Here is a 53,701-nt window from a genome sequence, read left to right on the forward strand (position 1 = left end):
CCCAGACCCGCCGCCAGCACCATCGCCGTCTTCGGAGCGCCACTCATCGCCGCGCCTCCGCCGGCACATATCGATCGAACCAGGCCTTCAGGTCACCGAGCGCCGGATCAGCAAGGCAGAGATCGAGATAGCCCCACAGCCGGGGCAGGAAGCCCTCGTACCTGGGCTTTCCGTCACGCACGACCAGCCGGGCGAAGATGCCGATGATCCGCGCCACGTTCAGCGCTCCCAGGGCGTGATAGTCGCTGAGGAGTTTTACCCGGTCCAAATTCGGGTGGGCCGCCAGATAGCGTTCCAGCGCCGCCGCTTCACGCTGCGGCGTCACCTGTCGGCGGGCATCGTGCAGCAGCATGGAGAGGTCCCACACCCGGTGCGCCTTCACCGCGTCCTGGAAGTCGATCAACCCGACCCTGGCCGGGCCGGGGCGGGTCGGCAGCCAGATCAGGTTCTCGGCGTGATAGTCGCGGTGGCAGAACACCTCGGCCTCGGCCTCGGCCTGGGCGCGGATCGGGGTCCACACCGCCTCCCAGTCGGCCAGGGCTCGATCATCCGGGCTGAACGCCGGCCGCAGTTTCGGCAGCCACTCGACGAACAGATCGCTGGCCATGGTCAGCGCCAGCTCGTCATAGGTCAGCAGCGGCCAGGCGGCGTCCTCGCCCCCCAGCATCGCCGGCGGCGTGGTGGCGTGCAGCACCACCAGGGCGTCGATGGCCGCATCGTACATCGGCCCCTCGTCATGGCCGGCCGCGATCTCGCCCGCGAACAATCCGTCCCCCAGGTCCTCCAGCACCGCCAGCCCAGAACCTGCGTCAAACGCCACGATCTCCGGCGCCGACAGGCCCTGGTCCTTCAGATACCGCGCGCAGGCCACGAAGGCGTCCACCCGCCCGGCCGCCAGCCGGTAGGCGGCGTTGAACCCCAGCGCCCGGCGCTCTTCCGGCGAGGCCTCCGGCGGACAGGCCGCCGTCTCGGCCTTCGGCGGCTGGTCCATGAAGATCAGGCTCGGGCCATCGGCCGGGTACAGCCGCTCATAGGCCCGCGTCGAGGCGTCGCCGGTCAGCGGCTGGCGCCGCGCGCTCCCCAGGCCATGGCGTTCGAGAAAGGCCGCCTTCAGGGCTTCACGATCAGAACTCAAGCGGTCGGTCCTTCCAGGCGCCGTGGGGGGAGAGCCGGGCCTCACGACCCTCGCCCACAATGGCGATCTCTATATCCAGTCTGTCGGCCGGAAGGCGACCCTCCAGCCGCTGCGGCCATTCAATCAGCGCCGCCCCGCCGTCCAGCGCCTCGTCCAGCCCGATCTCGTAGGCCTCGTCCGGATCGCTCAAACGATAGAGGTCGAAATGCGCCACCGGGAATTCGCGGCCGTCATAGAACTGCACCAGGGTGAAGGTCGGGCTCGGCACCTCCTCGTCCGGCGTCGTCAGCGCCCGCACCAGGGCCCGCGCCAGGGTCGACTTGCCGGCCCCCAGCGGCCCCGACAGGCAGATGGCCTCGCCCGGCCTCAAGGCCTCGGCCAGCGCCCGGCCCAAAGCCTGCGTCGCCGCCTCATCGGCCAGGGTCAAAACACCGCCTCCGGATCGGCCGGCAGCACGCGCTCGACGAAGGTCTTGAGACCATCGCTGATCACCTCGGCCGCCTGGCCGGCCATCCGCTCGGGCGGGATGACCTTGCCGAAGGTCAGGGTGAAGCGGCGACCCTTCTTGTTGAGCAACTCGTGGAACAGGGTGATGTCCCTGAGCTCCGGCGAAAAGCCGTTGAAGAAGTGGAACAGCGTCGACCAGGGCCCGGCGACATGCACCGGCACGACCGGGGCGGCGTATTTCTGGGCCACCGAGATCGCCGTCGGCATCCAGGGCTTGTCGGTCAGCACCCCGTCGTCCGCCCGCCGCGCCAGCACCCCGGCCGGGAAGATGGCCAGGCAGCGCTCGGCCTCCATCGCATCCCGGGTCATCTGCAACGTCAGTCGAGTCCGCTCGCGGGTGCGCTTGGCCTTGACCCATTCGACCGGGATCAGTGTCTCTTCGAAGCGCGGACAGACGCGGTGGGCGTCGGAATTGGCATAGAAGACGACGTCGGGCCGGGGCCCCTTGATCACGTCATAGAGGGCGATGCCGTCGGCGATGCCGGTCGGATGGTTGGCCACCACGATGACCCGCCCGTTGGCCGGCAGGTGCTCCAGCCCGCTGACCGCCACGTCGAGCGCAAGCAGCTCGGAGATATGCTCCAGCGCATCGCCGCCGCCCATGACGGAGATGGCGTTGGCCATGGCCACCGCCTGCGGATAGTGGAGCGTCCGGTACAGGGGCGTGCGCACCACCGGCCAGACCGGCGATCCCGCCAGCTTCGGCGCCCGTTCCTCGATCAGCACATCGACGATGTGTTTTGCGTCCATGGGTGGGAGTCTAGTGCCCCTTCCTACATCCGTCATCCCGGCCGTAGCGCGCAGCGCGGAGAGCCGGGACCCAGGGGCGGCGGCCGCGACAGTCGAAGCCGCCTGTATCGAGCCCCGTCACCCCCTGGGTCCCGGATCGTCCCCGCGGGCCGTCCGGGATGACGAGGATTATTTGACCAGCGTCTCGAACTCGTCGACCAGCCGCTGCAACTGGCTGACGCCGCCGGCCCAGAAGCTCTTCTGGCGCGGATCGAGCCCGAACGGCTCCAGCGCCTCGACGTAGGTGGCCGTGCCGCCGGCGGCCAGCAGCCGCTCATAGACCGGCGCGAACCCGGCCGGGTCCTCCCGGCGCTTCTCCATCAGGGCCCGCACCAGAAGATCCCCGAAGGCGTAGGCGTAGACATAGAAGGGGGCGTGCACGAAGTGGCTGACATAGGCCCAGTAGTGCTCATAGCCGGGGTTCAACCGGATGGCCGGGCCAAGACTGGCTCCCATGACTTCCAGCCACAGGCCGCCGATTTCCTCGGGGCTCAGCTCGCCGGCCTTGCGGGCCTCATGGAAACGGGTCTCGAACTGGTGGAAGGCGATCTGACGCACGACGGTGTTCAAGCCATCCTCGATCCGCCCGGCCAGCAGGCCCAGCTTCTCCTCCGGGCGCGCCTCGGCCAGCAGCCGTTCGAACACCAGCCCCTCGCCGAAGATCGAGGCCGTCTCGGCCAGGGTCAGCGGGGTGTCGGCCAGCAGGGTGCCGAGCGGCGCCGCCAGGGTCTGGTGCACGGCATGGCCCAGTTCATGGGCCAGGGTCAGCACATCGCGCCGCTCGCCCATGAAGTTCATGAACACATAGGGATGCTTCGTGGAGCTGACCGGGTGGCTGTAGGCTCCCGACTGCTTGCCGGGCCGCGGACGGGCATCGATCCACGGCCGGTCGAAGAAGACCCGCGCCCCGTCGGCGAACTTCGGCGCCAGGGCGCTGAAGCTGTCGAGCACCATCTCCTTCGCCTCGCCCCATTGGTACAGCTTCGGCTGGGCCGTGGTCAGCGGCGCGTTGCGGTCCCAGTGGTCGAGGGTCTTGCGACCCATCACCTTGGCCTTCAGTGCATAGTAGCGGTGCGAGGTCGCCGCATAGCCGTCGGTGACCGCCTCGACCATGGCCTCGACGCTCAGGGCCTGGACCTCGTTGGCCTGGTGGCGGCTCTGGGCCGGATACTCGTACTTGCGCCAGCGATCCTCGACCTGCTTTTCGAAGGCCAGGGTGTTGAGGCACAGGGCGATGGTCGAACCATTGGCCTCCAGCGCCGTCGCCAGCCCATTGGCCGCCGTCTTGCGCCTCTTGGCATCCGGATCGCTCAGCCGGTTCAGGGTCTCGGGCAGGGTCAGGCTCTCGCGGCCGACCCTGGCCCGCAGGGTCGCCAGGGTGTCGTCATACAGCCGCGACCAGCTGGCCACCGCCGGCGAGCGATCGAGCAGCAGGGTTTCCAGCTCCTGGCTCAGCTCGTGAGGCCGCGACAGCCGAACCCGGCGGATCCAGGGCTTCCAGCGCTCGGCCCCTGGATGGGCGGCCAGGGCGGCGTCGATCTCGCCGTCCTCCAGCTGGTTGAGCTCGAGGGTGAAGAACAGGGATTTCGAGGCGATCTCGGCGCTCTTCATCCGGAAGTCGGCCTCGAACTTGGCCCAGCGCGGATCATCCCTGGCCGTCGAGGCCGACAGCGAGGCATAGGCGCTGACCGCATAGAGGCCATCGGCCGCCTGCTCGTAGAGCCGCACCCCCTTGTCGATCAGGGCGCCGAGCTTTGCCGGCTCGGCGCGGGCGGCGAGAAACTGTCCCTCCAGCGCGGCCAGGGCGTCATTGGCGGCCCGGGCCGCGTCGGTGTCGGCGGCGATGCGCGGGTCGGCGCGGTCCGCATAGAGGTCGGCGAGGCTCCACTCGGGGGCCGCGGCGGTGATCTTGGCAAGCTGGGACATGGCGAGGATTTAGGCCCACCCGGCGTCAAAAGGTAGGCCTGCCTCTAGATAAAGCCCCGACGTTTGAGCCAGGCCAGCACCAGCTCCGGCCAGACCTCGACCGGCTTGCCGTGGGTGAAACGCAGGCCGAAGCCGTGGCCGCCCTCGCCGAAGATATGCATCTCGGTCGGGACCTTGCTGGCCCGCAGCGCCGCCTCCAGGGCCAGCGAATTCTCCACCGGCACCGAAGCGTCATCGGCCGCATGCAGCAGGAAGGTCGCCGGCGCATCCTCGCGGGCCCTGTTCTCCAGCGACCAGCGGGCCTCCAGCTCCGGCGTCGGATTGGCGCCCAGCAACAGCTGTCTTGAGCCGACATGGGCCAACGGCGGCTTCATGGTGGCCACCGGATAGACCAGCACGCTGATGTCCGGCCGCGCCGACAGCTTGTCCGTGGAATCGACCGGCTTGTAGACCGCCTCGTCGAACATCAGGGTCAGCGAGCCGGCCACATGCCCGCCGGCCGAAAACCCCATCAGCCCGACCCGCGCGGGGTCCAACCCCGAGCCCTTCCTGCCGGCTTCGCGCCGCACGATCCGCAGGGCCCGCTGCGCATCCTGCAGCGGTGTCTCCGGGCCCGCCGCCCAGCCGTCGCCCGGCAGGCGGTAGCTCATCACATAGACGGTCAGCCCGGCGTCCGCGAAGCGCTGCGCGCACTCATAGCCTTCCTTGTCGCGGACAACCCATTTGTAGCCGCCCCCCGGCGCGATCAGCAGCGAGGCGCCGTTAGGGGCCTTCGGCCGGAATACCTTGAGGTCCGGATCGCGCACCCCCTTGATGATCCGGTCGCGCAACGGCGCCGGCGGCGGCGAGCGGTCGGTTTCCTCCTCGACCACCGTGACCCCGCCCCCGCCGGGCGCCCCGTTTGGCCACAGCTTGATCGGGGCGTCCGTGCCCTCGGCAGCCATGGCCTTTGCCGGAAGGGCCAGGCCCGGGAACGCACCGGCCACGCCCATCGCCAGGGCCCCCTGAACCACCATCCGCCGGCCGATTCTGTTCAAACTGTCATTCCTCAAATTCAGTGAACACGGTTAGGCGACGTTAACCCATCGACCGCTAGATTCCCGAGATTGGGTCGGGTTTAACGGGCGTCTATCAACACCATGAGCAACGGGGCAATCCCGGCGCCCGTTGCGGCGCCTGATGACAATGACGGCGTCCTGCCGGTCGTCAATGCGCCCTCCTTGTTGCTGGCCGGGCTGATCGCCCCCCTGCCGCTGCTCTTTGGCCTGACCCTTCCCTTCGGCCTCGCCCTTGCCCTGATCGGCCATCCCTGGCTGGGCCTGCTCGCCTGCATCAGCAACATGGCCGCCGACAGCGTCACCCAGCCCCTCTACCGCCGCTGGCAGGAGCACGCCGCCGATTTCGAGCCCAAGGCCATGGAGGTCCGGATCGGCTGGTGCGCAGGCATGCGCGCCAGCGCCGCCGTCATCTGGCCGGTCGCCGCCGTGCTGGCCCGGGGCAACGCCGCCGACCTGATGTTCCTCGGCCTCTCGGCCTGCCTGCTGATGAGCTCGGGCGTCGTCCAGAGCAGCCTGTCGCCGCGCCTCTATCTGATGACCGCCGGGCCGGTGCTGATCGGACTGGGCATCGCCATGTTCGGCCGTTTCCCGACGATGCCGGCGCTGGGCCTGACCCTGACCCTGACCATGCTGGCCGTCATGCTCGGCGTCATGAGCGGCGGCATCTCGCGCCTGCTCGACCAGTGGTCGGAGATGGTGGCGGGCAACACCCGCCTGATCGAGCGGCTGAAGGCCGAACGCGCCGCCGCCGAGGCCGCCCGCGAGGACGCCCGCCGGGCCGGCGAGTCCAAGGCCCGCTTCCTGGCCACCATGAGCCACGAGATCCGCACCCCGATGAACGGCGTGCTCGGCATGGCACAGCTGCTGAAAGCCAATGCGCGCGGGGCCCAGAAGGACCAGATCGACACCCTGATCCAGAGCGGCGAATTTTTGATGTCGATCCTCAACGACATCCTCGACCTCTCCCGTATCGATGCCGACCGCATGGCCATCGTCGCCGCCCCGCAGGACCTGGGTGAGCTGGCCCGCGAGCTGAAAGGCTTCTGGGGCGCGGCCGCCGCCCAGAAGGGTCTGGAGCTGACCCTCAACGTCGACCCGGCCCTGCCCGGCGTGCTGGTCATGGACGGCCGCCGCATGCGCCAGGTGCTGTTCAACCTGGTCGGCAACGCCCTGAAGTTCACCCCCGAGGGCCGCGTCGGCATCGAGCTGACCGGCGAGCCCGACAGCGACGGCACAGCCCGCCTGCGGATCAGTGTCCGCGACAGCGGCATCGGCATCGACCCGGCCAAGCTGCCCCGCCTGTTCGACGCCTTCACCCAGGCCGACGACAGCGCCGGCCGCGACTTCGGCGGCACGGGTCTGGGCCTGGCCATCTGCCGCCAGCTGACCGAGCTGATGGGCGGCCGCCTGTGGGCCGAAAGCAAGCCCGGCCTCGGCTCCACCTTCCATGTCGAGCTGATCCTGCCGATCGGCGAGGCGGTCCGGCCGGCCAACGACGCCGAGGCCCCGGCTGCCGCCGCCGAAGTCCTGCCGCTGCACATCCTGGCGGTCGACGACAACGCCGTGAACCTGATGGTGCTGGAGCAGATCCTCGGCGCCTTCGGCCACCAGGTCAGCAAGGCGACCAGCGGCCCCGAGGCCCTCGACCGCCTGTCGGTCGCCGCCTTCGACCTGATCCTGATGGACATCCAGATGCCCGGCATGACCGGCATCGAGGCCCTGACCCTGCTGCGCGGCGCCCCCGGCCCCAACCAGGACACCCCGGTCATCGCGGTGACCGCCGACGTCCTGACCCGCGACCGCAAGGCCTATGTCAGCCTCGGCTTCAACGGCCAGGTCAGCAAACCGGTGCAGATCCCGGCCCTGATGGCCGAACTGGCCGGCCTGTCGGATGACCGGACGATGCTGGTTCGGGCCAGCGCCTGAGCCCCAAAATTAACCCCCGACTCAGGTCTCCTACACCCGCCCTTTACCCACCTCTGTTTCAATACGGATCAACGAGCGCCGACCCGTGAGGTCGTTCGCCGGTACTTGGTGGGATGACTTCAACATGACCAAAACGGTCCTGGTCGTCGATGACGACCCGACTCAGCGAAGGCTGATCCAGGCGGTTCTGGAGCGCGACGGGTTCACCGTCGCCCAGGCCGAGAGCGGGGATACCGCCATGAGCCACCTGCAGGCCGGGAAACCGGCCGACGTGGTGTTGCTCGACCTGCAGATGCCCGGCCTGTCGGGCCACGACGCCCTGAAGGAAATGCGCGCCCGCCAGCTGATGCAGCCGGTCATCGTGCTGACCGCGTCCGGCGGGGTCGACACCGTGGTCAAGGCCATGCAGGCCGGCGCCTGCGACTTCTTCGTCAAGCCGGCGTCCCCCGAACGCATCATCGCCTCGGTCCGCAACGCCCTGTCGCTGGGCGAATTGAAGGGCGAGGTCGACCGCCTCAAGAAGCACTCGAACGGCAAGACCACCTTCGCCGACCTGATCGGCGAGAGCCCCCACATGCGCATCGTCAAGCGCATGGGCGAGCGCGCCGCCAAGTCGTCCATCCCGGTGCTGATCACCGGCGAAAGCGGCGTCGGCAAGGAAGTCATCGCCCGCGCCGTCCACGGCTCGTCCGACCGGTCCGGCAAGCCCTTCGTCGCCGTCAACTGCGGCGCCATCCCCGAGAACCTGGTCGAAAGCATTCTGTTCGGCCACGAGAAGGGCAGCTTCACCGGCGCCTCGGATAAACACCTGGGTAAATTCCAGGAGGCCAACGGCGGCACCCTGTTCCTCGACGAGGTCGGCGAACTGCCCCTCGACGTCCAGGTCAAGCTGCTGCGCGCCCTGCAGGAGAGCGAGATCGATCCGGTCGGCGCCAAGCGCTCGATCAAGGTCGATGTCCGCATCGTCTCGGCCACCAACCGCGACCTGTCGGACGCCATCCGAGAGGGCCGCTTCCGCGAGGACCTCTACTACCGGCTGAACGTCTTTCCGATCGAGGCCCCGTCCCTGCGCGACCGCAAGGAAGACGTGCCGGCCCTGGTCGAGGCCTTCATCAAGCGGTTCAACGTCGAGGAGGGCAAACGCGTCGTCGGCGCCGCGCCCGAGACCCTGGCCTTCCTCACCGCCTTCGACTGGCCGGGCAACGTCCGCCAGCTCGAGAACGCCGTCTATCGCGCCATCGTCCTGGCCGACGCGCCATACCTGCAGCCGCACGACTTCCCGGCCATCAGCGGGGTGAAGGCCCCCCCGATGGACGTCGAGCCGGTGGCCGGCCAGGTCCCGCGCGCCATCCCGACGGCGGCCCAGCTGCTGGCCGACATGCCGGCCGACAGCCCCGTGCGGATCCTCGACGGCCACGGCCACCTGCGCACCCTGGAGGAGATCGAAAAGGACCTCATCCAGCACGCCATCGACGTCTACGCCGGCCATATGTCCGAAGTCGCCCGGCGCCTCGGCATCGGCCGCTCGACCCTCTACCGCAAGGTCCGGGAACAGGGCATCGACGTGGATATCAAAGAGGTCGGATAGGGCTTTACCACCCCTCTCCGGACCGCTCGCCCCGGCGAAAACGCCCCCCTTTTCAAAGGACGCGGGACTTTCCGGTCCGGCCTAGGGTGGACCCCTCACAATGAGGGGTGCGCCATGCTGTTCCGTTCCATCCTGCCCGTCGCCGCCGTTATCGCGGTCGCCGTCGCCGGGCCTGCCGCGGCCCAAACCCGCGTGTCGGTGGCCAACGGCCTCGGCTCGGTCGTCATGCCGGTCGGCATCGAACGCCACCCGCTGGGTGGCGACACCAATGAGTCGCTGAGCTTCATCGTCCGACGTCCGGGCCAGACCGGCCTCGACTGGGCCGGCCTGTGCATGATCTCGATCAGCCCGCCCAAGCAGGTGCCGACCATGGAAACCTGGACCACGCTTTCGGGCATCTACTACACCCAGGCCGAGCAGAAGGCCCGCGACCGGGTCAGCGGCAAGGGCGGCCGCTTCGAGCGCATGCTGACCAACAAGCCTTGGACCTCGAAGACCGGCTGGTCGGGCTGGTTCACCGCCTACCAGGCCATCAATGACAAGGGCGCCAGCGAAAGCAGCGTCTTCGCCGGCACCCAGCTGGCTGCAAACGTTCGCGTGGTCGTGACCTGCACCAGCTCGGAAGGCCAGAGCTTCACCTCGTCCGACCTGGCGGTGATCGAGAAGCTTAGCCAGTCGGTGTCCAACTAGTCTTCGCTGGAGCCCTTGCGGCCCATCGGACGCCGCCTGGCGCGGGGCGGAGGCTTGTCCTCCCCCTTCGCCTTGGCGGCGATTTCCTTGAGCTTTCGGTTCTGCATCGCCGACAAGGCCTGCCCCGGCGCCCCAAGCTCGGGGTCGCCGAACGCCCGGCCGTAGGTCTTCACCCGGTCCTCGACGGAACCCAGGAACTCGCCTTCCCAGTCACTCAGCTTGACGCCGGCCTTGTCGGCCGCGCGCCGGGTCTTGCGCAGGGCGTTCAGCGCCGAGCGCTGCGCGGCCTTGCGGGCCAGCGCCTTGAAGTCGGGAGGATCCTTCCGCTTCAAAGCGCCTCCAAGGCCTAAAGCCCGCCGATGGCCGACAGGTAGAGGTCGATCAGCGCCTCTTCCTCGGACAGCTTGGCCTTGTCCTGTTTGCGCATGCGCACGACCTTGCGCAGGATCTTGGTGTCGAAGCCGTTGCCCTTGGCCTCGGCATAGACCTCCTTGAGGTCGGCCATGACGCCGGCCTTGTCCTCTTCCAGCCGCTCGATGCGCTCGATGATGGTGCGCAGCTGGGTCTGGGCGGTGCCGTTCAGGACATCGACGGTGGGCTGCTCATCGGACATGGAAAGAGGCTCTCACGGGAAGCGGATACGGGGAAGGGCGATGCTCTAGACGCGCAGGGCCGCGCCTACAACAGGCCGTGCGACTTCAGCGTCTGATGAAGCACCGCTGGATCGGTGAAATGCAGCACATGGAAGCCGAGCTCGGCCGCCGCCTGAATGTTGGCGGCGCTGTCGTCGACGAACAACAGCTGGTCGGGACGCAGGCCAGACCGCTCGCAGGCGATCTCGTAGATCCGCGGCTCGGGCTTGATCAGGCCCTCGTCACCGGACACGACCACGGCCTTCAGATGCCGTACCGCCGGGGCCATCGGCTCGATCGTCGGCCAGACCGGCCCGGCCATGTTGGTCAGGCCGAACTGCGGCACGCCCCTGGCCGCCAGGGCGTTCATCGCAACCTCGGTCTCTTCGATCACCCCGCCGAACATCTCGTCCCAGCGGTCCCACCAGGCGCGGATCTCGGCCTCATGCTCGGGGAAGCGGGCGATCAGCGCGGCGGTGTTCTCATCGGCGGGCACGCCGCGATCGGTCAGCCCGTGCCAGGCCAGGGTGCAGACATGCGAAAGGAACCGGTCGCAAGCGGCCGGTTCCTCAAAAATCTTCGCGTACAGGTTCCGGGGATCCCAGCGAACGATCACATTGCCGACGTCCCAGAGGACCCCGACAGCAGGCATTAGCCTTGCTTCGCTTTAAAGCGCGGATCGGTCTTGTTGATCACGTACAGAACGCCCTTGCGGCGAACGAGCTTGCAGTCGCGGTGGCGCGACTTCAGCGACTTGAGCGAGCTACGAACCTTCATTGGTCTTTACCGTGCGGCTGCGGGGAACCCGCGCACGCGGAGGCCCTCTAATCGAATTGAGCGGGCGGCTATAGGGTCAGAGGGCCGCTGAGTCAACGTCTGCGGGCCGCGGGGAGCCCCCTTTGTGGAGGCTTTGCGAACAGGCCCGGCTTGCTAGGACGTTCCCTGGTTTCCCGAGGATCCTGCCGCCCATGCGCCTGCTGCCCCGCCTTCGCTTCCTCGCCGCCATCACGCTGACCGCCATGGCGGCCAACGCGGCTTCGGCGGCGGACAAGACCCCACCGAAACTCTGTGGCGTCGGGGACGCGGCCCATCCCCTGCTCGTCGGCCAGACCTACTACGGCCAGGTGCTTTGGCAGGGCGAAAAGCCGGATGCGCTCAGGGTGACCTTCAAGGCTGACTGCACGGTGGACTACGTCTACGACGACGGCGGCCTGGGATGGGCCGAGTGGGGTCAGGTGGGCAAGGACGTCGTGCTCAACGTCAACAGCGGATACGCCGTCTACAACGGCGAGCTGACCGGAGACCGCCTGGTCGGCAGTTTGAAGAACAAGTACGGCAAGACGGGAACCTTCGCCCTCGACAGAAAATGAGCCCGCCGGGCGATCACTGGCGATCTTGTGATGTTGCATTCAGGTTTGGGCGTCTAGCTTGCCCCCATGGACAGACGCGCCTTCATCCTCCTGACCCTCGCCGGCTGCGCCGACCCGCAGCTGGAGCCGACCCTGACGCAGGTGGCCGGCACGACGCCGCCGCCCACGCCACCGCCGGCCGCCCCGACCACCCCGCCGGTCGTCTCGGGCGATCCCAACTTCGACGCCTGGCTGGCGCAGTTCAAACCCAAGGCCGTGCTGGCCGGCGTGCCACAGGTTGTGGTCGACCGCGAGCTGGCGAACCTCACCCCCGATGACAGCGTCGTGGCCTCCGACGGCCGCCAGCCGGAATTCTCCAAGCCGGTCGGCGACTATGTGAAGGGTACGGTCAGCGACGTCCGCATCACCCAGGGCCGCCAGTTCGCCACCCAGCTGCCCTATCTGCCGGGCATCGAGCAGGCCTTCCGGGTGCCGCGCGAGATCGTGCTGGCCGTCTGGGCCATGGAATCGGCCTTCGGCAAGGTGCAGGGCGACAAGGATATCGTCCGCTGCCTGGCCACCCTGGCCGCCGACGGCCGCCGGCGCGGCTGGGCGGAAAGCGAGCTCATTTCGGCCCTCAAGATCATCGCCACCGGCGAACAGAGCCGCGCCCGCCTGAAAGGCAGCTGGGCCGGGGCCATGGGCCAGACCCAGTTCCTGCCGGGCGTCTATCTCTCCACCGCCATCGATGGCGACCGCGACGGCCACCGCGACATCTGGGGCAGCACCCACGACGCCCTGGCCTCGACCGCCAACTACATGGCCAAGGCCGGCTGGAAGCCCGGCGAGAGCTGGTCGCGCGAGGTCCTGCTGCCGACCGGCTTCGACTATTCGCTGACCGAAGGCGCCCGCGAACCGCTTCCCGTCTGGACCAATCGCGGCGTCAGGCGCGCCGACGGCCTGCCCTGGTCGTCAGCCGACCAGGCGTCCAACGCCAGCCTGATCCTGCCGTCGGGCTACAAGGGCCCGGCCTTCCTGATCTTCCCGAACCACGCGGCGATCATGAAGTACAACAACTCGACGGCCTATGCGCTGGGCGTCGGCCTGCTGGCCCTGCGGTTCGGCGGCGAAGGGCCGCTGGTCACCCCCTGGCCGGTCGAGACGCCGCTCTCGAAAGCCGACCGCATCCTGGCCCAGGAAAGTCTCGTCAAGCTCGGCTACGACACCGGCGGCGTCGACGGCGCCATCGGCCCCAGGACCCGCGTCGCCATCAGGGGCTGGCAGGTGGCCAACAAGGTTCCCGCCGACGGCTACCTGACGCCGCAGCTGATCCAGTCGATGGCCATGCAGGCGGCGGGGATGGCGTCTCCGCCCCAGTAGTCCTCGTGGGGCGGTAGGGGCTAGACCCCGCCCTCATCCGACCGCTCCATCATCGCCATGGTCGTCTCTTCGTCGTCCGGCGGGGTCTCGCCGGCGTCGCGCAGGACGGCGTTCTTGAAGGCGTAGATCAACAGCCCGCCGCAGATCAGCGCGTTGAGCGCGAACGGCGCCTCATGCTTCAGCCCGTAGAGGGCCACGAAGGCCGGCGCCAGGATCACGTTCAGCCCGTTGACCGCCGCGATGGCCCCGGCCGCCCGCGCCTGCTCGTCCATCCGCACGGTCAGCGAGGCGCCGGCGGTGAACCCCGGCCGGGCAAAGCCGAACCCGAGCGCGGAAATCGAATAGCCGACCACCACCGTCCAGTAGTCCGGCGAAAACACCGTCACCAGATTGCCCAGCGCCGCCAGCCCCACGCCCCAGCGCAACAGCGCCTTGGGCCCCATCGAGAAGATCCGGATCAGGCCCCACTGGGCCAGCAGCCCGGCCATGGCCCCGGCGCCCATGGCCACGGCGGTCAGCTGCAGGGCGTCCTTGGGCTCCACATGCAGCTTGTCGATGATCATGAAGCCGAGCGTGTAGCCCTGGGCCGTCTGGCAACAGGCCACCGCGAAGCCGTAGATCAGGAAGGGCAGCACCCGGGGATCGCGCCACAGGCTCTTGTCCTGGCCGGCCCCTGCGAAGCGGCGGTTCTCACGCCGCGAGGGAGTCTCCTCTTCCGGCAACCCGCGCCAGACCACCACCAGCATGGCCCCGGACAGGATGGCGAAGGCGAACATCGGCCCGGCGAAGGTCGCGCCCGGCACGATGAACAGCGGCGCCAGGAAGGGCCCGACCACGGTCCCCAGACCGAACGCCCCGGCCAGCGCCGCCATCTGCTGGGTGCGGTCGGCGCGGGTGGTGCGCTCGGCCAGATAGGCCTGGGTGGCCGGATTCGAGGCCGAGCCGATCAGGCCGAAGATCGCCCGCGACAGCAGAAACAGGAAGAACACCACGATGGCCGGCAGCAGGTGGTGCAGGCCCACCAGCACCACGAAGGCGCACAGGGTCATCGAGACCATGAACCCGGCCAGCCCCAGGATAATCAGGGGTTTGCGCCCCCGCTTGTCGGACTCCCGGGCCCAGATCGGGCTCATCACCGCCCACAGCAGGGCCGACAGACCGAACACCGCCGAGATCATCCAGTCGGCGATCTCCGTCTCGCGGGCGATGGCCGGCAGCACCGCCATCAGCCCGGTGTTGCCGATGGCCACCACGATCGACACCGAGAACAGGATGGCGAAGGAGCGCGGCTCCAGCTTCATACCGGCGGGTGAAGGGGTCTCTGCCATATCTGAACGCTGTTAAGCCGGGTCGCCGAAAGGCGCAACACGGCTGCGCCCCTTACCCGCCATTAAGCATTAACGCCCAAGGTGCCGGCCAACTCTGTATTCCTCGACGGCGACCTCCTCATGTTCCAGATCATCGGCCTCGTGCTGCTCTTCGGCCTGGTGTTCGGCAGCTACCTGATCAGTGGCGGCAACATGAACGTCATCATGCACGCCCTGCCGCACGAGATGATGGCCATCGGCGGGGCCGGCATCGCCGCCTTCCTGATCTCCAACTCGATGACCACCATCAAGGCCAGCGGCGGCGGCCTCGCCAAGGCCTTCGCCGGTCCCAAATGGAAGGCCGGCGACTACAAGGACCTGCTCAGCCTGCTGTTCCTGCTGACCAAGACCATGAAGTCCAAGGGCGTCATCGCCCTCGAAAGCCATATCGAAAAGCCCGGCGAGAGCTCGATCTTCGGCCGCTTCCCGAAGATCACCAAGGACCACTTCGCCGTCGACTTCATCTGCGACACCCTGCGGATGATGACCATGAACCTCGAGGACCCGCACCAGGTCGAGGACGCCATGGAAAAGCAGCTCGAGAAGCACCACCACGAGGCCCAGGCCCCGGCCCACGCCCTGCAAAACCTGGCTGACGCCCTGCCGGCGCTGGGCATCGTCGCCGCCGTCCTCGGGGTCATCAAGACCATGGGCTCGATCACCGAGCCCCCGGAAGTGCTCGGCGGCATGATCGGCGGCGCCCTGGTCGGCACCTTCCTGGGCGTGTTCCTGGCCTACGGCATCGTCGGACCCTTGGCCGCGCGCCTCGGCGACGTGGTCAACGAGGAAGGCGCCTTCTACCGAATCATCCAGTCGGTTCTCGTCGCCCACCTGCACGGCAACGCCGCCCAGATCAGCGTCGAGATCGGCCGCGGCAGCGTGCCCTCGGGCGCCCAGCCCAGCTTCCTGGAACTGGAAGAAGCCCTGTCGGCGATTCCCGCCGAGGGCTGACGATCTCACGATCCCTTGAAAAACAACGGTTTGTGATTGTGGTGTCGCCTGCCTGACACAATCCGTGATCACGCCCCCGTGAGAATGCGGCTTGCGGGCCGTGATCAGGGGTCCATAGTCCCCTTGCGTCACCAAAGACGCTGCTCAACGAGAACCTAAAGGGGACTACCAGGAATGCGTAAACTCCTCATCATCGCCGCCGCTTTCGGCGCCATGTCGGTCGCCGCCTGCGGCAAGCCGGCTGAAACCAAGACTGAAGAAGCCGCCGCTCCCGCCGCCGAAGCGCCCGCCGCTGAAGCTGCTCCGGCCGCCGACGCTGCTGCCGCTCCGGCTGCTGACGCCGCCGCCGCTCCGGCCGCCGACGCTGCCGCCGCTCCGGCCGCCGCGGCCCCGGCTGAAGAGAAGAAGGCCGAGTAGCAAACCCGGCGCTTCCTTCAAGGAAGACAGGGAAAGGGTCGCCCGACGGGCGGCCCTTTTTCTTTGCCTGCGCGACCGTCACCGCCGCGTGAACCGCCGCCGGTGTCGAACGTTGTTCCCCCACGGGCCGCCATCAGAGCGATTCCCGACCAGGAGGGATCCCCATGAATCGCAGCATCCTCATCGCCGGCGCCGCCGCGCTCGCCGTTCTGTCGATCGCCGCCTGCAGCAAGCCGGCCGACAAGACCGATGACGCCAGCGCCGAAGCGACGGCCACGACCGACGGCGCCGCCGTAGAAGGAGCCGCGGCGAGCGGCGACACCTCGACCGGCGCCGGCCATGACGGCGGCCCGGCCGGATCCGGCGGCGGTTCGGTGGACGGTTCCGGGGGCGGTTCCGGGGACGGCGCCTCGGCCGACGTCAGCGGAACCAACCCCGGCGCCTCCCCCACTGTCGGCGGCGGCGCCCCGGCCGTCGACACCAGCCAGGGCCCGGCCACCGCCACCACCCCGACCGCCAAGGTCCCACTGGAAACCGAACGCAAGAACAACCCGCCTCCGAACCAGTAGAAAGGTTTCGCCTCGGGTCTCCCTTCTCCCCTTGTGGGAGAAGGACAGCCCAGAGGTCGCCCGAGCAGAAACGTCCAACATCCCGCCGCACGCCGCCCTGTGCTACAGCGCGCCCATGTCCACCCCCGAGTCCCCCGTAGAATGGCGCGATGACGGCCTGCCCGGGTCGCGGCTGTACGGGGACGTCTACTTCTCCAGCGAGGACGGCCTGGCCGAGACGCAAGCGGTCTTCCTCACCGGCTGCGGCCTTCCCGACGCCTGGGCGAACCGCCGCCACTTCACCGTCGGCGAGCTCGGCTTCGGCACGGGCTTGAACATCGCCGCCCTCCTCACCCTCTGGCAGGACACCCGCCCGCCAAACGCCCACCTGAGCATCTTCAGCGTCGAAGCCCACCCGATGACGGCCGCCGACGCCGCCCGGGCCCTCAGCCGCTGGCCCGCCATCGCACAGGCCGCGGACGCCCTCATCGCCCACTGGCCCGGCCCCGCCAGGGGCTTCCACCACCTCGATCTCCCCGCCTTCAACGCCAGCCTCGATCTCGCCGTCCTCGACGCCGCCGAGGCTCTGACCGCCTGGACCGGCCGCGCCGACGCCTGGTTCCTCGACGGCTTCGCCCCGGCGGCCAACCCGGCCATGTGGTCGCCCCGGCTGATGGCCCAGGTCGCCGCCCGCAGCGCCCCCGGCGCCCGCGCCGCCACCTTCACCGTCGCCGGCGCCGTCCGCCGCGGCCTGGCCGAGGCCGGCTTCGGCGTCTCCAAACAGCCCGGCTTCGGCCGCAAGCGCGAACGCACCGAGGCCGTCCTCCCCGGCGTGGCCACCGACACCGCACGCCCCACGGTCGCCATCCTTGGCGCCGGGATCGCCGGCGCGGCCCTGGCCCGCGCCTTCCGCCGCCACGGCCTCGAGCCGCGGATCTTCGACCCCGCCGGCCCGGCCGCCGCCGCCTCGGGCAATGCCGCCGCCCTGATGACCCCGCGCCTTGACGCCGGCGAGGGCCCGCCCGCCCGCCTGTTCGCCCAGGCCTTCCGCCACGCCGTCGCCGCCTATGACAGCCTGCCTGCCGCCATCCTCGCCCGGGGCGCCCGCCATCTGGCCGACAGCGACCGCGATCCGGCCCGCTTCCAGCGCATCGCGGCCAGCGCGCTGCACGACCCCGGGACCCTGACCGCTTTCGACGACGCCATCGCCATCCACGACGGCCTGGTCCTCGACCCCCATGTCCTGATCCCCGCCTGGACCGGCCCGGTCGACCGACGCGCCGTGAACCGCCTCGAGCCCAAGGGGACCGGTTGGCGCCTTCTCGGCCCCGACAACGAAATCCTGGCGGACGTCGACGCCGTCATCCTCTGCGCCGGCCACGGCACGGCCGCCCTCGCCGACCTGCCCCTGCAGCCGGTGCGCGGCCAGGCCACCATCGCCGCCAGCGCCAACATCGCCGAGCCCCTGTCCTTCGGCGCCTACGCCATCCCCTCTCCGGGCGGCGTCCTCTTCGGGGCCAGCCACCTGCGCGACCAGACCGACACCGCCGTCCGTCCGGAGGAGGAAGCCTCCAACCTCGCCCTCATCGCCGCCCGTCTGCCCGATCTCGCCGCCGACCTGGCCGCCCGGCCCCTGACCAGCCGCGCCGCCATCCGCGCCGCGACGCCGGATCACCTGCCGCTGGCCGGGCCGGTGCCCGACCACCCGGGCCTCTTCGTCCTCTCCGGCTTCGGCGGCCGCGGCTTCTGTGTCGCGCCGTTGCTGGCCGATCATCTGGCCGCAACAATCCTGGCCTATCCCTCACCCCTGCCGGCCGACCTGGCCGACGCCATCGACCCGGACCGTTTTCGAAAGCGTCAGTCGCGCAGAACCTCGCCAAGACCCACGCGTTGACCTATCGTCTTGTCGGACGGGTTTTTCGGCCAGGTTTGGCCCCTGCGGAGGTGAGCATCACATGACCAAGTTCCTGCCCAAAACTCTGGCTGCCGCGTTTCTCGGATCCGCGCTCCTGATCACCGGCGCCGCCGGTGTCGTCCAGGCCGAACCGGCCAGGAAGTCGACGCTCAGCGCCCGCACCGACTGCTTCTTCAATCGCCAGGTGCGCAACTACACCACGGCCAACGACGACAAGACTGTCTATGTCCGCGCCGGCAAGGACAGCTACAGGCTGGAAACCTTCGGCCGCTGCACCGACCTCAGCAACGCCCTGGAGATCGGCTTCGACTCCCACCCGTCCAGCAGCATCTGCAGCGCCCAGGACGTCACCATCCTGGTCAACTCCAGCATGGGCCCGCAGCGTTGCGCCGTCCGCAGCCTGGAAAAGCTGACCCCGGAACAGGTCGCCGCCCTGCCCAAGGGCGACCGGCCGTAAACTTCCTGTAATTCAACGGGTTACGTTAGCGCCGGGGCCGCGAGGCTCCGGCGTTCTCGTCTTTGCCGTCAACGCGGCCTAAGAAGGGCCGACTCCACCCTCCAAGTGCAAAGACGCTTCCCATGCTGCTCGCCAAATCGACCTGGCCCGAAATCGAGGCCTTCCTGACCCGCTCGAAGACGGTCGTCGTGCCCATCGGCTCCAACGAGCAGCACGGCCCCACCGGCCTGCTCGGCACCGACTGGATGTGCCCCGAGATTATCGCCCATGAAGCCCAGAAAGACCGGTCAGACTTCCTGGTAGCACCGACCTTCAACATCGGTATGGCCCAGCACCATCTGGGCTTCCCGGGCACCATTTCCCTCAAGCCCACAACCTTCATCGCCGCCATCGGCGACTGGTGCCGGTCCCTGGCCGGCCATGGTTTCGAGCGGATCTATTTCCTCAACGGCCACGGCGGCAACGTGAACACCATCGAGGCTGCCTTCAGCGAACTTTATGCCGAGGCCAGTTTCGGCCGTGTTCCCAGGGGCTTCGCCGCCAAGCTGAAAAACTGGTGGGACCTCGAGGGCGTCAACGCCCTGGCCATGCGCCAGTTTCCGACCGGACACGGCAGCCACGCCACCCCATCCGAGATCGCCGTCACCCAGTGGGCCTATGCCGACAGCATCAAGACCGCAAAGTATGACCCGCCGGTAGCACCGACCGGCCCGATCCGCGAAGCCGCCGATTTCAGGAAGCGCTTCCCCGACGGCCGCATGGGCAGCGATCCCGCTCAGGCGAGCCCGGAAAAAGGCGGCGAACTGGTCAGGCTGGCCGCCGGAAAGCTGTTGGCGGAGGTCAAGGCCTTCTCGGAAGAGGTGGCGCCGTAGCGCCAGGACGTTCGTCGTTTCAAAGCTCTCCCCCCGCTTGCGGGGGGAGGACCGCTCTGGAGCGTCCAGCGACAGAGCAGGAGGGGGGCAAGTCTGTCTGCAGGAGGAACCTCCCTACCGCCGGTGGGGCCCGCCTCCTGATTTCTCCCTGAGGGTCGAAATCTGTCCTCCCCCCACTTCGCGGGGGGAGAGCTTGAGCGGCCTACCCCGCCCGGGTCAGGCGCCGGCAGAGGTCGTCCAGCTGCTCGAGCGTGGCGTACTTCAGCCGCACCTCGCCCTTGCCGCCGGCGTCGCGGATCTCGACTTCCAGACCCAGGATATCGGCCAGGTCGCTCTCCAGCGCCGTGGTGTCATGATCCTTCACCGCCTGTGACGGCGCCTTCGACGGCCCGCGCGGCTTCGGATCGGGGCCCTTCAGCAGGGCCTCGGCCTGGCGCACGCTCAGGCCCTCGGCGACGATCCGCCGGGCCAGCTCGACCGCCCGCTCGGACCCGACCAGGGTCCGGGCATGGCCGGCCGTGAGTTCGCCGTCGACCAGCATGTTCAGCACCGGCTGCGGCAGGTTCAGCAGCCGCAGGGCATTGGCCACATGCGGCCGGCTCTTGCCCACCGCCTCGGCCACTGCCTCCTGGGTATGTCCGAACTTCTCGATCAGCGCCTTGTAGCCCAGCGCCTCTTCGTAGGGGTTGAGATCGGTCCGCTGGACGTTCTCGACAATGGCGATTTCCAGCACCTGGCGATCGTCGAACTGACGCACCAGGATCGGCACCGTGCGCAGGCCTGCGACCTGGGCCGCGCGCCAGCGCCGTTCACCGGCGACGATCTGGTATTCGCCCTCGGCGCCCGGCATCGGCCGGGTCAGGATCGGCTGCAGGATGCCCTTCTCGCGGATCGAGGCGGCCAGAGCGTCGATGTCCTCACGCGAGAACGAGCGCCGCGGCTGGTCCGGATTGGCCCGGATCAACTCGATCGGCGTCTCGCGCGCCCCGCCGTCGCCGCCGGCCGGCGCCGCCGTTTCGGCGGCGTCCGCCTCGCCCAGCAGGGCCGACAGTCCGCGCCCCAGTCCCCGACGTCCTTCAACCATAACCCGTTCTTTCTCTTACGTATTTTTGGCTTCGCGACGATCGCGCTCGCGCCGCACCACTTCCCGCGCCAGCTGCAGATAGGCCTGCGAGCCGGCGCACTTCAGATCGTAGATCAGCACCGGCTTGCCGTGCGACGGCGCCTCGCTGACCCGCACATTGCGCGGGATGACCGTCTCATAGACCTTGTCGCCGAAGTGGTGGCGCACGTCGCGGGCCACCTGTTCGGACAGGCTGTTGCGGCGGTCGTACATGGTCAGCACCACCCCCTGGATCTCCAGGGCCGGGTTGAGGCTGCCGCGCACCAGCTCGATGGTCCGCATCAGCTGGGTCAGACCCTCCAGCGCGAAGAACTCGGTCTGCAGCGGCACGAACACCGCGTCCGCCCCGGTCATGGCGTTGACGGTCAACAGGTTCAGCGACGGCGGGCAGTCGATGAGCACGTAAGAGTACTTCCCGGTCGCCCGCAGCGCCGACAGGGCGTCGCGCAGCCGATAGGACCGCCGCTGGCTGGCCGCCAGCTCGGTCTCCAGGCCCGAAAGGTCGGCGTCGGAGGCAGCCAGGTCGAGGCCCGGCAGCGCCGTCTGCACGGCGGCTTCGGCCAGGGTCCTGTCGCCCATGTAGACGTCGTACATCGTCACCTTGCGGGCCGAGCGCGGCACGCCCAGGCCCGTCGAGGCGTTGCCCTGCGGGTCGCTGTCGATCAGCAGCACCGACTCCCCGACCGCCGCCAGGGCGGTGCCCAGGTTGATGGCCGTGGTGGTCTTGCCCACCCCGCCCTTCTGGTTGGCGATGGCCAGCACCCGCAGGGGGCGCTGGGCATGCGGAGCGGCGCCAGGACCGTCGAATGTCTGGGGGGCGGTTTCAACGTCCACGCTTCGCACTCCGGATATCGACAATCCGGCCATCCGGATCGCTAAGGCTTTGAATCAGCGTCGCTTCCAGCTTCCAGCCGGCCGCCTTCGCCTCGTCCAGCTCGGCCTGCGCCGCCTGGCCCTTGAGGAACAGACCGCGCGCGCCACGCCGCAGGTAGGGATCGGCGAAGCCCAGCAGCTTGGGCAGGGCCGCCACGGCCCGCGCCGTCACCACATCGACGGCGATCTTCACATCCTCGGCCCTGGCGTCATGCACCGTGGCCGGAAGCTTGAGCTCCTGAACCACCGCCGACAGGAAGCGGCAGCGCTTGGTCAGGCTCTCGACCAGATGCACATGGGCGCCCTCGCGGCCCTTGAGCAGGATGGCCAGCACCAGGCCGGGCAGGCCAGCCCCGGTGCCGAGATCCGCCCAGACCTTCGCCTCGGGCGCCAGCTTGATCAGCTGGGCGCTGTCCAGGGCATGCCGCGACCAGAACACGGCCATGGTTGCCGGCCCGATCAGGTTCATATGCTGGTTCCAATCGGCCAGCATGGCGCGATAACGCTCGAGGTCGGCCATCTGGGCCGGGGTCGCGCCGACCGTTTCGGCGAAGGCCTCACGGCCTTCCAGCATAGGGGTTTCAGGCAGCATAAGGGGTTCAGGCTGCACGGGCGCGCCGCACATGAGCCAGCAGGGCGGTGATGGCGCCGGGGGTGACGCCCTCGATCCGGGCCGCCTGGCCCAGGGTCAAGGGCCGCACCCGCTGCAGCTTCTCGCGCACCTCGTTGGACAGGCCGCCGATGGCCCCGTAGTCGAGATCGGCCGGCAGCCGCAGGTTTTCATCGCGCCGGAAGGCGTCGACATCGGCCTGCTGGCGGTCGAGATAGCCGCTGTAGGCGGCGTCGATCTCGACCTGCTCGCGCACCGCCGGAGCCCAGTCCCCGATCTGCGGCCAGATGGCCGTCAGCCGGTCCAGGGTCACATCCGGATAGGCCAGCAGTTGGCCGATATCCCGCCGCTGGCCGTCGGCCTTGACCGGCAGGTCCAGTTTCTGGGCCTCGGACGGCGTCAGGGTGTGGCTTCTGGCGAAATCGCGGGCCTCGGCGAGCTGACGTTGTTTCACGTGAAACACTGCCGCCCGGGCCGAGCCGACCACCCCGGCGTCAATGCCGCGCTGGGTCAGCCGCTGGTCGGCGTTGTCGGCTCGCAGGGTCAAGCGGAACTCGGCCCGGCTGGTGAACATGCGATAGGGCTCCGTGACGCCCCGGGTGACCAGGTCGTCAATCATCACCCCGATGTAGGCCTCGTCCCGGGCAAACTCGACGGCGCCCGACCCGGCCGCGGCCCGCGCCGCGTTCAGCCCGGCCACCAGACCCTGGGCCCCGGCCTCCTCGTAACCCGTGGTGCCGTTGATCTGTCCGGCCAGGTAGAGGCCCGGCAACCGCTTCACTTCGAGCGTCGGGAACAGCTCACGCGGATCGACATAGTCGTATTCGATGGCATAGCCCGGCCGGAAGATGACCACATCCTCCAGCCCGGGGATGGTCCGCAGGAACAGGCCCTGTGTCTCCTCCGACACCGAGGTCGACACCCCGTTCGGATAGACGGTCGGATCGTCGAGGCCTTCCGGCTCCAGGAACACCTGATGGCTGGTCTTGTCGGCGAACCGCACGACCTTGTCCTCGATCGACGGGCAGTAGCGCGGCCCGATCCCCGTGGCCCGGCCGCCATAGACGGCAGACTCGCCGAGCCGCTCGGCGATGATCCGGTGAGTTTCCTGGGTCGTGAAGGTGATGCCGCACTGGATCTGCGGCACATCGATCCGGTCGTTGAGGAAGCTGAACGGGACGGGCTCGGCGTCCGCGTCCTGCATTTCCAGCCGGTCCCAATGGATGGTCCGCCCGTCCAGTCGCGCCGGCGTGCCGGTCTTGAGCCGCCCGAGCGCCACACCGCTGGCGTACAGCCGGTCCGACAGGCCGATGGCTGGCGCGTCACCAACACGACCCGCCGGAATGCGCTGCTCGCCGAGGTGAATGACGCCCTTCAGGAACGTGCCCGTCGTCAGGACGACGGCCTTGGCCCGGTATTGTGTTCCCGTCGCGCCTACTGCCCCGACGACCACGCCGTCCACGACGATCAGGTCCTCGACCGCCTCGGCGACGATCTCGAGGTTCGGGGTCGCCGCCAGCTCGGCCTGCATGGCCTCACGATAGAGCTTGCGGTCAATCTGGCTGCGCGGCCCACGCACCGCCGGCCCCTTGGACCGGTTGAGCATGCGGAACTGGATTCCGGCCTTGTCGGCCATGCGGCCCATGACGCCGTCGAGGGCGTCGATCTCGCGAACCAGGTGCCCCTTGCCCAGGCCGCCGATGGCCGGATTGCAGCTCATCTCCCCGATCGTCTCGAGCTTGTGGGTCAGCAGCAGGGTGCGCGCGCCAAAGCGGGCGGACGCTGCCGCCGCCTCGCAGCCCGCGTGGCCGCCACCGATCACGATCACATCGAAAGACATCGCATTCTCAAACAGGATCGCCCCCGGACCTTGTTGGAGGCGAGCGGGGGCGTTGGGCGAGTCTTATACGGCGCCGGGCGCCGTTGAGTCACGGGGAGTCGCCGAGAGTTGATCGCGATGTTTCACGTGAAACATCGCTGGCCGCTTCGCGGTGGCGCCGGGCCGCGCCGCGGGTGGTCTCCGGGTGGTCGATCCGACGTCCCGGATCCGTCAAACCACCGCCACCCGGGTGGTCAAAACGGCCGATGTTTCACGTGAAACACCCTATTTGCCGATACAGAAGCTCGAAAACACCACATCTAGTATGTCCTCGGCCCCGATCCGCCCCGTCACCCGGGCCAGAGCCCGCGCCGCCAGCCGCACGTCCTCGGCCGCCAGCTCGACGGCCGGCTCCAGCTCCTCCAGCGCCCGCGACAGCCGTTTGTGGGCCTCCCGCAGGCTTTCCCCATGCCGGATCCGGGTCGCCAGCGGCGTTTCGCCGCCACCCAGGGCCGCGACCACCCGCCGCTCAAGCTCTTCGCGGAGCCGCCTCACGTCCTCCGTCGCCAGGACGGACATCGACAGGCTGTCGAGCGGTTCCGCCCCCCGCGCCTCGTCCCGATCCAACCCCGCCGGCAGATCGGCTTTGGTCAGCACCAGGAGATCGCCCGGCCTGGCCAGCCCATAGGCCTGCCGCCAGGCGCCCGAGGCCGACTGGTCCACGACCCAGAGCCGCAGGTCGGCGTCCATCGCCCAGACCCGCGCGCGCCTTACCCCCTCGGCCTCAATGGCCTCATCGGTGTCGCGCACCCCGGCGGTGTCGGCCAGCAGCACCTTGTAGCCGGCCAGCACCAGCGGGACCTCGATGACATCCCGCGTGGTCCCCGGCGTGGCGGTGACAATGGCCGCGTCCCGGCCGGCCAGGGCGTTCAGCAGGCTCGACTTGCCGGCGTTCGGCGCACCGATCAGCGCCACCCGGAACCCTTCCCGCACCCGCCGCCCGCGCCCCTCGTCGGCCAGGGCCTCGCCGATCTCGGCCAGCAGAGCCTCCAGCGGTGGCCGGGCCCGGTCCGCGACATCGGCCGGCAGTTCCTCGTCCGGGAAGTCGACCGCCGCCTCCAGCATGGCCAGGGCCTGAACCAGCTGGCCCCGCCAGGTCTCGTACCGCCGCGACAAGGCTCCACCCAACTGGCCCAGCGCCTGCCGCGCCTGGCCTTGCGTCTCCGCATCGACCAGATCGGCCACCGCCTCGGCCTGGGCCAGATCCAGCTTCCCGTTCTCGAAGGCCCGCCGCGTGAACTCCCCCGGCTCCGCCAGCCGCAGCCCCAGGTCATGCAGCGCCTGGACAACCCCCTCGACGATGGCCGGCCCGCCGTGCAGGTGCAGTTCGGCCGCGTCCTCGCCCGTGTAGCTCCCCGGCCCGGGCGTCCAGATGACCAGCGCCTCGTCCAGCACCTGACCCCCGGCGTCCTTCAACCGCCGCAGCGACGCCCGACGCGCGGCCGGAACCGCCTTGCCGGTCAGGGATTCCAGCGCCTGACCACTGCCCGGGCCGGACAGCCGCACGACCGCAACCGCCGCCCGGCCGGGCGCGGTCGCCAGGGCGAAGATCGTATCGGTCATTTGCCCTTTGAGCCGCCCATGGCGCCGGTGGCGGCGGCCGTCATCAGCTTGCGGAACTGCTCCTGCGCCCCCATCCCGAAGCTCATCCAGGTCTTCATCAGCTCCTCGGGCGCCAGGGCCGCCATGTTGGCGTCCATCCGCTTCTGCATCTCGGCCATCATGTGGTCGTTGAGGGTGGTGACATCCGGCAGCCCCAGGAAGGTGCGGGCCTCCACCGGGGTGCAGTCGATCTCGACAGTGACCTTCATGGGTTTCAGACTTTCTGGGAGGCGGACCACACCTTTGTCATTGGGTTGTGGCCTGCCTCGCGTTTAAGTGCGGCAAATCAGTCAACGGAACGAGAGACGACCATGAGCGGTGAACGCCTGACCATCAAGACGCCCGACGGCGACTTCTCGGCCTATGTGGCCCGGCCCGCGCAGTCGCCGGCCCCGGTGATCGTGGTCATCCAGGAGATCTTCGGCGTCAACAAGGTCATGCGCGACATCGCCGACGACTTTGCCGCCAAGGGTTACATCGCCGTCTGCCCCGACCTCTTCTGGCGGATCGAACCGGGCATCGACATCACCGACCAGTCGGAAGCGGAGTGGAAGCGGGCCTTCGAACTGTTCAACGCCTTCGACGTCGAAAAGGGCATCGAGGACATCGAGGCCACCATCGACCAGGTCCGCAATCTTGACGGCTCGACCGGCAAGGTCGGCGCCGTCGGCTACTGCCTGGGCGGGCGCCTGGCCTACCTCACCGCCACCCGCACCGACGTCAACGCGGCCGTCGGCTACTACGGGGTCGGCATCGAAAACTATCTGGCCGAGGCAGAGAAGCTGGCCAACCCCCTGCTGCTGCACATCGCCGCCGAGGACGGTTTCGTGCCCAAGGAAGCCCAGGCCCTGATCCATCAGGAGCTGGACAACCACGCCCAGATCGAGATCCACGACTACCCCGGCTGCGACCACGCCTTCGCCCGCCAGGGCGGCGAACACTATGACGCCGCCGCCGCCGAACTGGCCAACGGCCGCACCCTGGCCTTCTTCAAGGCCAACCTCTGATGCTGGCCATACAGGCGCGCGAAGCCGGCGGAGTCGAGGTCCTAGAGGCCGTCGACGTCCCCGTTCCGACCCCGGGTCCCGGCCAGGTTCTGCTTCGGCAGGAGGCGGCCGGCCTCAACTTCATCGACACCTATTTCCGATCGGGCCTCTACCCCGCGAAATTCCCCCTGACCCTGGGCCAGGAAGGCGCCGGCGTGGTCGAAGCCGTCGGCGAAGGCGTCACCCGCTTCAATGTCGGCGACCGCGCCGGCTACGGGGTCGGCGGTGGCGGCGGCTACGCCGAAGCCGTGGTCCTGAAGGAGGACAAGGTCGTCAAGCTGCCGGACGGCATTTCCGCAAGGGTGGCGGCGGGTGCGTTGCTCAAGGGCATGACCGCCGAGTTCCTGATCCGCCGCTGCTTCCCGGTCGCGGCCGGCGACGCGGTCCTGATCCATGCCGCCGCCGGCGGGGTCGGACTGATCCTCAGCCAATGGGCCCGGTCGCTGGGCGCCTTCGTCATCGGCACCACCAGTTCGGACGCCAAGGCCAAACTCGCCCTGGAGAACGGCTGTGACCACGTCATCCGCTACGACCAGGGCGACTTCGCCCCGCAGGTCCGCGACCTGACCGACGGAGCCGGCGTCCGCGTGGTCTACGACGGCGTCGGCAAGGCCACCCTGGAAGGCAGCCTCTCCAGCCTCGCCCGACGCGGCATGCTGGTCACTTTCGGTAACGCCTCCGGGCCCGCGCCGGCGGTGGAACCGTTGCGCCTCAGCCGTGGCGGCAGCCTGTTCATGACCCGCCCCACCCTGTTCGACTACGTGACCACGGCCGAAGAACTCGACGACAGCGCCGGGGCCCTCTTCGAGAAGATCCTGTCCGGCGCGGTAAAGATCGAGATCGGCGCGGCGTTCGCCCTGAAGGACGCGGCCAAGGCGCATGAAGCGCTGGAAGCCCGCCAGACAACGGGTTCGACGCTGCTGATCCCCTGACGGTCAGCGGGCCTTCTTCAACGCCACGTAGAAGGCCCCCTCGCCGCCGTGCCGACGATCGGCCTGCTGGACCCCGGCCACGAATACCCGCAGCGGCGGCTGCGACAGCCACAGCGGCGTCATCCCCCGCAGGGTCTCGCGCCCGCCGCTGCCCTTGCCGGTAATCACCAGCACCAGCCGGTCGCCGCGCTCGACCGCCGACAGGATGAACCCCTCCAGCACCGGCCGCGCCCGCTCCAGGGTCAAACCATGCAGATCGACCCGCCCGGCGATGGCCTCCCGCTCCTTGACCACTCGCCGAGACCGGTTCGGCTCCAGCGGCTCGGGCGGCGGTTTCGGCTTCGTCGCCTTCACCGCCCTGGCCAGGGCGGCCCGCCCTTCCAGCTTCGGCGGCAGCGCGTCACCTTCGGTCGCCACAGCCTTCGCCGCCTTTGGAATCCTGCGCCCCGGCAACGGCTTGACCGTCTCGGCCACCCGCGCCCACAGCGCCAGTTCCTCGGGACGGGCGGGGCGCTTGCTCATTCCGGCGCCGGGATGAGCCGCCACATTTGCAGCGCGTGCTTGACCCGCCCCGCCTCGCGGCCCGCCACGTCGCCACTGCCGATGTAGAGGTCGGCCCGGACCTGGCCGCGAATGGCGCCGCCGGTGTCGAGCGCCGAGACCAGCCGGCTGTAGCGCGGGAAGGCCCCGTTCAGACTCGGGGCCTGACCGTCGATCCAGTAGAGCGCCCCGTAATCATGGTAGCCGGAGTCGATGGCGATCGCCCGTCCGGCCGGCAGCGGTACGCCGGCTGCCCCGGTCGCCTCGCGGCCATCGTCATCCTCCATGCGGAAGAAGACGTAGCGCGGGTTGAGCCGCATGATGGCCTCCGCCTCCGGCCCACGATGTTCGGCCAACCAGGTCCGGATCGCATCGCCCGAGGTGTTGTTGCCCGCCAGCAGGCCCTGATCGCGCATCGGCGTGGCGATGCCCTTGAACGGCAGCCCGTTGGTCGCCGCGAATACCGCCCTCTTGCGCCGCCCGTCGGGCAGCACCAGAACGCCAGATCCTTGAATCTGCAGGAAAAACAGGTCCTCCGGCCGCATCCAGGCCAGGGGCTGGGCCTCGTCGGTCGCCTCGATGGCCGCCCGGTCGAAGTAGGGGACGAGGGCGCCGTCGAGCTCCCGGGCCTCACCCTTCCAGCCGGGCCGCGCCGCATCGGGGGCGAAGGCCGGGTCCTGAACGAGATCGGCGGGCTTTGGCCGCACGACGGCGGTGAACTCCCCGGTCCGGGAGAACCGCGCTTCGTACTGCGGGGAGAAGTAGGCGGTCAGCAGCCCCTCGCCGCCAACCGGCACAGCCCGGAAGGTCTGTTCGAGGAAGCTCCTGGCTGCCGATCCGCTCAGCGGCCCCGCCGCCCGAACCCTGGCGCAGACCTGGGCCAGTTGGGGCAAGGGTTTGGACCGGCAGCTCACAGCCACGGCCGCCAGGGCGGCCGCGTGGTCCTCGGCCTCCCAGCCGGGAAGCTGCGACAGCTGGATTCCGGCCAGTGGCGGTTTGGGCGGCTGTGGCTGGGGACGTTCGGGAACAGGCGCCGGCGCGGGAGCGGGCGGCGCGGGCTTCGGCCCGGTGGTCTCGCAGGCCGACAGCAACAGGGCCGCGCCCAGCACCGGAATGAGGAAACGAATCAACGCCATGTCACTGTCATACCCTTCGCCCGCTTTCCGGGAGAAGGACCGGCTGTGGGCCGGTCGCCGCTCTAGGCTTCCGCCGCATCCACATTGACCAGCACCCAGTTGGGGTCCCGGCTGGTCACGTCGCGCTCGAAGGTCCACAGCTCGGCGGTGCGGCGGTCGTCGACGGCCTCGCCCTCGGCGTTCTTGGTGCGGGCCCGGAACTCGGCCAGGAAGCGGACCACCACCCGGGCCATGTCGCCGTCCATGGTCGCCGACTCGAGATCGGCGCGCGGCGGGTTGGCGAACTCCACGGACTCGGTGGCGCCCTCGGCCTCGCGGGCGGCGATGGCCCCCTCGAAGCTGTCATAGACGGCCGGCGACAGCAGGCGTTTCAGGGTCTCGCGATCGCCATCCGCGAACGCCTTGACCACCATCTGATAGGCGCCCTTGGCCCCGCCGAGGAAACGCCCGATGTCGAAGTCGGGATCGCGCGCCCGCAGCGCCGCCAGGCCGGTCAGCACCACCCCGTCGGGGATCGGCTCGGGCTCGGCGGCCGGCGGACGGGCGTCGCCGCGCTCGATGGCCTCGGCCTGAGCGTCCTCCGGTTGGCGGCCGACCCGCCGGCCGAGCACGGAGTACAGCTGATAGAGCACCACGCCGGCCAGGATGGCGAACAGGATGAGCTGAAGGGTCTGGTTCAAAGCGGGGCCTGGCGGTTCGAGAAAGAGGACAGTGTCTGACGGCTTGTCAGGGTCAATATAGGGCAAGGAACGCCCCGCGTCAGGGTAGGGTTCGCTTCCGCGAGCCCGTCAGGCGGAAGCGCATGCGGTTCCGCCGCCCGGACGGGCTCGAACTCAAAGTGAGGGGCCTGTTTATCCAGATCGGCATCGATCCGGACAGGCCCCGCGACGGGCGGCGGCGTTGCGCGCCTTCTGGGGCCGTGATAGCGACCGCGCCTTCCGTTTTTCAACTCCGGACTACCCGAACATGACCGATACCGTCGCCGGCGCCACCAACGGTGAACAGATCACCGCCCCCGGCATCCGGGTCCTGGCCCAGTACACCCGCGACCTCTCCTTCGAGAACCCCCGCGCCCCCGACAGCCTGCGCGTCACCGGCGAGCAGCCGGCCATCGACATCGGCGTCGAGCTGAACGCCAAGGGCCGCCCCGACGGCCTGTTCGAAGTTGAGCTGAAGCTGGTCGTCGACGCCAAGAAGGGCGCCGAGCAGTCGTTCGCCGTCGAGCTGGTCTACGGCGGCCTGTTCGAGCTGTCGGGCATCCCGCCCGAAGAGCTGGAGCCGGTGCTGATGATCGAGGCCCCGCGCTTCCTGTTCCCCTTCGCCCGCCGCATCATCGGCGACCTGACCAGCGACGGCGGCTTCCCGCCCTTCATGCTCGAGCCGATCGACTTCGCCGGCATCTACCAGTCGCGCCGCGCCCAGGGCGAAGGCGAGGGCGTGGTGGTCGGCCAGGCCTAAGCCAAACCTTGAAGCAGGCGCGGAGCGATCCGCGCCTGTTCTATTTCCCGCGCATGGTTTCGACGCTGCCGTAGCCGAACACAAAGCCGAACGCGGCCGTCAGATACATCAGGTAGTCCGGTCCGCCGCTCAGGCCGATCACACCCGTGATCACGAAGAAGCACAGCGCTACCCCGGCCTGAATGCGCGTGCGGGTCCGCTTGTCGAGACCTCGCCAGAACTTCATCAGCCCAGGCTCAGCCAGACCGCCTTGTCCTTGAGCACATCGCGCACGAAGGCCTCGTGCGCCGCCCGCTCATCCTCGGTGATCCGGCAGGCCAGGGGCCGGGGCCGCGCGCCGTAAGCGGCCTGCACCGCCGCATGGGCGGCCCGAACGGCCATGGTGCTGGTCAGGTCGAGGGCGCGTTCCTTGCCGCCCTGCAGCTCCAGATAGACCATCGCCAGCAGGTTGGAGTCGATCAGCGCCCCGTGCTTCTCGCGCCCGGCCAGGCTGATCTTCATCCGCTTACAGAGGGCGTCCAGGGAGTTGTACATCCCCGGGAACTTCTTCTTGGCCATGGCCAGGGTGTCGACCCAGCGGTCGTCCGGCGGGCAGGGTTTGCCGCAGCGCTCCAGCTCGGCGTTGATGAAACCCCGATCGAACGGCGCGTTGTGCGCCACCAGGGTGTCCTCGCCGATGAAGGCCAGGAAGGCGTCGACCACCTCGGGATGATGGAAGCGCGGCTTGTCCTTCAGGTGGGCGGCGCTGATGCCGTGCACCCGCTCGGCGTCCGGATCGATGGGCCGGTCCGGCTGGATGTATTGGTGGAACTCACGGCCGGTCGGCATGAAGTCGACGACCTCGACGCAGGCGATCTCGATGATCCGGTGGCCGGATCGGGGATCGAGCCCCGTGGTTTCGGTGTCGAGTACGATGTGCCGCGCCATCGCCCTGTCTTAGGTTGGTTCGTCGCCGCGCGTCCACCCGGCGCGAAGAGTTGCTAACACATGCCGCACCTGGTCGCGGGCGTGGTCGACGCCCTGGCCGGTGTCGATGATGAAATCGGCCCGCTCCCGCTTGATCGCATCCGGCGTCTGGCGGGCGAGGATGGCCTCGAACTTCTCCACGCTCATGCCTGGCCGAGCCAGGACCCGGGTCCGCTGCTGGTCGGCGGGGGCGGAGACGACGACCACGCAGGCCATGTTCTTCTCGCCGCCGGTCTCGAACAGCAGGGGGATGTCGAGGACGACGATGTCGGCCTGTTTCTCGGTCGCCTCCTTGAAGAAACCGACCCGGCTCGCGCCCACCAGCGGATGGACGATGGCCTCCAGCCGCTTCATGGCGTCCGGATCGTTCAGCACCTTCCTGCTCAGCCGCTCGCGATCGACCGCGCCATCGACGACCACGTCGCCGAACTCTTGCTCCAGCGGTTCGACGGCCGCCCCGCCCCGGGCGTAGAGCTGGTGCACGGCGGCGTCGGCGTCATAGACCGGCACGCCCTCGGCCGCGAACAGCCCGGCCGTGGTCGACTTGCCCATGCCGATGGAGCCGGTGAGGCCGACGAGGATCATGACGCGGCCCCAAGCGCTTCAAGACAGAGTTTACGGACATCGACCCCCTCCGGCGGGGGTTGGCCGAAGAAGGCCTCGAAGCTCGGCGCCGCCTGGCGGATCAGCATTTCCAGGCCATCGACCGTGCGATGACCCCTCGCCCGCGCCAGGCGCAGGAACTGGGTCTCCAGCGGCTTGTAGACCATGTCCATGATCACCGCGTCCGACGGAAGGGCGGTGAAATCAATCTCCGGCCCGTCGCCGCCGCCCAGCCCCAGAGAGGTGGCGTTGATCACCAGGCCGGCATCCTGAAGCGCCGCGTGATGATCTGCCAGGCCACAGGCGCTGACCGTGCCGCCCAGGGCCCGGGCCAGGACATCCGCCCGTTCTGCGCTGCGGTTGATCAGCCGCACGGCGGGCGATCCGGCCATGACCAGAGCCGCCGCCGCGCCGCGCGCCGCGCCACCGGCGCCCAGGATCACCGCCGGCGCGACCGTCGGGTCATAGCCCGGCGCCTGTTCGAAGATGGCATCCAGCATGCCCGGACCATCGGTGTTGCGGGCGACGATCTTGCCGTCTGGCTGGAAGGTGAGCAGGTTGGCCGCCCCCGCCTTCTCGGCCAGCTGCCCGGCCAGGTCGGAAAGCTCCAGCGCCGTTTCCTTGAACGGGATGGTGACGTTGATGCCCTTGACCACACCGCCCCGCATCGCGGTGGCAAAGGCCGCGAAGCCGTCCTCCGGCACATTGAACGGCACATAGACCGCATCGATCCCGGCCGCGGCGATCCAGGCATTGTGGATCACCGGGCTGAGCGAATGGGTCACCGGACAGCCGGCAATGCCGGCCACCTGGGTGGCCCCGCTGATCTTCACCCCCCGGCGGATCACAGGTCCAGCGCCCCGTGCCGCCGCAGCAGGTCGAGCAGGCCGACCATCGGCAACCCCAGGATGGTGAAGTAGTCACCGTCGATCTTCGAGAACAATTGCACCCCCTCGTCCTCGAGCCGGTAGCAGCCCACCGAGCCGAGGATCCCCTCCCCCATCCGGCCCAGAAAGCCGTCGAGATAGTCGTCCGTGAATGGCCGCATGGTCAGGCTGGCCGACGGAACCTCGCGCCAGATCGGCTGGCCGTCGAGGGCCACGACCACCGCCGAATGCAGCTGATGGCGCTGGCCGCGCAGCAGTTTCAGCCGTTCACGGGCCTCATCCAGGCTCCTGGCCTTGTCGAACAGCCGGCCTGCGAAATCGAGTGTCTGGTCGGCGCCGATGACCAGGGCGCCCGGCCGCTTGCCGCTGGCCCGCACCGCCTTCAGCTCGGCCAGGGCGTCGGCCACCTCGCGCGGGGTCGCGTTGTCGGCCAGCAGGGACGCCTTGGCCGCATCCTCGTCGACGCCGGGCGAGATCGCCTCATGCTCGACCCCGGCCGCACTGAGCAGGGCCCGACGGGCGCTGGACGTAGAGGCCAGAACAACAGGACGGCTCATGCCACCTCTCCACCCTGGCCGCCTTCAACCTGGCCTCTGGGGCTGTGCAGCAGGTTGATGATCGCCGCCGCCGTTTCCTCGACCGAGCGCCGGGTCACATCGATCACAGGCCAGCCCTCGCGCTCGAACAGGCGGCGGGCATGGATGATCTCCTGGCGGATGGCGTCGGTGTCGGCGTAGTCGCTGCCCCGGTCCTCCTTCAGCGACAGCAGGCGGTTGCGGCGGATCTGGGCCAGGCGGTCTGGGCTGGCGATCAGCCCGACGATCAGGATGTCCTTGCGCAGTTCCTTGAGCTGCTGGGGCACCGGCATATGCGGCACCAGGGGGATGTTGGCCGCCCGCACCCCGCGATGGGCCAGATAGATGCAGGTGGGGGTCTTGGAGGTCCGCGACACCCCGACCAGCACCACGTCGGCCTGGTTGAGGTCCTGCGGCCCGCCGGCCCCGTCGTCGTGACCGATGGCGTAGTTCAGCGCCTCCATGCGGTCGAAATAGTCGCTGTCCAGAGCGTGCTGAGCGCCAACCCGCGACGACACCGCGATGCCCAGATAACGGCTCATGCTGGCCATCACCGGATCGAGCGGGGCGATACAGGGCATTTCCAGGGCCCGGCAGCCCTCTTCGAGCGCGGCGCGGAGTTCCGGCTCGGCGATGGTGTGCATGACGATGCCGGGAGCAGCGGCGATTTCTTCCAGCGCCCGCTCCATCTGCCGGGGCGAGCGGACCAGGGCGTAGATGTGCTCGATCGGCAGGGTGTCGCTGAACCGGGCGCAGACGGCGCGGGCCATGGCGTTCAGCGTCTCCCCGGTCGAGTCCGACACGAGATGGACGTGAAAGTATGTGGCGATGCGGGCCGGCGCGGTCATCGAGGGGTTCCATAACGCGGGCGCGCTGGTGCAACCAGCCTGTGGATCGTCCGTTAAGAGATCGTTAACCGATCCACAACGGTCCCCGGCCTCCGGGCGGGTCGCCCGAGCCCGGTGGATTAACCTTTCATTTACCTTTGCGGCGCCCACAGGACGCCATGCCCGTCGAGCCCCTCGAACAGCCCTGTTGGGGATGAGTCTAACGACTCATGTTCAGCGATCACGGCGCCATATCGGTGCTGCGGATTCCTCAATCGGAATCAGCCGCTTGCCGAGCTGTCCCCAGAATCCCCAGCCGCGCGAAGGGCTGTGGGAATCCGGTGGCGTTGTCCTCGGATTGTCCCGGCGCCGTCACGCCGCTGTCATGGTTATCCCCGGCTTCCCCTGCCCCACCTTCCTCTTCCGTCTTAAATTAATCTTCTATTAAGAATTTAAGGAGGGGGGCCTTCGAGGGTGAGAGTCCCCTTGCGTGGCGAGGCTTGGGGCGCAAGAAGGCGACCCATGACGCCCGCTCCCCTTTCCCCCCTGCTCCGTGTCCTCGCCGGCGAGACCCTCGAGCGCCCGCCCGTGTGGTTCATGCGCCAGGCCGGTCGGTACCTGCCGGAGTATAGGGCGGTGCGGGCCACAGCGCCCGATTTCATCGCCTTCTGCCATGACCCGGAGAAGGCCTCCGAGGTCACCCTCCAGCCCTTGCGGCGGTTCCCCTTCGATGCGGCCATCGTCTTCGCCGACATCCTGCTGATCCCGGGCGCGCTCGGCCAGAAGGTCTGGTTCGAAGCCGGCGAGGGTCCCCGGCTGGGCGAGCTGCCCTCGCTCGACAGCATGGCCGGCGAGATCGAGGCCTCCACCGACCGCCTGTCGGCCATCGGCCAGACCCTGTCGCTGGTTCGGGCCCAGCTGCCCGCCGACAAGACCCTGATCGGCTTTGCAGGCGCCCCCTGGACGGTCGGCAGCTACATGATCGAGGGCGGCTCCTCCGACCGCTCCAAGGCCCGCACCTTCGCCTATGAGCAGCCGGACGCCATGGACCGGCTGATGGACATCCTTGCCGAGAGCACGGCCCGCTATCTCGCCATGCAGGAAGAAGCCGGCGCCCAGGTGCTGAAGATCTTCGAGAGCTGGTCCGAGGGCCTGCCGGAAGACCTCTTCCACCGCCTGGTCATCCGCCCGCACAGGCTGATCCTCAAGCGGCTCAAGGAGCTCGGCGTCACCGCCCCGGTCATCGGTTTCCCGCGCGGCTCGGCCGCCTATGCCGAAACCTATGCGGATCAGGTCGACGTCCAGTGCGTCGCCCTCGACACCGCCGCCCCCGCCGCCCTTGGCCAGAGCCTCCAGAAGCGTGTGGCCATCCAGGGCGCGCTCGATCCCCTGCTGTTGCGGGCCGGGGGCCCGGAGCTTGACCGCCGCGTGGATCAACTTCTTCGACAATGGGGCGATGGCCGCTACATCTTCAATCTCGGCCACGGCATCCTGCCCGATACGCCGATCGCCCACGTCGAGCGGGTGCTGAAGATGGTGACCGGCAAGTGAGCAAACGGATCGCGGTCGTGCTGTTCAACCTCGGCGGGCCGGATGGTCCGGAGGCGGTCGAGCCCTTCCTGTTCAACCTGTTCAACGACAAGGCCATCATCGGCCTGCCGGGCGTTGTCCGCACGCCGCTGGCCCGGATGATCTCGCGCCGCCGCGCGCCGATGGCCCAGGCCAACTACGCCTTGATGGGCGGCGCTTCGCCCCTGTTGCCCGAGACGACCAGGCAGGCGAACGCCCTGCGGGAACTGCTGTCGACCGCGCTGCCCGGCGATGAGGTGCGTTGCTTCATCGCCATGCGCTACTGGAAGCCGCTGACCGAACAGACGGCCGCCGAGGTCGCCGCCTTCGCCCCCGACGAGATTCTGCTGCTGCCCCTCTATCCGCAGTTCTCGACCACCACGACCGGCTCTTCCCTGAAGGCCTGGGCTGAGGCCTACAAGGGTTCTGGCCGCACTCGCACGGTCTGCTGCTGGCCGGCGGGAACGAGCTTCCTTGCCGCCCACGCCCGGCTGATCGAGCAGGCCTTCGAGGCCGCCGGACGGCCGGCCGGCGCCCGCTTGCTGTTCAGCGCCCACGGCCTGCCCGAAAAGATCATCAAGGCCGGCGATCCCTACCAGGCGCAGATCGAGGCGACCGCCGCCGGCGTCGCCGCCCGGCTCAATGGCGATTGGGACTGGCGGGTCAGCTACCAGTCCAGGGTCGGGCCAATGAAATGGCTGGGCCCCAATACCGAAGACGAGATCCGCGCCGCCGCCAGGGAGGGCCGGCCCCTCGTCATCGTACCGATCGCCTTCGTCTCAGAGCACATCGAGACCCTGGTCGAACTGGACATCGAGTACGCCGAGGTGGCCAGGCACGAGGGCTGCCCGGCCTACATCCGCGTCCCGGCGCTCGGCGTCGACGCCGGCTTCATCGCCGGCCTTGGCGATCTGGCGCTGGCGGCCCTGAACCGCGATGGCCTCGAAAGCGACGGCTCGTTCCGCTGTGCGGGCCACGGCAATTGTCCGCGCGCCGCCTGACAGGCTAGAAACGCCCATGACCTTCCTCGCCCAACACTACGACCTGCTGCGCGGGCTTCACATCATCGCGGTGATCGCCTGGATGGCCGGGATGCTCTACCTGCCCCGGCTTTACGTCTATCACTCGAGGGCCGCGGCGGGCTCGGAGATGGACACGACCTTCAAGGAGATGGAGGTCAAGCTGCTGCGCATCATCATCAACCCCGCGATGATCGCGACCTGGCTGTTCGGCATCCTGCTGATCCTGGCCAACACGGGCCTGCGCGGCGGCGACTGGAGCTGGCTTGGCCAGCCCTGGATGGTGGTCAAGTTGATCAGCGTCATCGTCCTGTCGGGCTGGCACGGCTTTCTGTCGGGCGCCCGCAGGAAGTTCGAGGCCGGGACCAACACCCGTTCGGAGAAGTTCTGGCGGATGAGCAACGAGCTGCCCTTCCTGCTGGCCATCGTCATCGTCCTGAGCGTCACGACCCAGTTTCTGAGCCGCTAGGCCAGGGACCCTTGAACCCGCCGCGACCGCGTCCCACCTTGACGGGAGCGGAGCCGTATGGTTCCCCTCACCTCGCTGCTTCGGCAGTCTCCTCTTTCCGGCCCCTCCGCGCAGATGCGCCGACGACCAGCCGGACCCCCTGAATGAATCTCATAGCCGCAGCCTTCGGGCCTCGGCGTTCAAGCTACCCAGAGGGCGCGATGCGTCCTGACACCCAGAGTCCAACTATGTCTGAAGACACCCCCATCGAAAACGAAACCCCCGAGCTCGAGAACGACGCCGTCGAGGACTCCTCCGACGTCAATCTTGAAGAAGGAGGGCTCGACGACGCCAGCCAGGACGAAGGTCCCGACACCACCGCCGTTGCGGCCGGTCCCGAGGACGCCGTCACCGGCGACGAGGGCGACGACGAACTGGCCGCCGTGGTGGCCGAGCTCGGCTTCACCCGCATGTCCCTGCAGCAGCTGAAGGACACCCCGCCCGCCGAACTGCTGGCCCTGGCCGAAAAGCTGGAGGTCGAGAACGCCAACTCCATGCGCAAGCAGGACATGATGTTCTCGATCCTCAAGACCCTCGCCGAAGAAGGCGTGGAGATCTCCGGCTCGGGCACCATGGAAGTGCTGTCGGACGGCTTCGGCTTCCTGCGCAGCCCCGAAGCCAACTACCTGCCGGGTCCCGACGACATCTACGTCTCGCCCAGCCAGATCCGCAAATTCGGCCTGCGCACCGGTGACAGCGTCGACGGCGGCGTCCGCGCCCCGCGTGAGGGCGAGCGCTACTTCGCCCTGGTCGACGTCAAGCAGATCAACTTCGAGCCGCCGGAAAACGTCCGGCACAAGGTCCACTTCGATAACCTGACGCCGCTCTATCCCGAGCAGCGGCTGACCATGGAACTGCCCGATCCGACCATCAAGGATCGCTCGGGCCGGGTCATCGACATCGTCGCCCCGCTCGGCAAGGGCCAGCGCTGCCTGATCGTCGCCCCGCCTCGGGTCGGCAAGACGGTGATGCTGCAGAACATCGCCAAGTCGATCGAGACCAACCACCCCGAATGCTACCTGATCGTCCTGCTGATCGACGAGCGGCCGGAAGAAGTCACCGACATGCAGCGGACGGTGAAGGGCGAAGTCATCGCCTCGACCTTCGACGAGCCGGCGACCCGCCACGTCCAGGTGGCCGAGATGGTCATCGAAAAGGCCAAGCGGCTGGTCGAGCACAAGCGCGACGTCGTCATCCTGCTGGACTCCGTCACCCGTCTCGGCCGCGCCTACAACACCACCGTCCCGTCCTCGGGCAAGGTGCTGACCGGCGGTGTCGACGCCAACGCCCTGCAGCGTCCCAAGCGCTTCTTCGGCGCGGCGCGGAACATCGAGGAAGGCGGCAGCCTGACTATCATCGCCACCGCCCTGATCGATACCGGCAGCCGGATGGACGAGGTCATCTTCGAAGAGTTCAAGGGCACCGGTAACTCGGAAATCATCCTCGACCGCAAGGTTGCGGACAAGCGCATCTTCCCGGCCATCGACGTGCTGAAATCCGGCACCCGCAAGGAAGAGCTGATCACCCCGAAGGACCAGTTGACCAAGACCTACATCCTGCGCCGCATCCTGAACCCCATGGGCGCCCAGGACGCCATCGAGTTCCTGCTCGACAAGCTGCGCCAGTCCAAGACCAACGGCGACTTCTTCCAGTCGATGAACACGTAAGAGACACCCACCGTCCTCCCTCCCCTTTATGGGGAGGGTGTCACGCGCAGCGTGACGGGTGGGGTAGTCGGATGACGGGGCGCCAACCTTCAAGGTTGGCGCCCTTTCACTTGAGTCCCCCACCCTGACCGCTTCGCGGTCTGTCCCTCCCCATGAAGGGGAGGGAGGCGATGCAGCCCCTTTGCTTTTGCCGCGCTCCAAAGCGGGCGAACTTCCGCCACGGCAGCCTTTGCGCCGTCACAGTTCCGGTCCATACTGTATCAAGTGATACAAAGTGAGCGGGCATGGACCAGCCTATCCTGATCATCGGCGCCGGCATGGCGGGGCTGTTCACCGGCCTGGCCCTGGGCAGCCGGGGGCATGCCGTCACCATCCTGGAGCGTGATCCGCCGCCGCCGGAGGGCGGGGCTGACGAGGCGTTCGACGCCTGGAACCGCCGGGGCGTCGGTCACCTGCGCCACAGCCATGCCTTCCTCGCCCGGCTGCGCTCCATCGTTGTTGAGCGCCATCCGGCCCTGCACCAGCGGCTGATCGCCGCCGGCTGCCAGGAGATGAGCTTCGCCTCGGGCCTGACGCCGCGCGCCGCCGCCCGCTATGTCGCCAGGCCGGGCGACGAGGACCTGACGGTCCTGACCAGCCGCCGCACGACGCTGGAGCTGGTCCTGCGCCAGTACGTCACCGAGCTGCCCGGCGTCACCCTGCGCAGCGGCGTCAACGTCTCCGGCTTGGCCGGTGGGGTGCGTGACGGGGTCTATGTCTGCGACGGCCTCAAGCTCGACGACGGCGAGGTCTTGCCCGGCCTGGTCATCGACGCCGCCGGCCGTTCGAGCCAGGCCTTCGACTGGCTGGCCGAGGCCGGGATCGAGGTCCCCGAAGAGGCCGAGGACGCCGGCATCCTCTACTACACCCGCCACTACCGCCTGCTGCCGGGCCAGGCGCAGCCCGACCGCAGCGGCGCCCCGGGGGCCGGGGATCTGGGCTTCATCAAGTACGGCGTTTTCCCGGCCGACAATGGCTGTTTCTCCATCACCCTGGCCGTGCCGGAGATCGAGGAGGCCCTGCGCCGCGCCGTCATGCGGCCCGAAACCTTCGACGCCCTCTGCGCCCAGATGCCCGGTGTCGCCCGCTGGACCGATCCGGCCCGGTCCGAACCGCTGAGCAAGGTCTATGGCATGGGCGACCTGCGCAGCCGCTGGCGCGACATGGCCCCCGGCGGCAAACCGCTGGCCCTCAATCTGTTTCCGATTGGCGACGGACTGGTGCGGACCAATCCGCTGTACGGCCGCGGCTGCAGCTTCGCCGCTGTCAGCGGCGAACTGGTCGCCCAGGCGCTGGAAGCCGAGACCGATCCCACCGCCCGCGCCGTCGCCTTCTCCCGCTCGGTCAGCGCCGAGCTGCGCCCCTACTACGACGACATGCGCACCCAGGACCGCGCCGCCATCCGCCGCGCGCGCCATGCCCTGAACAGCCAGTACCGCCCGCGCTTCAAGGCCCGGGTGATGAAGAGCTTTACCGACGACGCCATCGCCGTCGCCATCCGCCGTGACCCGGCCCTGCTTCGCGAGTTCATGCGCGGTTTCCACATGCTGGAAGACAGCCGCGCCTGGCTCAAACGGCCGGCCAATGCGGTGAAGGTTCTGGGCGCCTGGGCGACGCCGAGAGCGCTGAAGCGGGAATGGTATCCGGTCAAGCTGGGGCCGGAGCGGGTCGAGATGCTGACCTCGGTGGGGATCGACCCGCAGGAAGATCCGCGCCGGCTGGGATTTGCCTAGAGCATGTCAGGGCGAAGTGTATGCGGTTCGCCCGCCCGGACATGCTCTAAATGTTTGATTCTAGACCCTTTTGATCAGGTTTTGATGCGTACATCAAAACCTGAAAGGGTCTAGGGACTACTCCCCGAACCCCTCGCCCGGCGTCACAGGCGCCAGCCGGATCAGGCGGCTGTCCTCAACGCCGGCCGTGCGGTGCTTGACCACCTCGCGGTAGCCGGGGTCGGTGACCATGGCCAGGAAGGCGCCGGCGTTGGGGTATTCGGCGATGAAGGCCAGGTCCCAGTGCTCGTCCTGCGGTCCGGTCAGCACGGTTTCCGGCCGCCCGGCCCAGATCTGCCTGCCCCCGACCCGCCCGAACACCTCGGCGCTCTCGCGGCCATAGGCGCGATAGGCTTCCAGGCCAGTCATCCCCTTGCCATGGTTGGGATGTTCCTCGGGATAGGCGGCGAGCGCCTTCACCCGCACCAGGTTCAGCATCTGGATCGGGGTGTCGCGAGGCAGGGCCTTGAAGGCGTCGAACTGCGGGCGGGTGGGGTCGATGCTGCCGGTCATGAACGGTCCTCCGATACCGAGAGGATGGCCGGTTTCCGGCCGTTGCTCAAACCCACAGGATGGGGTCAGTCCTTCAGGGGATCGGCCGCATCGGCCGCGCCATAGGTCAGCGACAGGAAGACGTCTTCCAGGTCGGGGTCCTCGGTGGCGATGTCGCGAATGTGCAGGCCCTGGGCGCGCACGGCCGCCAGCACCTGTTCGACACTCGACTGGCCGGTCTTGTAGGTCACCGAGAAGGCGCCGCCGGCCCGAAGTTTGGTCTCGAACCCGGTCAGGGACGGAGCGTTGGCCACCGGCTCCTCCGGCGTCACCACCACGTTGCGGGTGTCGAGGCGCTTGAGCAGGGTCGCGGTCGGCTCGCTGGCCACCACCTCGCCGCGGTTGATGATGGCGATGCGGTCGCACAGCTCCTGGGCCTCTTCCAGGTAGTGGGTGGTCAGGACGATGGTCACCCCCTGGCGGTTCAGCTCCAGCACATAGGCCCACAGCTGCTTGCGCAGTTCGACGTCGACCCCGGCGGTCGGCTCATCGAGGATCAGAACCGGCGGGTTGTGCACCATGGCCTTGGCGACCATCAGCCGGCGCTTCATGCCGCCCGACAGCTGGCGCACGTAAGCCTTGGCCTTGTCCGAGAGGCCCATGGCGGCTAGCAGCTCGGCGGTGCGGCGGTCGGCTTTCTTGACCCCGTACATGCCGGCCTGGGTTTCCAGCGACTCTTCCGGCGTGAAGAAGACGTCGGCGGCCAGTTCCTGCGGCACCACCCCGATGGCGGCGCGGGCGTCGCGCGGCCGCTCGTCGATGTCGCGGTCCCAGATCTTCACCGTGCCCGAGGTCTTGCGGGTCAGGCCGGCCAGAATGTTGATGAAGGTCGACTTGCCCGCCCCGTTCGGCCCCAGCAGGCCGAAGATCGACCCGCGCGGAATCTGCAGGTCGATGCCGTTCAGGGCCCGCTTCTCCGGCGTGGTCTTGCTGGCCGCGTAGGTCTTGAAGACGCCTTTGGCCTCGATGGCGTAGTCGGGAAGGGTCATAGGCATCCAGTCGGCACTTCGGGCAGAAATCGGGGCCCAGACGCGCAGGGTGCTTTTCCTGTCGCGGGCTTGGCTCTAGGTATGCTCCGAAGCGGCCCACGCCAAGGCCGAGACGACTTTTCATTCGAGACAACGCATGGCCCGCAAAGCCCCCGCCACCCGCCCGACCAACACGCCCAAGGCCGCCCCGGCCATGGCGGCGCCCGAGACCATCACCGTGACCAGCCACCGCATCGCCTGCGACGGCGTCGGCGGGGCGCTCGGCCATCCGCGGGTCTGGCTGGAGATGGGCGCGGCCGGCTGGGTCGACTGCGGCTACTGCGACCGCCGCTTCGTGGCCTCGACCGGCCCCGGCGACGAGAACGAACAACTGGCCCCGGGCGTCTACGAAGGCTCGGCCGGACACTGATCCCTGCGCGCCCGTCGGGGCGGCGGAACCGCAGACACTTCCCGCCTGGCGGGCGGGGCGCTGTAAACAGCCGAAAACCGCCAGCGGACGTCACAGCTGGCTCCTATGTATCGTCTCACACGAGGAGACGAACCGATGAGCCAAGCCGCCGATTTCCACGCCCTGCACGCCGGCCCTGATGTCCTGGTCCTGCCCAACGCCTGGGACGCGGCCAGCGCCGCCATGATGCAGGACGCCGGGGCGAAGGCCGTGGCCACCTCCAGCGCCGCCGTGGCCTGGGCGCGCGGCTATGCCGACGGCGACAACCTGCCGGTTCCGGTGCTGCTGGATGTGATTTCCGGCATGGCGCGCGGCCTCTCCGTACCCCTGACCGCCGACATCGAGGGCGGATTCACCGACGACCTTGAGACCCTGACCCAGACAGTCTCGGCGGTGATCGGGGCCGGCGCGGTCGGCATAAACCTCGAGGACGGCAAGCGCGACGCCGATCTCCACGCCCGCAAGGTGGAAGCGGCCCGCGAGGCCGGGGTGCGCAGCGGCGTTGAACTGTTCGTCAACGCCCGGATCGATGTCTATCTGAAGGGCCTGGCCGAGGGTGAGGCTGCCCTGACCGAAACCCTGCGCCGCGCGCGCCTCTACGCCGAGGCCGGCGCCAGCGGCGTCTTCGTGCCTGGACCCATCGATGAGACCCTGGTCAGTCAGCTGGCTGGCGGCATCACCCTGCCGCTCAATATCATGGGCCGGGCCGGCGCGCCCGACGCCGCACGGCTGGCGCAGCTCGGCGTGCGCCGTCTGAGCTCGGCCACCGGGCCGTTCCGCGCTGCTTATGGCGAACTGAACCGAACGGTCGCCGCCTTCCTGGCGACCGGCGACGCCAACGCCTTCACCGCCGCCGGCGAGGGCATGCCCGATCTGAACAAGCGGTTCGGCTAGGGCGTCGCCGCTTCGGGGGCCAGGTTGAAGTCGATCGGCAGCTTCACCCGCGCCCCGACGACCGGCCGGCCTCTGGTGTTCCACGGGTTCATCTGCATCAGCGGGGCGATGGCGACCGCCGAGGCGCCAAAGCCCAAGCCATCGGGCTTTTCGCGGGCGACCTTGCAGTCGACCAGCTTGCCGTCCGGCGCGACCAGGCAGTCGGCGACGCCGCGCCCGGACTTGATCCCGGCCTCCGCCGCCTGGGGCGGGAAGACGCTGAGCACCTTCTCCGGCTTGACGGTGGTGATCCAGAAGGGGTCCTTCACGCTCACCGTCCGGCCCTCGACGCTGGCCGGGTTGATGAACCGGAAGCTGATCAGCACGTCGGAGTTGGCGAACTGGATCGCCTCCTTCTCCGACAGCCGGACCTCGAACTTGTCCGTCAGCCGCTTGGCCGCCGAAACGAAGCTGTCCTGCGCCCGGCCGGCGCTCATACAGGCCGACAGCGAGCCGCTGGCCCGCAGAGAGCAGCGCAGCACCACCACCGCCTCGGGGGCGTCGGACTCGGCCGGCCAGGCGGCATTGACCTCTTCCCAGGTCGGGGCCTTGGCGAAGATCGGCTGGTAGATGACATAGCGGGCGCCGAGGGTCGGCGACATCACCGAGAAGGGGATGCGAACGGTGGATTCGACCGGCTTGCCGTTGCGTTTGGCCGGCTTGAACTGCGCCTTGTCCTTGAGGACGCGCGTCGAGGCCTCGGCAAATCCCAGGCCCCAGGGGGTTTCGGACACCGTCTCGCAGTCGGTCACCCGGCCGGCGGCGCTGATCGTGCAGCTGAGCACCACCCGGCCGCTGATGCTGCGGTCGAGCACCGTGTCGGGATAGTATTTGACGATGTCGGCGCCCTCGGGCTTGGCCCGCCACTCGGGTTTTTCGAAGATGTCGGGCGGCGTCTGGGCCAGCGCCGGGGCGGCGATCAGGGCCAGGGCGAGAGAGAGCAGGGCGGTCTTCATGGCTTGGCTTTCGGGGCCGGCTCGTCGGCCTGGGTGAAGTTGATCGGCAGGCGGATGCGGGCGCCGTCGACCGGGCGGCCCTCATCGGTCCAGGGGTTCATCTGCATGACCCCGGCGATGGCCACGGCGGCGTTGCCGAAACCGAGATCCGCCGGCTTCTCGCGCCCGACCTTGCAGTCGGTCAGCTTGCCTTCGGCGGTGATCAGGCAGTCGGCGACCCCCACGCCCGAGCGCACGCCGGCGTCGGCGGCGAGGTCGGGATAGAGGGCCAGCAGCCGGTCCTGGCGGACCTGCACCGTCCAGCGGGGCGAGGTCACCCTGCGGGCCTGGCCGGCGGGGGTCTTGGGATTGAAGAAGCGGAAGGGCACATTGACCACGCCGTTCTTCACCGAATGCATCTCGTCCGGCGTCATCCGCAGCTCGAACTTGCGCGACAGCTTCTGGGCGGCGGACCCGAAGTTCGAATTCTTCGGCAGCTCGGCGACGGTGACGCAGTTCTTCAGCGCCCCGGTGCCGGAAATGCGGCAGCGCAGGGTGGCCCCACCCTCGTCGACCGTCGCGGCCTCGGGCCAGGCGGCGGCCATGTCCTCGAAGCTGGGGGCCCTGATCCAGATCGGTTCGGTCACCGCCGATACCTCGCCGCCGCCGCCGAAGGTCTCGCCGCCAGAAAAGCTGATCGGGATGCGCACCGTCGCCCCGTCGACCGGCTTTCCATCGACCGTCTGAGGCTTCATCTGGAAGGAGCCGGCCAGCATCAGGGCCGAGCCGCCGAAGCCCAGGCCCGGCGGGTCCTCGCTGATGACCTCGCAGTCGCGCAGGGTCCCGCTTGGATTGACCGTGCAGCTGAGCATGACCTTGCCGCTCTTGCCCTTGCGGGCCGCGGCGGCCGGCCACAGGGCGTTGACGTCATCGCCGCTCGGCTTGCGAATCCAGTCGGGTTTGGTGATCACCGGCTCCCTGGCGGCAGGGGCGGCCGTCTGGGCCATCGCCAGCGGGGCGCTCAGCCCGGCCAGAACGGTCGCCAGCAATACTCTACGCACGGTGCAATCCTCCCCCAACACCCGCGCAACCTGCCAATTTCCACGCCGCTTGCAAAGGGGCGCTGACCCGGCGCGCGGAAGCCCCTATCTTGCGGAAATGACCGACGCGCCGACCCCAGATACGCAAGTTGCAGACAACCGCCCGCTGACTCAGGACGGGCCGCCGATCCGGCTCTATCTGGTCGACGGCTCCGCCTTCATCTTCCGGGCCTTTCACGCCCTGCCGCCGCTGACCCGCAAGTCCGACGGCCTGCCGGTCGGCGCCGTGTCGGGCTTCTGCAACATGCTGTTCAAGCTGCTGCGCGACACCAGGGAAGACGCCCCGACCCATTTCGCCGTGGTCTTCGACCATTCGGAGAAGACCTTCCGCAACGATCTCTACGACCTCTACAAGGCCCACCGCCCGCCTCCGCCGGAAGACCTGGTGCCGCAGTTCGCCCTGGTCCGCGACGCCACCAAGGCCTTCGGCGTGCCCTGTATCGAACTGCCGGGCTACGAGGCGGACGACCTGATCGCCGCCTACGCCTGCCGGGTCCGGGAGCTGGGCGGCGAGACCATCATCGTCTCCTCCGACAAGGATCTGATGCAGCTGGTCGGCGACGGGGTGACCATGCTGGACACCATGAAGAACGTCCGCATCGGCCCCGATCAGGTGTTCGAGAAGTTCGGGGTCATGCCCGACAAGGTGGTCGATGTTCAGGCCCTGTGCGGCGACAGCGTCGACAATGTGCCGGGCGCCCCCGGCATCGGCATCAAGACCGCCGCCCTGCTGATCAACGAGTTCGGCGACCTCGACACGCTGCTGGCCCGGGCCGGCGAGATCAAGCAGGACAAGCGCCGCCAGACCCTGATCGACTTCGCTGACCAGATCCGCCTGTCGCGGCTGCTGGTCCAGCTCGACTGCGACACGCCGCTGCCCGAGCCGATCGCCGACCTCACCGTCCGCGACCCCGACAAGGACACCCTGGCCGCCTTCCTGGCCGATATGGGCTTCAACACCCTGCTGCGCCGGATCGGGGTTGCGGCCGAGGGCGGCGGCATGGCGCCCCAGCCGCTGCCAGGCTTCGGCAAGCCGGCGGAAGCCGCCCCGGCGCCAGCCACGCCTGAACCGGTCGCCATCGAGATCGATGTCACCAAGTACGAATGCGTGCGCGACCTGGAGACCCTCGACCGCTGGATCGCCGAGGCCTTCGAGGCCGGCGTCATTGCCTTCGACACCGAGACTGATGCGCTGGGCAGCGCCACCGCCGGCCTCTGCGGCGTCTCCCTGGCCACGGCGCCCGGCCGGGCCTGCTACATCCCGCTGACCCACGAGGCGGTCGGCGGCGATCTGCTGACCGAGGCCGCCCCGGTCGAACAGCAGATCGACAAGGCCACGGCGCTTGCCCGCCTGAAGCCGCTGCTGGAATCCCCGGCCGTGCTCAAGGTGGCCCAGAACGCCAAGTACGACATCGCGGTGATGGCCCTGCGTGGCATCCGCGTGGCGCCGATCGACGACACCATGCTGATCTCCTATGTCCTGGAGGCCGGCCTGCATAACCACGGCATGGATGAGCTTTCCGAGCTCTGGCTCGGCCACAAGCCGATCCCGTTCAAGCAGGTGGCCGGAACCGGCAAGGCCCAGATCAGCTTCAAACATGTGCAGCTGAACGAGGCGACCTGCTACGCCGCCGAGGACGCCGACGTCACCCTGCGGCTTTGGCATAAACTCAAGCCCCGGCTGGCCCGCGAGGGCATGCTGACCGTCTATGAGACCCTCGAGCGGCCCCTGCCCGGCGTCATCGCCGACATGGAAAACGCCGGGGTCAAGGTCGATACCGACGAACTGCGCCGGCTGTCCCACGACTTCTCCCTGCGCATGGCCGACTTCGAGGCCAAGGCCCACGAAATGCTGGGTCGGCCGTTCAACATGGGCAGCCCCAAGCAAATCGGCGAGGTGCTGTTCGGCGAGATGGGCCTGGAGGGCGGCAAGAAGACCGCCACCGGCCAGTGGGCCACCGATGTCGATGTCCTGGAACGGTTGGCCCTGCAGGGCCACGACCTGCCCCGCCTGATCCTCGACTGGCGCCAGCTCAGCAAGCTCAAGGGCACCTATACCGACAACCTGATCGCGGCCATCTCGCCCAAGACCGGCCGCATCCACACCGCCTACGCCATGGCCTCGACGACGACGGGCCGCCTGTCGTCATCCGACCCCAACCTGCAGAACATTCCGATCCGCACCGAGGAAGGCCGCAAGATCCGCAAGGCCTTCGTGGCCGAGCCCGGCCACGTGCTGATCAGCGCCGACTACAGCCAGATCGAGCTGCGCCTGCTGGCCCACGTCGGCGACATCCCGCAGCTGAAGAAGGCCTTCAAGGAAGGCCTCGACATCCACGCCATGACCGCCTCGGAGATGTTCGACACCCCGATCGAGGGCATGCCGGCCGAGATCCGCCGCCGGGCCAAGGCCATCAACTTCGGCATCGTCTACGGCATCAGCGCCTTCGGCCTGGCCAACCAGCTGTCGATCCCGCAGGGCGAGGCCGCCGACTACATCAAGACCTATTTCGCCCGCTTCCCCGGCATCGGCGACTACATGGAGGAGATGCGGGCCCAGGTGCGCCAGCACGGCTACGTCTCGACCATCTTCGGCCGCAAGATCAACATCCCCGACATCAATGGAAAGAGCGTCGGCCAGCGCCAGTTCGCCGAACGGGCGGCCATCAACGCGCCGCTCCAGGGGGCCGCCGCCGACATCATCCGCCGGGCCATGGCCCGCATGCCGGACGCCCTGCGCGAGGCCGGGCTCAAGTCACGGATGCTGTTGCAGGTGCACGACGAACTGGTCTTCGAGGCCAGCGAGGACGAGGCCGAAGCGACCATCGCCGTCGCCCGCCGGGTGATGGAAAACGCCCCCTTCCCGGCCGTCGAGATCAGCGTGCCGCTGGTCGTCGAGGCCCGGGCGGCCAGAAACTGGGACGAGGCGCACTAGAGCATGTCAGGGCGAAGTGTGTGCGGTTCGCCCGCCCGGACATGCTCTAAATGTTTGATTCTAGACCCTTTTGATCAGGTTTTGATGCGTACATCAAAACCTGAAAGGGTCTAGGGCCTGGCGGCCTAGAACTGGCTTTCCCAGCTCTCCCGACGCAGCCGGGCGATGACGAACATCTGCAGCAACTTCGGCGGGTCGGACACGCCGAGCGCCGCGAGACGGACCTTGACGGTATCGGTCAGGGCGCCTGTGCCCCGAACCGCTTTGGCGGCGTCCAGGACCGATGACGCCCGCGCCGCCAGCCGTTGATCCAGCGGCGTCGCCTGCCAGGCCGCTTCGAGGGTGGCGGCGCTGACCCCGTCTTTCTCCAGAACCCGCGTGAGTTCCCGTTCGATCACCAGGTTGACCGCCGCCCGCGTCACCGCCTCGCTCCTGGCCAGGCCACAGGTGGTGATAGCTTCGCCGAGGGCCGGGACGCCCAGCGCCCTGGCGATGTCGCCCAGACGGCCGGTCCTGTCGAAGTCCGCCGAGATCGATGCCTTCAGCGAGGCCGGCAGGGCGCCGGGGACGCAGGAGACATCACCCGCCAGGGCCGGCGCCGCCAGCAGGAGGCAACCGGCCAGGGCGGTGAGGATCGTCGAAAACAAGCGGATCATCAGTCGAACACCCTGTCCTGCGAACGGGATGACTGGTCCTCGGCCTTGAACAGGACGGGATCGATCATACTCATGCGCCGACCTGGATCAGCACCCAGACGGCCTTGCCGAGGGCGCCCAGCAGCAGGACGACGATGGCCAGGCCCTGGACCAGGAAGCCCATCGAGCGGGCGCCGGGGTCCTTCACATAGCCCATGGCGTACATCAGCCGGCCGACGATCCACACCAGGCCCAGGCCGGCGGCGAGCAGGTCGTTGAACGGGAAGGTCGGGTAGATGATGGTGAACAGCCACAGGCTGGTCAGGTAGATCGGCAGGCTCTCGAGGGTGTTCAGATGCACCCGGACATGGCGCTCCAGATCCGGATGGCCGGTCATGGCCGGAGCGTCGATGCCCGTGCGGCCACGGGCCCCGCCGACCCGCATCATCATCCAGATGACGACGAGCAGCGACAGACAGGTGACGATGGCCACCAGGGCGTGTTGGTCTTGCATGGTTTTGCCTCCCCGCCGGTTGTCCCGGCTGCCGGGAGGCTGTCACGGTTCGCGCGCCTTGCAAACCGGAGGGTTGCGACCTTCAGAACCGGGTCTCGTTGAGCTGGCGCAGCAGGCGGGCGGTGACGTAGGCGGCGAGGTTGCCGAGGTCCTCCTCGTCCTCCAGCCCAAGCTTGGCCGCCAGTTCGAAGACCAGCTCGGCGACCACTTCCGGGCTCGCCATGGCCTTCTCGGCCACGACCGGATCGGCCGCCCGGCTGGCCCGCCACACCTTTTGCAATGTGGCGTCGTCGATGTCCCGGTTGGTCTTCAGCCACAGGGCCACCCCGGTTTCGGCCTCATAGCCGGCCAGGGCCTGGGCGGCGGCGGACAGCTGGTCCTCGTCCTGTGTCGTGATATGGCAGGCGGTCAGCATGGTCTCGAAGTCGGCCTCGCTGTAGAGGCTGGAGGCCAGGCCCTCATCGACGTCGCGGGCGTAGAGGGCCTCGACCTCGGCCCGCTTGTCGGCCGGCAGATTCGCCATAAGGCAGCGGACATCCCCGGCAGCCGCCGGCCCTGCAAGCAGGCCCAGCAGCAGCGCCAGCGGGATCAATCGTGTCATGCCCTTGCTCATGGACGGCAAGCTGACACGGATCGCCGCCGTGGCAAGGGCGGAAACGTTTGCCGTTCGGTGCGTTAAGCCAGTCTACGGACGAACCCTGGAGGCCCCATGCCGGAGCAGTCCACCGCCATCGACCGCATTCGCTACAAGCAGACCCACGGCAAACTGTTCGTGAGATTCACGAGCGGCGGCGAGTACGTCTACGTCGGTGTCCCCGGCGAGGTGCACCGAAGTTTCGTGGCGGCGGAATCGCAAGGGCAGTTCTTCCAAAGCGAAATCCGCGACCGGTATCCGTACAACCGCCTGGACGACTGAGGGGAGAGGGCGGTTGACCGGGTCGTTTCGGCGCCGATCAATTGCCCAATGCGCATCCTTGGCCTCACCGCCCTGTTCCTGCTGTCCCTTGCCGCCCCGGCCGCCGCCCAGCCGGCGGCCACCTGCGACGGCTATCCCCGCACCGACATCGGCATGGCCAGGGGCTACTGCGCCGGTGAGGTCGTTTCGCCAGCCAGCCCGCGCCTGATCCGCCTGCCGCGGTCCCTGGTCCAGCTGCCCGGGGGCGACTGGATCGTCAGTGATCTCGGCGGCTGGGGGACGGACCGGGGCGCCATATGGCGGCTCAGCGCCGCGCCGGGCCGCGCGCCCCGCCTCACGCGCCTGATCGCGGGCCTCTATCTGCCGCATGCCCTGGCGCTCGGCCCCGACGGCAAAATCTACGTTGGCGAGATGAGCCGCATCTTCCGCTTCAATCCCGAGGCCCGGAACCCTTCAGCGACCATAGAGGCGGTGATCACCGGCCTGCCCGACAACCGGCTGCACGAAAACCGCCACCCGCTGTCGAAGTTCGTCTTCGCGCCTGACGGAGCGCTGATCGTCAACATCGGGGCGCCCTCCGACCAGTGCCTGGACGAGCGGGGCCAACCGCCGGGTGATCTCTGCACGGAAGCGGCGCATCTGAACGGCTCGGCCCTGCTGCGGCGCTATGCGCCGGACGGCAAGGGGGGCTGGGGGCCAACCTGGACCGTGGCGGCGACGGGCCTCCGCAACTCGGTGGCCCTGGCCGTCCATCCGTCGGGGACCGTGCTTCAGGCGGAAAACAGCTACGATACCCCGACGCGCTGGGCGCCGTTCGACGAGATCAACGTCATCCGCGATCCGGGCAAGAGCGGTGTCCCGCGATACGGCTGGCCCTATTGCGACGCCTCGGGCGCGCCATCGCCCGGTTGGGGTCCCAACAGGAGCCGGACCTTTCAGTGTCGGGGGCCGGGCGCGTTCAAGGCGGACCTCCTGCTTCCGCCCCATGCCGCCCCGCTCGACATGCTCTGGTACGACGGAGCGATGTTCCCGCAGCTGCGGGGTCGCCTCTTGATGACCTGGCACGGCTATCGCTCGACCGGCGGCCGCCTCGTCGCCTTCCGCACCGACGCGCGCGGCGTGCCGATCCCGAACGCCCGCGCCCGCTATCCGATCTATGGCGGCAAGCCCCGCCTCTACGGTCCGGGTCCGGCGGCTGACGCCCTGGTGCTGACCCCCGGCTGGGGCGCGACGAAGGCGCGAAAGCAGGGGGCGCCCGTCGGGGTGGCGGTGGCCCGCGACGGAGCGATCTGGCTGACCGACGACAAGGCCGGCCGGGTGCTCAGGATCGCCCCGGATCGACCCTAGAGGTCGCGCTTGGCCCGCTTGGCCAGGCCGCGCAGGCGCAGGGCGTTCAGCTTGATGAAGCCGGCGGCGTCGCGCTGGTCATAGGCCACCTTGCCCTCTTCGAAGGTCACCAGCTCCTGGTCGTACAGGCTGTAGGGGCTGGAGCGGCCGATGATGCTGACGTTGCCCTTGTAGAGCTTGACCCGCACCTGGCCGGTCACCTTCTCCTGGCTGAAGTCTATGGCCGCCTGCAGCATCAGCCGCTCGGGGGCGAACCAGAAGCCGTTGTAGATGAGCGACGCATAGCGCGGCATCAGCTCGTCCTTCAGGTGCATGGCGCCCCGGTCCAGCGTGATGCTCTCGATGCCGCGGTGGGCGGCCAGCAGGATGGTCCCGCCGGGGGTCTCGTAGACGCCGCGGCTCTTCATGCCGACGAAGCGGTTCTCGACCAGGTCCAGGCGGCCGACGCCGTTGTCGTGGCCCAGCTGGTTGAGTTTGGTCAGCAGGGCCGCCGGCGACAGGGCCTCGCCGTTGATGGCCACGGGGTCGCCGCGCTCGAAGTCCATGGTGAAGATGGTCGGCGCATCCGGCGCGTCCTCAGGCGAGATCGTGCGCATGTGGACGAACTCGGGAGCCTCGACCGCCGGGTCTTCCAGCACCTTACCCTCGGAGGAGCTGTGCAGCAGGTTGGCGTCGACGCTGAACGGGGCCTCGCCGCGCTTGTCCTTGGCGATCGGGATCTGGTGCTGCTCGGCGAACTCCAGCAGGGCCTCGCGGCTCTTGAAGTCCCATTCGCGCCAGGGGGCGATGACGGTGATGTCCGGCTCCAGCGAATAGTAGCCGAGCTCGAACCGCACCTGGTCGTTACCCTTGCCGGTCGAGCCGTGGGAGACGGCGTCGGCCCCGACCTTGCGGGCGATATCGATCTGGGTCTTGGCGATCAGCGGCCGGGCGATGGAGGTGCCCAGCAGGTACTGGCCCTCGTACACCGTGTTGGCCCGGAACATCGGGAAGACGTAGTCGCGGACGAATTCCTCGCGCAGATCCTCGACGAAGATGTTCTCGGGCTTGATGCCGAGCAGCAGGGCCTTCTCGCGGGCCGGCGAGAGCTCCTCGCCCTGTCCAAGGTCGGCGGTGAAGGTCACCACCTCCGCGCCGTACTCGGTCTGCAGCCATTTGAGGATGATCGAGGTGTCGAGCCCTCCCGAATAGGCGAGAACGACCTTCTTGATCTTCTTGTCGGCCACCGGCGCGATCCTTGTGCTGGGCAAAAACAGAGG

Annotated in this window: 58 protein-coding genes and 1 pseudogene (1 of these 59 cut by a window edge); 25 read left to right on the forward strand and 34 right to left on the reverse strand. The window is 68.6% G+C overall.

What is annotated here, in order from left to right; translation table 11 throughout:
* The 4 genes in view from murU to AC2YG9_RS08175 are tightly spaced (each overlapping or abutting the next) and all read right to left on the reverse strand, a layout consistent with a single transcriptional unit that may run on beyond the window.
* Positions 1-47 carry the 5' end (the start) of an N-acetylmuramate alpha-1-phosphate uridylyltransferase MurU gene (gene murU, locus AC2YG9_RS08160; RefSeq protein WP_487297457.1) on the reverse strand. The gene continues 679 nt to the left of window position 1, outside the view, so the window shows 47 of its 726 coding nt (coding positions 1-47); its start codon is at positions 45-47; its stop codon lies off the left edge, out of view.
* Entirely contained in the window at positions 44-1,135 is a 1,092-nt protein-coding gene (gene amgK / locus AC2YG9_RS08165) for an N-acetylmuramate/N-acetylglucosamine kinase AmgK (protein ID WP_487297458.1), read from the reverse strand. Before amgK ends, murU begins: the two co-directional genes overlap by 4 nt.
* The gene (tsaE, locus tag AC2YG9_RS08170; protein WP_487297459.1) at positions 1,125-1,562 is read right to left on the reverse strand and encodes a tRNA (adenosine(37)-N6)-threonylcarbamoyltransferase complex ATPase subunit type 1 TsaE; all 438 of its coding nucleotides are present in this window, start codon (positions 1,560-1,562) and stop codon (positions 1,125-1,127) included. The genes amgK and tsaE overlap by 11 nt, the downstream gene beginning before the upstream one ends.
* Positions 1,559-2,392: a GNAT family N-acetyltransferase gene (locus AC2YG9_RS08175; RefSeq protein ID WP_487297460.1), complete on the reverse strand. Its 834-nt coding sequence runs from the start codon at positions 2,390-2,392 to the stop codon at positions 1,559-1,561. The genes tsaE and AC2YG9_RS08175 overlap by 4 nt, the downstream gene beginning before the upstream one ends.
* 52 nt (positions 2,393-2,444) lie before the next feature.
* Between AC2YG9_RS08175 and AC2YG9_RS08180 the strand changes: the two are divergent.
* Positions 2,445-2,555: pseudogene (locus AC2YG9_RS08180) on the forward strand (hypothetical protein); the annotation flags it as partial.
* 5 nt (positions 2,556-2,560) lie between these two features.
* Here the strand turns inward: AC2YG9_RS08180 and AC2YG9_RS08185 are convergent.
* Both AC2YG9_RS08185 and AC2YG9_RS08190 read right to left on the reverse strand, forming a co-directional pair.
* Positions 2,561-4,357 carry a M3 family oligoendopeptidase gene (locus AC2YG9_RS08185; protein ID WP_487297461.1) on the reverse strand — a complete coding sequence of 599 codons (1,797 nt, stop codon included), beginning with the start codon at positions 4,355-4,357 and terminating at the stop codon, positions 2,561-2,563.
* A 44-nt stretch (positions 4,358-4,401) separates the two neighbouring features.
* Positions 4,402-5,394, reverse strand: coding sequence for an alpha/beta hydrolase (locus AC2YG9_RS08190; protein ID WP_487297462.1), 993 nt, complete (start codon positions 5,392-5,394; stop codon positions 4,402-4,404).
* A 102-nt stretch (positions 5,395-5,496) separates the two neighbouring features.
* On the opposite strand from AC2YG9_RS08190, the gene AC2YG9_RS08195 reads away from it, so the two are divergent.
* The 3 genes from AC2YG9_RS08195 (at position 5,497) to AC2YG9_RS08205 (ending at position 9,619) form a co-directional block, all read left to right on the forward strand.
* Positions 5,497-7,341 (forward strand): ATP-binding protein, encoded by a 1,845-nt coding sequence (locus tag AC2YG9_RS08195; protein WP_487297463.1) that lies wholly within the window; start codon positions 5,497-5,499, stop codon positions 7,339-7,341.
* Positions 7,342-7,465: 124 nt separating this feature from the next.
* Complete coding sequence (locus AC2YG9_RS08200) at positions 7,466-8,929, forward strand: sigma-54-dependent transcriptional regulator (protein ID WP_487297464.1); 1,464 nt, start codon at positions 7,466-7,468, stop codon at positions 8,927-8,929.
* 114 nt (positions 8,930-9,043) lie between these two features.
* Positions 9,044-9,619 (forward strand): hypothetical protein, encoded by a 576-nt coding sequence (locus tag AC2YG9_RS08205; protein WP_487297465.1) that lies wholly within the window; start codon positions 9,044-9,046, stop codon positions 9,617-9,619.
* Here the strand turns inward: AC2YG9_RS08205 and AC2YG9_RS08210 are convergent.
* The 4 genes from AC2YG9_RS08210 to ykgO all read right to left on the reverse strand — a co-directional run bounded on the left by AC2YG9_RS08210 (position 9,616) and on the right by ykgO (position 11,028).
* Positions 9,616-9,951, reverse strand: coding sequence for a hypothetical protein (locus tag AC2YG9_RS08210; protein ID WP_487297466.1), 336 nt, complete (start codon positions 9,949-9,951; stop codon positions 9,616-9,618). The genes AC2YG9_RS08205 and AC2YG9_RS08210 overlap by 4 nt on opposite strands.
* A 14-nt stretch (positions 9,952-9,965) precedes the next feature.
* Positions 9,966-10,232 carry a nucleoid-associated protein GapR gene (gapR, locus tag AC2YG9_RS08215; protein WP_271066941.1) on the reverse strand — a complete coding sequence of 89 codons (267 nt, stop codon included), beginning with the start codon at positions 10,230-10,232 and terminating at the stop codon, positions 9,966-9,968.
* A gap of 65 nt (positions 10,233-10,297) precedes the next feature.
* On the reverse strand, positions 10,298-10,903 hold the full coding sequence (locus AC2YG9_RS08220; protein ID WP_487297467.1) for an HAD family hydrolase: 606 nt from the start codon (positions 10,901-10,903) through the stop codon (positions 10,298-10,300).
* A complete protein-coding gene (ykgO, locus tag AC2YG9_RS08225) occupies positions 10,903-11,028 on the reverse strand; it encodes a type B 50S ribosomal protein L36 (protein WP_166572887.1) in 126 nt (41 codons plus the stop codon). Before ykgO ends, AC2YG9_RS08220 begins: the two co-directional genes overlap by 1 nt.
* A gap of 191 nt (positions 11,029-11,219) precedes the next feature.
* Between ykgO and AC2YG9_RS08230 the strand changes: the two genes are divergently transcribed.
* Together AC2YG9_RS08230 and AC2YG9_RS08235 are read left to right on the forward strand one after the other, a co-directional pair.
* Entirely contained in the window at positions 11,220-11,621 is a 402-nt protein-coding gene (locus AC2YG9_RS08230) for a hypothetical protein (RefSeq protein ID WP_487297468.1), read from the forward strand.
* Positions 11,622-11,687: 66 nt separating this feature from the next.
* A complete protein-coding gene (locus AC2YG9_RS08235) occupies positions 11,688-12,980 on the forward strand; it encodes a lytic murein transglycosylase (protein ID WP_487297469.1) in 1,293 nt (430 codons plus the stop codon).
* Positions 12,981-13,000: 20 nt separating this feature from the next.
* On the opposite strand, the gene AC2YG9_RS08240 is transcribed toward AC2YG9_RS08235, so the two are convergent.
* Positions 13,001-14,308 carry an MFS transporter gene (locus AC2YG9_RS08240; protein ID WP_487297470.1) on the reverse strand — a complete coding sequence of 436 codons (1,308 nt, stop codon included), beginning with the start codon at positions 14,306-14,308 and terminating at the stop codon, positions 13,001-13,003.
* A 120-nt stretch (positions 14,309-14,428) separates the two neighbouring features.
* Between AC2YG9_RS08240 and motA the strand changes: the two genes are divergently transcribed.
* The 6 genes from motA (at position 14,429) to AC2YG9_RS08270 (ending at position 19,507) form a co-directional block, all read left to right on the forward strand.
* Entirely contained in the window at positions 14,429-15,298 is an 870-nt protein-coding gene (gene motA / locus AC2YG9_RS08245; RefSeq protein ID WP_487297471.1) for a flagellar motor stator protein MotA, read from the forward strand.
* A 174-nt stretch (positions 15,299-15,472) separates the two neighbouring features.
* On the forward strand, positions 15,473-15,715 hold the full coding sequence (locus tag AC2YG9_RS08250; protein WP_487297472.1) for a hypothetical protein: 243 nt from the start codon (positions 15,473-15,475) through the stop codon (positions 15,713-15,715).
* A gap of 164 nt (positions 15,716-15,879) precedes the next feature.
* Complete coding sequence (locus AC2YG9_RS08255; protein WP_487297473.1) at positions 15,880-16,284, forward strand: hypothetical protein; 405 nt, start codon at positions 15,880-15,882, stop codon at positions 16,282-16,284.
* A gap of 115 nt (positions 16,285-16,399) precedes the next feature.
* On the forward strand, positions 16,400-18,157 hold the full coding sequence (mnmC1, locus tag AC2YG9_RS08260) for an FAD-dependent 5-carboxymethylaminomethyl-2-thiouridine(34) oxidoreductase MnmC1 (RefSeq protein ID WP_487297474.1): 1,758 nt from the start codon (positions 16,400-16,402) through the stop codon (positions 18,155-18,157).
* A 61-nt stretch (positions 18,158-18,218) separates the two neighbouring features.
* Entirely contained in the window at positions 18,219-18,635 is a 417-nt protein-coding gene (locus AC2YG9_RS08265) for a DUF6491 family protein (protein ID WP_487297475.1), read from the forward strand.
* A 122-nt stretch (positions 18,636-18,757) separates the two neighbouring features.
* Entirely contained in the window at positions 18,758-19,507 is a 750-nt protein-coding gene (locus tag AC2YG9_RS08270; protein WP_487297476.1) for a creatininase family protein, read from the forward strand.
* Between the two features lie 202 nt (positions 19,508-19,709).
* Here the strand turns inward: AC2YG9_RS08270 and AC2YG9_RS08275 are convergent, their stop codons facing one another.
* The 6 genes from AC2YG9_RS08275 to AC2YG9_RS08300 all read right to left on the reverse strand — a co-directional run bounded on the left by AC2YG9_RS08275 (position 19,710) and on the right by AC2YG9_RS08300 (position 25,803).
* A complete protein-coding gene (locus tag AC2YG9_RS08275) occupies positions 19,710-20,591 on the reverse strand; it encodes a ParB/RepB/Spo0J family partition protein (RefSeq protein WP_487297477.1) in 882 nt (293 codons plus the stop codon).
* 15 nt (positions 20,592-20,606) lie between these two features.
* Complete coding sequence (locus AC2YG9_RS08280; RefSeq protein WP_487297545.1) at positions 20,607-21,398, reverse strand: ParA family protein; 792 nt, start codon at positions 21,396-21,398, stop codon at positions 20,607-20,609.
* Between the two features lie 55 nt (positions 21,399-21,453).
* Entirely contained in the window at positions 21,454-22,095 is a 642-nt protein-coding gene (rsmG, locus tag AC2YG9_RS08285; RefSeq protein WP_487297478.1) for a 16S rRNA (guanine(527)-N(7))-methyltransferase RsmG, read from the reverse strand.
* Between the two features lie 7 nt (positions 22,096-22,102).
* Entirely contained in the window at positions 22,103-23,953 is a 1,851-nt protein-coding gene (mnmG, locus tag AC2YG9_RS08290) for a tRNA uridine-5-carboxymethylaminomethyl(34) synthesis enzyme MnmG (protein ID WP_487297479.1), read from the reverse strand.
* A gap of 264 nt (positions 23,954-24,217) precedes the next feature.
* The gene (gene mnmE, locus AC2YG9_RS08295) at positions 24,218-25,555 is read right to left on the reverse strand and encodes a tRNA uridine-5-carboxymethylaminomethyl(34) synthesis GTPase MnmE (protein WP_487297480.1); all 1,338 of its coding nucleotides are present in this window, start codon (positions 25,553-25,555) and stop codon (positions 24,218-24,220) included.
* The gene (locus tag AC2YG9_RS08300; protein ID WP_487297481.1) at positions 25,552-25,803 is read right to left on the reverse strand and encodes a DUF6489 family protein; all 252 of its coding nucleotides are present in this window, start codon (positions 25,801-25,803) and stop codon (positions 25,552-25,554) included. The genes mnmE and AC2YG9_RS08300 overlap by 4 nt, the downstream gene beginning before the upstream one ends.
* Positions 25,804-25,905: 102 nt before the next feature.
* On the opposite strand from AC2YG9_RS08300, the gene AC2YG9_RS08305 reads away from it, so the two are divergent.
* The gene (locus AC2YG9_RS08305) at positions 25,906-26,601 is read left to right on the forward strand and encodes a dienelactone hydrolase family protein (protein ID WP_487297482.1); all 696 of its coding nucleotides are present in this window, start codon (positions 25,906-25,908) and stop codon (positions 26,599-26,601) included.
* The gene (locus tag AC2YG9_RS08310) at positions 26,601-27,572 is read left to right on the forward strand and encodes a quinone oxidoreductase family protein (protein ID WP_487297483.1); all 972 of its coding nucleotides are present in this window, start codon (positions 26,601-26,603) and stop codon (positions 27,570-27,572) included. Before AC2YG9_RS08305 ends, AC2YG9_RS08310 begins: the two co-directional genes overlap by 1 nt.
* A gap of 3 nt (positions 27,573-27,575) precedes the next feature.
* Here AC2YG9_RS08310 and AC2YG9_RS08315 read toward each other — a convergent pair whose 3' ends face one another.
* The 3 genes from AC2YG9_RS08315 to timA all read right to left on the reverse strand — a co-directional run bounded on the left by AC2YG9_RS08315 (position 27,576) and on the right by timA (position 29,928).
* The gene (locus AC2YG9_RS08315; protein ID WP_487297484.1) at positions 27,576-28,094 is read right to left on the reverse strand and encodes a Smr/MutS family protein; all 519 of its coding nucleotides are present in this window, start codon (positions 28,092-28,094) and stop codon (positions 27,576-27,578) included.
* On the reverse strand, positions 28,091-29,248 hold the full coding sequence (locus AC2YG9_RS08320; protein ID WP_487297485.1) for an MltA domain-containing protein: 1,158 nt from the start codon (positions 29,246-29,248) through the stop codon (positions 28,091-28,093). The genes AC2YG9_RS08315 and AC2YG9_RS08320 overlap by 4 nt, the downstream gene beginning before the upstream one ends.
* Before the next feature lie 62 nt (positions 29,249-29,310).
* Positions 29,311-29,928, reverse strand: coding sequence for a TIM44-related membrane protein TimA (timA, locus tag AC2YG9_RS08325; RefSeq protein ID WP_487297486.1), 618 nt, complete (start codon positions 29,926-29,928; stop codon positions 29,311-29,313).
* Positions 29,929-30,214: 286 nt separating this feature from the next.
* Between timA and secB the strand changes: the two genes are divergently transcribed.
* On the forward strand, positions 30,215-30,706 hold the full coding sequence (gene secB, locus AC2YG9_RS08330) for a protein-export chaperone SecB (RefSeq protein ID WP_487297487.1): 492 nt from the start codon (positions 30,215-30,217) through the stop codon (positions 30,704-30,706).
* A gap of 40 nt (positions 30,707-30,746) precedes the next feature.
* Here the strand turns inward: secB and AC2YG9_RS08335 are convergent, their stop codons facing one another.
* From AC2YG9_RS08335 to AC2YG9_RS08360, 6 genes are read right to left on the reverse strand one after another with little or no spacing between them, the layout of a single operon-like run.
* Positions 30,747-30,932 carry a hypothetical protein gene (locus tag AC2YG9_RS08335; protein ID WP_487297488.1) on the reverse strand — a complete coding sequence of 62 codons (186 nt, stop codon included), beginning with the start codon at positions 30,930-30,932 and terminating at the stop codon, positions 30,747-30,749.
* Positions 30,932-31,633, reverse strand: coding sequence for a DNA polymerase III subunit epsilon (dnaQ, locus tag AC2YG9_RS08340; protein WP_487297489.1), 702 nt, complete (start codon positions 31,631-31,633; stop codon positions 30,932-30,934). Before dnaQ ends, AC2YG9_RS08335 begins: the two co-directional genes overlap by 1 nt.
* A gap of 9 nt (positions 31,634-31,642) precedes the next feature.
* On the reverse strand, positions 31,643-32,257 hold the full coding sequence (gene coaE / locus AC2YG9_RS08345; RefSeq protein WP_487297490.1) for a dephospho-CoA kinase: 615 nt from the start codon (positions 32,255-32,257) through the stop codon (positions 31,643-31,645).
* Positions 32,254-33,120 carry a shikimate dehydrogenase gene (gene aroE / locus AC2YG9_RS08350; protein WP_487297546.1) on the reverse strand — a complete coding sequence of 289 codons (867 nt, stop codon included), beginning with the start codon at positions 33,118-33,120 and terminating at the stop codon, positions 32,254-32,256. The genes coaE and aroE overlap by 4 nt, the downstream gene beginning before the upstream one ends.
* Positions 33,120-33,719, reverse strand: coding sequence for a Maf family protein (locus tag AC2YG9_RS08355; RefSeq protein WP_487297491.1), 600 nt, complete (start codon positions 33,717-33,719; stop codon positions 33,120-33,122). Before AC2YG9_RS08355 ends, aroE begins: the two co-directional genes overlap by 1 nt.
* Positions 33,716-34,585: a pyruvate, water dikinase regulatory protein gene (locus AC2YG9_RS08360; RefSeq protein WP_487297492.1), complete on the reverse strand. Its 870-nt coding sequence runs from the start codon at positions 34,583-34,585 to the stop codon at positions 33,716-33,718. The genes AC2YG9_RS08355 and AC2YG9_RS08360 overlap by 4 nt, the downstream gene beginning before the upstream one ends.
* A gap of 501 nt (positions 34,586-35,086) precedes the next feature.
* Here AC2YG9_RS08360 and hemE point away from each other — a divergent pair.
* The 5 genes from hemE to AC2YG9_RS08385 all read left to right on the forward strand — a co-directional run bounded on the left by hemE (position 35,087) and on the right by AC2YG9_RS08385 (position 41,099).
* On the forward strand, positions 35,087-36,115 hold the full coding sequence (gene hemE / locus AC2YG9_RS08365) for a uroporphyrinogen decarboxylase (RefSeq protein ID WP_487297493.1): 1,029 nt from the start codon (positions 35,087-35,089) through the stop codon (positions 36,113-36,115).
* Entirely contained in the window at positions 36,112-37,134 is a 1,023-nt protein-coding gene (hemH, locus tag AC2YG9_RS08370) for a ferrochelatase (protein ID WP_487297494.1), read from the forward strand. The genes hemE and hemH overlap by 4 nt, the downstream gene beginning before the upstream one ends.
* Before the next feature lie 16 nt (positions 37,135-37,150).
* Positions 37,151-37,621, forward strand: a complete 471-nt coding sequence (locus AC2YG9_RS08375; protein ID WP_487297495.1) for a CopD family protein — start codon at positions 37,151-37,153, stop codon at positions 37,619-37,621.
* 227 nt (positions 37,622-37,848) lie between these two features.
* Positions 37,849-39,327, forward strand: coding sequence for a transcription termination factor Rho (rho, locus tag AC2YG9_RS08380; RefSeq protein WP_487297496.1), 1,479 nt, complete (start codon positions 37,849-37,851; stop codon positions 39,325-39,327).
* Positions 39,328-39,611: 284 nt separating this feature from the next.
* Complete coding sequence (locus tag AC2YG9_RS08385; RefSeq protein WP_487297497.1) at positions 39,612-41,099, forward strand: FAD-dependent oxidoreductase; 1,488 nt, start codon at positions 39,612-39,614, stop codon at positions 41,097-41,099.
* 117 nt (positions 41,100-41,216) lie between these two features.
* Here AC2YG9_RS08385 and AC2YG9_RS08390 read toward each other — a convergent pair whose 3' ends face one another.
* Together AC2YG9_RS08390 and AC2YG9_RS08395 are read right to left on the reverse strand one after the other, a co-directional pair.
* The gene (locus AC2YG9_RS08390; protein WP_487297498.1) at positions 41,217-41,651 is read right to left on the reverse strand and encodes a DUF1330 domain-containing protein; all 435 of its coding nucleotides are present in this window, start codon (positions 41,649-41,651) and stop codon (positions 41,217-41,219) included.
* A 65-nt stretch (positions 41,652-41,716) separates the two neighbouring features.
* A complete protein-coding gene (locus AC2YG9_RS08395; protein ID WP_487297547.1) occupies positions 41,717-42,679 on the reverse strand; it encodes an ABC transporter ATP-binding protein in 963 nt (320 codons plus the stop codon).
* A 136-nt stretch (positions 42,680-42,815) separates the two neighbouring features.
* Between AC2YG9_RS08395 and AC2YG9_RS08400 the strand changes: the two genes are divergently transcribed.
* The gene (locus AC2YG9_RS08400) at positions 42,816-43,088 is read left to right on the forward strand and encodes a zinc-finger domain-containing protein (protein ID WP_487297499.1); all 273 of its coding nucleotides are present in this window, start codon (positions 42,816-42,818) and stop codon (positions 43,086-43,088) included.
* Between the two features lie 135 nt (positions 43,089-43,223).
* Entirely contained in the window at positions 43,224-44,021 is a 798-nt protein-coding gene (locus tag AC2YG9_RS08405; protein ID WP_487297500.1) for an isocitrate lyase/PEP mutase family protein, read from the forward strand.
* Here the strand turns inward: AC2YG9_RS08405 and AC2YG9_RS08410 are convergent.
* Both AC2YG9_RS08410 and AC2YG9_RS08415 read right to left on the reverse strand, forming a co-directional pair.
* Positions 44,018-45,016 (reverse strand): TonB family protein, encoded by a 999-nt coding sequence (locus tag AC2YG9_RS08410; RefSeq protein WP_487297501.1) that lies wholly within the window; start codon positions 45,014-45,016, stop codon positions 44,018-44,020. The genes AC2YG9_RS08405 and AC2YG9_RS08410 overlap by 4 nt on opposite strands.
* Entirely contained in the window at positions 45,013-46,056 is a 1,044-nt protein-coding gene (locus tag AC2YG9_RS08415; RefSeq protein ID WP_487297502.1) for an energy transducer TonB, read from the reverse strand. Before AC2YG9_RS08415 ends, AC2YG9_RS08410 begins: the two co-directional genes overlap by 4 nt.
* A gap of 97 nt (positions 46,057-46,153) precedes the next feature.
* Here AC2YG9_RS08415 and polA point away from each other — a divergent pair, with 97 nt between their 5' ends.
* Positions 46,154-49,030: a DNA polymerase I gene (polA, locus tag AC2YG9_RS08420; RefSeq protein ID WP_487297503.1), complete on the forward strand. Its 2,877-nt coding sequence runs from the start codon at positions 46,154-46,156 to the stop codon at positions 49,028-49,030.
* Positions 49,031-49,155: 125 nt separating this feature from the next.
* Here polA and AC2YG9_RS08425 read toward each other — a convergent pair whose 3' ends face one another.
* From AC2YG9_RS08425 to AC2YG9_RS08435, 3 genes are all read right to left on the reverse strand, one after another.
* On the reverse strand, positions 49,156-49,686 hold the full coding sequence (locus tag AC2YG9_RS08425) for a hypothetical protein (protein ID WP_487297504.1): 531 nt from the start codon (positions 49,684-49,686) through the stop codon (positions 49,156-49,158).
* A 70-nt stretch (positions 49,687-49,756) separates the two neighbouring features.
* Positions 49,757-50,179 carry an MAPEG family protein gene (locus AC2YG9_RS08430; RefSeq protein WP_487297505.1) on the reverse strand — a complete coding sequence of 141 codons (423 nt, stop codon included), beginning with the start codon at positions 50,177-50,179 and terminating at the stop codon, positions 49,757-49,759.
* 82 nt (positions 50,180-50,261) lie between these two features.
* Positions 50,262-50,780 (reverse strand): hypothetical protein, encoded by a 519-nt coding sequence (locus AC2YG9_RS08435; protein ID WP_487297506.1) that lies wholly within the window; start codon positions 50,778-50,780, stop codon positions 50,262-50,264.
* Positions 50,781-50,888: 108 nt separating this feature from the next.
* On the opposite strand from AC2YG9_RS08435, the gene AC2YG9_RS08440 reads away from it, so the two are divergent.
* Both AC2YG9_RS08440 and AC2YG9_RS08445 read left to right on the forward strand, forming a co-directional pair.
* Positions 50,889-51,095: a KTSC domain-containing protein gene (locus tag AC2YG9_RS08440; protein WP_487297507.1), complete on the forward strand. Its 207-nt coding sequence runs from the start codon at positions 50,889-50,891 to the stop codon at positions 51,093-51,095.
* Positions 51,096-51,143: 48 nt separating this feature from the next.
* Complete coding sequence (locus tag AC2YG9_RS08445; RefSeq protein ID WP_487297508.1) at positions 51,144-52,442, forward strand: PQQ-dependent sugar dehydrogenase; 1,299 nt, start codon at positions 51,144-51,146, stop codon at positions 52,440-52,442.
* Here AC2YG9_RS08445 and AC2YG9_RS08450 read toward each other — a convergent pair.
* Positions 52,439-53,668: an argininosuccinate synthase gene (locus tag AC2YG9_RS08450; RefSeq protein WP_487297509.1), complete on the reverse strand. Its 1,230-nt coding sequence runs from the start codon at positions 53,666-53,668 to the stop codon at positions 52,439-52,441. The two genes, AC2YG9_RS08445 and AC2YG9_RS08450, sit on opposite strands and share 4 nt — an antisense overlap.
* Between the last annotated feature and the right edge of the window lie 33 nt (positions 53,669-53,701).

This window comes from Caulobacter sp. SRI_014 (assembly GCF_057586315.1).

Excerpts from the sequence above, each read along its gene's own strand:
- AC2YG9_RS08175 (WP_487297460.1), bottom strand. The coding sequence starts at position 2,392 with ATGGACGCAAAACACATCGTCGATGTGCTGATCGAGGAACGGGCGCCG.
- AC2YG9_RS08185 (WP_487297461.1), bottom strand. The coding sequence starts at position 4,357 with ATGTCCCAGCTTGCCAAGATCACCGCCGCGGCCCCCGAGTGGAGCCTC.
- AC2YG9_RS08195 (WP_487297463.1), top strand. The coding sequence starts at position 5,497 with ATGAGCAACGGGGCAATCCCGGCGCCCGTTGCGGCGCCTGATGACAAT.
- AC2YG9_RS08200 (WP_487297464.1), top strand. The coding sequence starts at position 7,466 with ATGACCAAAACGGTCCTGGTCGTCGATGACGACCCGACTCAGCGAAGG.
- AC2YG9_RS08205 (WP_487297465.1), top strand. The coding sequence starts at position 9,044 with ATGCTGTTCCGTTCCATCCTGCCCGTCGCCGCCGTTATCGCGGTCGCC.
- gapR (WP_271066941.1), bottom strand. The coding sequence starts at position 10,232 with ATGTCCGATGAGCAGCCCACCGTCGATGTCCTGAACGGCACCGCCCAG.
- AC2YG9_RS08220 (WP_487297467.1), bottom strand. The coding sequence starts at position 10,903 with ATGCCTGCTGTCGGGGTCCTCTGGGACGTCGGCAATGTGATCGTTCGC.
- ykgO (WP_166572887.1), bottom strand. The coding sequence starts at position 11,028 with ATGAAGGTTCGTAGCTCGCTCAAGTCGCTGAAGTCGCGCCACCGCGAC.
- AC2YG9_RS08230 (WP_487297468.1), top strand. The coding sequence starts at position 11,220 with ATGCGCCTGCTGCCCCGCCTTCGCTTCCTCGCCGCCATCACGCTGACC.
- AC2YG9_RS08235 (WP_487297469.1), top strand. The coding sequence starts at position 11,688 with ATGGACAGACGCGCCTTCATCCTCCTGACCCTCGCCGGCTGCGCCGAC.
- AC2YG9_RS08240 (WP_487297470.1), bottom strand. The coding sequence starts at position 14,308 with ATGGCAGAGACCCCTTCACCCGCCGGTATGAAGCTGGAGCCGCGCTCC.
- motA (WP_487297471.1), top strand. The coding sequence starts at position 14,429 with ATGTTCCAGATCATCGGCCTCGTGCTGCTCTTCGGCCTGGTGTTCGGC.
- AC2YG9_RS08250 (WP_487297472.1), top strand. The coding sequence starts at position 15,473 with ATGCGTAAACTCCTCATCATCGCCGCCGCTTTCGGCGCCATGTCGGTC.
- AC2YG9_RS08255 (WP_487297473.1), top strand. The coding sequence starts at position 15,880 with ATGAATCGCAGCATCCTCATCGCCGGCGCCGCCGCGCTCGCCGTTCTG.
- mnmC1 (WP_487297474.1), top strand. The coding sequence starts at position 16,400 with ATGTCCACCCCCGAGTCCCCCGTAGAATGGCGCGATGACGGCCTGCCC.
- AC2YG9_RS08265 (WP_487297475.1), top strand. The coding sequence starts at position 18,219 with ATGACCAAGTTCCTGCCCAAAACTCTGGCTGCCGCGTTTCTCGGATCC.
- AC2YG9_RS08270 (WP_487297476.1), top strand. The coding sequence starts at position 18,758 with ATGCTGCTCGCCAAATCGACCTGGCCCGAAATCGAGGCCTTCCTGACC.
- AC2YG9_RS08275 (WP_487297477.1), bottom strand. The coding sequence starts at position 20,591 with ATGGTTGAAGGACGTCGGGGACTGGGGCGCGGACTGTCGGCCCTGCTG.
- rsmG (WP_487297478.1), bottom strand. The coding sequence starts at position 22,095 with ATGCTGCCTGAAACCCCTATGCTGGAAGGCCGTGAGGCCTTCGCCGAA.
- mnmG (WP_487297479.1), bottom strand. The coding sequence starts at position 23,953 with ATGTCTTTCGATGTGATCGTGATCGGTGGCGGCCACGCGGGCTGCGAG.
- mnmE (WP_487297480.1), bottom strand. The coding sequence starts at position 25,555 with ATGACCGATACGATCTTCGCCCTGGCGACCGCGCCCGGCCGGGCGGCG.
- AC2YG9_RS08300 (WP_487297481.1), bottom strand. The coding sequence starts at position 25,803 with ATGAAGGTCACTGTCGAGATCGACTGCACCCCGGTGGAGGCCCGCACC.
- AC2YG9_RS08305 (WP_487297482.1), top strand. The coding sequence starts at position 25,906 with ATGAGCGGTGAACGCCTGACCATCAAGACGCCCGACGGCGACTTCTCG.
- AC2YG9_RS08310 (WP_487297483.1), top strand. The coding sequence starts at position 26,601 with ATGCTGGCCATACAGGCGCGCGAAGCCGGCGGAGTCGAGGTCCTAGAG.
- AC2YG9_RS08315 (WP_487297484.1), bottom strand. The coding sequence starts at position 28,094 with ATGAGCAAGCGCCCCGCCCGTCCCGAGGAACTGGCGCTGTGGGCGCGG.
- AC2YG9_RS08320 (WP_487297485.1), bottom strand. The coding sequence starts at position 29,248 with ATGGCGTTGATTCGTTTCCTCATTCCGGTGCTGGGCGCGGCCCTGTTG.
- secB (WP_487297487.1), top strand. The coding sequence starts at position 30,215 with ATGACCGATACCGTCGCCGGCGCCACCAACGGTGAACAGATCACCGCC.
- AC2YG9_RS08335 (WP_487297488.1), bottom strand. The coding sequence starts at position 30,932 with ATGAAGTTCTGGCGAGGTCTCGACAAGCGGACCCGCACGCGCATTCAG.
- dnaQ (WP_487297489.1), bottom strand. The coding sequence starts at position 31,633 with ATGGCGCGGCACATCGTACTCGACACCGAAACCACGGGGCTCGATCCC.
- coaE (WP_487297490.1), bottom strand. The coding sequence starts at position 32,257 with ATGATCCTCGTCGGCCTCACCGGCTCCATCGGCATGGGCAAGTCGACC.
- AC2YG9_RS08355 (WP_487297491.1), bottom strand. The coding sequence starts at position 33,719 with ATGAGCCGTCCTGTTGTTCTGGCCTCTACGTCCAGCGCCCGTCGGGCC.
- AC2YG9_RS08360 (WP_487297492.1), bottom strand. The coding sequence starts at position 34,585 with ATGACCGCGCCGGCCCGCATCGCCACATACTTTCACGTCCATCTCGTG.
- hemE (WP_487297493.1), top strand. The coding sequence starts at position 35,087 with ATGACGCCCGCTCCCCTTTCCCCCCTGCTCCGTGTCCTCGCCGGCGAG.
- AC2YG9_RS08375 (WP_487297495.1), top strand. The coding sequence starts at position 37,151 with ATGACCTTCCTCGCCCAACACTACGACCTGCTGCGCGGGCTTCACATC.
- rho (WP_487297496.1), top strand. The coding sequence starts at position 37,849 with ATGTCTGAAGACACCCCCATCGAAAACGAAACCCCCGAGCTCGAGAAC.
- AC2YG9_RS08385 (WP_487297497.1), top strand. The coding sequence starts at position 39,612 with ATGGACCAGCCTATCCTGATCATCGGCGCCGGCATGGCGGGGCTGTTC.
- AC2YG9_RS08390 (WP_487297498.1), bottom strand. The coding sequence starts at position 41,651 with ATGACCGGCAGCATCGACCCCACCCGCCCGCAGTTCGACGCCTTCAAG.
- AC2YG9_RS08395 (WP_487297547.1), bottom strand. The coding sequence starts at position 42,679 with ATGACCCTTCCCGACTACGCCATCGAGGCCAAAGGCGTCTTCAAGACC.
- AC2YG9_RS08400 (WP_487297499.1), top strand. The coding sequence starts at position 42,816 with ATGGCCCGCAAAGCCCCCGCCACCCGCCCGACCAACACGCCCAAGGCC.
- AC2YG9_RS08405 (WP_487297500.1), top strand. The coding sequence starts at position 43,224 with ATGAGCCAAGCCGCCGATTTCCACGCCCTGCACGCCGGCCCTGATGTC.
- AC2YG9_RS08410 (WP_487297501.1), bottom strand. The coding sequence starts at position 45,016 with ATGAAGACCGCCCTGCTCTCTCTCGCCCTGGCCCTGATCGCCGCCCCG.
- polA (WP_487297503.1), top strand. The coding sequence starts at position 46,154 with ATGACCGACGCGCCGACCCCAGATACGCAAGTTGCAGACAACCGCCCG.
- AC2YG9_RS08425 (WP_487297504.1), bottom strand. The coding sequence starts at position 49,686 with ATGATCCGCTTGTTTTCGACGATCCTCACCGCCCTGGCCGGTTGCCTC.
- AC2YG9_RS08430 (WP_487297505.1), bottom strand. The coding sequence starts at position 50,179 with ATGCAAGACCAACACGCCCTGGTGGCCATCGTCACCTGTCTGTCGCTG.
- AC2YG9_RS08435 (WP_487297506.1), bottom strand. The coding sequence starts at position 50,780 with ATGACACGATTGATCCCGCTGGCGCTGCTGCTGGGCCTGCTTGCAGGG.
- AC2YG9_RS08440 (WP_487297507.1), top strand. The coding sequence starts at position 50,889 with ATGCCGGAGCAGTCCACCGCCATCGACCGCATTCGCTACAAGCAGACC.
- AC2YG9_RS08445 (WP_487297508.1), top strand. The coding sequence starts at position 51,144 with ATGCGCATCCTTGGCCTCACCGCCCTGTTCCTGCTGTCCCTTGCCGCC.